52 protein-coding genes (2 of these 52 running past the window's edge) are annotated in these 57531 nt (G+C 59.1%); 16 read left to right on the top strand and 36 right to left on the bottom strand.

The window, feature by feature from the left end; all coding sequences use genetic code 11:
• The 3 genes from recA to P406_RS29965 all read right to left on the bottom strand — a co-directional run.
• Positions 1 to 1030 carry the 5' portion of a recombinase RecA gene (gene recA / locus P406_RS16245; protein WP_002554688.1) on the bottom strand. Its footprint begins 35 nt before the window's first position, so the window shows 1030 of its 1065 coding nt (coding positions 1–1030); its start codon is at positions 1028 to 1030; its stop codon lies off the left edge, out of view.
• A gap of 93 nt (positions 1031 to 1123) precedes the next feature.
• Positions 1124 to 1624, bottom strand: a complete 501-nt coding sequence (locus P406_RS16240; protein WP_080343922.1) for a CinA family protein — start codon at positions 1622 to 1624, stop codon at positions 1124 to 1126.
• A gap of 84 nt (positions 1625 to 1708) precedes the next feature.
• The gene (locus tag P406_RS29965; RefSeq protein ID WP_004406207.1) at positions 1709 to 1837 is read right to left on the bottom strand and encodes a hypothetical protein; all 129 of its coding nucleotides are present in this window, start codon (positions 1835 to 1837) and stop codon (positions 1709 to 1711) included.
• A 274-nt stretch (positions 1838 to 2111) separates the two neighbouring features.
• Between P406_RS29965 and mutS the strand changes: the two genes are divergently transcribed.
• Both mutS and fdxA read left to right on the top strand, forming a co-directional pair.
• The gene (mutS, locus tag P406_RS16235; RefSeq protein ID WP_162234442.1) at positions 2112 to 4679 is read left to right on the top strand and encodes a DNA mismatch repair protein MutS; all 2568 of its coding nucleotides are present in this window, start codon (positions 2112 to 2114) and stop codon (positions 4677 to 4679) included.
• A 259-nt stretch (positions 4680 to 4938) separates the two neighbouring features.
• Complete coding sequence (fdxA, locus tag P406_RS16230) at positions 4939 to 5262, top strand: ferredoxin FdxA (protein WP_046236729.1); 324 nt, start codon at positions 4939 to 4941, stop codon at positions 5260 to 5262.
• 545 nt (positions 5263 to 5807) lie between these two features.
• Here fdxA and rpoS read toward each other — a convergent pair.
• The 8 genes from rpoS to P406_RS16190 form a co-directional block, all read right to left on the bottom strand.
• On the bottom strand, positions 5808 to 6815 hold the full coding sequence (gene rpoS, locus P406_RS16225; RefSeq protein ID WP_003314325.1) for an RNA polymerase sigma factor RpoS: 1008 nt from the start codon (positions 6813 to 6815) through the stop codon (positions 5808 to 5810).
• Positions 6816 to 6918: 103 nt separating this feature from the next.
• Complete coding sequence (locus P406_RS16220) at positions 6919 to 7785, bottom strand: peptidoglycan DD-metalloendopeptidase family protein (protein WP_003409336.1); 867 nt, start codon at positions 7783 to 7785, stop codon at positions 6919 to 6921.
• Positions 7786 to 7991: 206 nt separating this feature from the next.
• Entirely contained in the window at positions 7992 to 8627 is a 636-nt protein-coding gene (locus P406_RS16215; RefSeq protein WP_003364797.1) for a protein-L-isoaspartate(D-aspartate) O-methyltransferase, read from the bottom strand.
• A gap of 41 nt (positions 8628 to 8668) precedes the next feature.
• Entirely contained in the window at positions 8669 to 9418 is a 750-nt protein-coding gene (gene surE, locus P406_RS16210) for a 5'/3'-nucleotidase SurE (RefSeq protein ID WP_003314323.1), read from the bottom strand.
• Positions 9406 to 10464, bottom strand: coding sequence for a tRNA pseudouridine(13) synthase TruD (gene truD / locus P406_RS16205; RefSeq protein ID WP_046236728.1), 1059 nt, complete (start codon positions 10462 to 10464; stop codon positions 9406 to 9408). Before truD ends, surE begins: the two co-directional genes overlap by 13 nt.
• A complete protein-coding gene (gene ispF / locus P406_RS16200; RefSeq protein ID WP_003409333.1) occupies positions 10461 to 10934 on the bottom strand; it encodes a 2-C-methyl-D-erythritol 2,4-cyclodiphosphate synthase in 474 nt (157 codons plus the stop codon). Before ispF ends, truD begins: the two co-directional genes overlap by 4 nt.
• A gap of 53 nt (positions 10935 to 10987) precedes the next feature.
• The gene (gene fghA / locus P406_RS16195; RefSeq protein ID WP_046236727.1) at positions 10988 to 11833 is read right to left on the bottom strand and encodes an S-formylglutathione hydrolase; all 846 of its coding nucleotides are present in this window, start codon (positions 11831 to 11833) and stop codon (positions 10988 to 10990) included.
• A gap of 95 nt (positions 11834 to 11928) precedes the next feature.
• Positions 11929 to 13041: an S-(hydroxymethyl)glutathione dehydrogenase/class III alcohol dehydrogenase gene (locus tag P406_RS16190; RefSeq protein ID WP_003314319.1), complete on the bottom strand. Its 1113-nt coding sequence runs from the start codon at positions 13039 to 13041 to the stop codon at positions 11929 to 11931.
• A gap of 104 nt (positions 13042 to 13145) precedes the next feature.
• Here P406_RS16190 and P406_RS16185 point away from each other — a divergent pair, with 104 nt between their 5' ends.
• A complete protein-coding gene (locus tag P406_RS16185) occupies positions 13146 to 14042 on the top strand; it encodes a LysR family transcriptional regulator (RefSeq protein ID WP_046236726.1) in 897 nt (298 codons plus the stop codon).
• Between the two features lie 7 nt (positions 14043 to 14049).
• Here the strand turns inward: P406_RS16185 and ispD are convergent, their stop codons facing one another.
• The 23 genes from ispD to rpsB form a co-directional block, all read right to left on the bottom strand.
• Positions 14050 to 14760, bottom strand: coding sequence for a 2-C-methyl-D-erythritol 4-phosphate cytidylyltransferase (gene ispD / locus P406_RS16180; RefSeq protein WP_003314316.1), 711 nt, complete (start codon positions 14758 to 14760; stop codon positions 14050 to 14052).
• Positions 14761 to 14773: 13 nt separating this feature from the next.
• Positions 14774 to 15052: a cell division protein FtsB gene (gene ftsB / locus P406_RS16175; RefSeq protein ID WP_003314315.1), complete on the bottom strand. Its 279-nt coding sequence runs from the start codon at positions 15050 to 15052 to the stop codon at positions 14774 to 14776.
• Between the two features lie 190 nt (positions 15053 to 15242).
• The gene (gene eno / locus P406_RS16170; RefSeq protein WP_046236725.1) at positions 15243 to 16529 is read right to left on the bottom strand and encodes a phosphopyruvate hydratase; all 1287 of its coding nucleotides are present in this window, start codon (positions 16527 to 16529) and stop codon (positions 15243 to 15245) included.
• 138 nt (positions 16530 to 16667) lie between these two features.
• Positions 16668 to 17513 carry a 3-deoxy-8-phosphooctulonate synthase gene (gene kdsA, locus P406_RS16165; protein WP_003314314.1) on the bottom strand — a complete coding sequence of 282 codons (846 nt, stop codon included), beginning with the start codon at positions 17511 to 17513 and terminating at the stop codon, positions 16668 to 16670.
• A gap of 14 nt (positions 17514 to 17527) precedes the next feature.
• Positions 17528 to 19159, bottom strand: a complete 1632-nt coding sequence (gene pyrG, locus P406_RS16160) for a CTP synthase (protein ID WP_003364819.1) — start codon at positions 19157 to 19159, stop codon at positions 17528 to 17530.
• A 263-nt stretch (positions 19160 to 19422) separates the two neighbouring features.
• Positions 19423 to 20760 (bottom strand): tRNA lysidine(34) synthetase TilS, encoded by a 1338-nt coding sequence (gene tilS, locus P406_RS16155; protein ID WP_046236724.1) that lies wholly within the window; start codon positions 20758 to 20760, stop codon positions 19423 to 19425.
• Between the two features lie 136 nt (positions 20761 to 20896).
• On the bottom strand, positions 20897 to 21844 hold the full coding sequence (accA, locus tag P406_RS16150; protein WP_003339568.1) for an acetyl-CoA carboxylase carboxyl transferase subunit alpha: 948 nt from the start codon (positions 21842 to 21844) through the stop codon (positions 20897 to 20899).
• Between the two features lie 128 nt (positions 21845 to 21972).
• On the bottom strand, positions 21973 to 25494 hold the full coding sequence (dnaE, locus tag P406_RS16145; RefSeq protein ID WP_003314309.1) for a DNA polymerase III subunit alpha: 3522 nt from the start codon (positions 25492 to 25494) through the stop codon (positions 21973 to 21975).
• A gap of 68 nt (positions 25495 to 25562) precedes the next feature.
• Positions 25563 to 26216 (bottom strand): ribonuclease HII, encoded by a 654-nt coding sequence (rnhB, locus tag P406_RS16140; RefSeq protein ID WP_046236772.1) that lies wholly within the window; start codon positions 26214 to 26216, stop codon positions 25563 to 25565.
• A gap of 11 nt (positions 26217 to 26227) precedes the next feature.
• Positions 26228 to 27370: a lipid-A-disaccharide synthase gene (gene lpxB / locus P406_RS16135; RefSeq protein ID WP_046236723.1), complete on the bottom strand. Its 1143-nt coding sequence runs from the start codon at positions 27368 to 27370 to the stop codon at positions 26228 to 26230.
• Between the two features lie 2 nt (positions 27371 to 27372).
• On the bottom strand, positions 27373 to 28149 hold the full coding sequence (lpxA, locus tag P406_RS16130; protein ID WP_003314305.1) for an acyl-ACP--UDP-N-acetylglucosamine O-acyltransferase: 777 nt from the start codon (positions 28147 to 28149) through the stop codon (positions 27373 to 27375).
• Positions 28146 to 28586 (bottom strand): 3-hydroxyacyl-ACP dehydratase FabZ, encoded by a 441-nt coding sequence (gene fabZ / locus P406_RS16125; RefSeq protein WP_002554719.1) that lies wholly within the window; start codon positions 28584 to 28586, stop codon positions 28146 to 28148. Before fabZ ends, lpxA begins: the two co-directional genes overlap by 4 nt.
• A gap of 109 nt (positions 28587 to 28695) precedes the next feature.
• The gene (lpxD, locus tag P406_RS16120; RefSeq protein ID WP_046236722.1) at positions 28696 to 29751 is read right to left on the bottom strand and encodes a UDP-3-O-(3-hydroxymyristoyl)glucosamine N-acyltransferase; all 1056 of its coding nucleotides are present in this window, start codon (positions 29749 to 29751) and stop codon (positions 28696 to 28698) included.
• A 2-nt stretch (positions 29752 to 29753) separates the two neighbouring features.
• Positions 29754 to 30257, bottom strand: a complete 504-nt coding sequence (locus P406_RS16115) for an OmpH/Skp family outer membrane protein (protein WP_003314303.1) — start codon at positions 30255 to 30257, stop codon at positions 29754 to 29756.
• A 45-nt stretch (positions 30258 to 30302) separates the two neighbouring features.
• Entirely contained in the window at positions 30303 to 32678 is a 2376-nt protein-coding gene (gene bamA, locus P406_RS16110; RefSeq protein WP_011266976.1) for an outer membrane protein assembly factor BamA, read from the bottom strand.
• A gap of 74 nt (positions 32679 to 32752) precedes the next feature.
• Positions 32753 to 34105: a sigma E protease regulator RseP gene (rseP, locus tag P406_RS16105; protein ID WP_032698093.1), complete on the bottom strand. Its 1353-nt coding sequence runs from the start codon at positions 34103 to 34105 to the stop codon at positions 32753 to 32755.
• A 117-nt stretch (positions 34106 to 34222) separates the two neighbouring features.
• Positions 34223 to 35413 carry a 1-deoxy-D-xylulose-5-phosphate reductoisomerase gene (ispC, locus tag P406_RS16100; RefSeq protein ID WP_046236721.1) on the bottom strand — a complete coding sequence of 397 codons (1191 nt, stop codon included), beginning with the start codon at positions 35411 to 35413 and terminating at the stop codon, positions 34223 to 34225.
• Positions 35410 to 36225 carry a phosphatidate cytidylyltransferase gene (locus P406_RS16095; RefSeq protein ID WP_046236720.1) on the bottom strand — a complete coding sequence of 272 codons (816 nt, stop codon included), beginning with the start codon at positions 36223 to 36225 and terminating at the stop codon, positions 35410 to 35412. The genes ispC and P406_RS16095 overlap by 4 nt, the downstream gene beginning before the upstream one ends.
• Positions 36225 to 36980 carry a polyprenyl diphosphate synthase gene (gene uppS, locus P406_RS16090; protein WP_003314296.1) on the bottom strand — a complete coding sequence of 252 codons (756 nt, stop codon included), beginning with the start codon at positions 36978 to 36980 and terminating at the stop codon, positions 36225 to 36227. Before uppS ends, P406_RS16095 begins: the two co-directional genes overlap by 1 nt.
• Positions 36981 to 36996: 16 nt before the next feature.
• Positions 36997 to 37554 (bottom strand): ribosome recycling factor, encoded by a 558-nt coding sequence (gene frr / locus P406_RS16085; RefSeq protein ID WP_046236719.1) that lies wholly within the window; start codon positions 37552 to 37554, stop codon positions 36997 to 36999.
• Entirely contained in the window at positions 37554 to 38294 is a 741-nt protein-coding gene (gene pyrH / locus P406_RS16080; protein ID WP_003339591.1) for a UMP kinase, read from the bottom strand. Before pyrH ends, frr begins: the two co-directional genes overlap by 1 nt.
• 205 nt (positions 38295 to 38499) lie before the next feature.
• Positions 38500 to 39363 carry a translation elongation factor Ts gene (gene tsf, locus P406_RS16075; protein WP_003415531.1) on the bottom strand — a complete coding sequence of 288 codons (864 nt, stop codon included), beginning with the start codon at positions 39361 to 39363 and terminating at the stop codon, positions 38500 to 38502.
• 190 nt (positions 39364 to 39553) lie between these two features.
• Positions 39554 to 40297 carry a 30S ribosomal protein S2 gene (gene rpsB, locus P406_RS16070; RefSeq protein WP_003314293.1) on the bottom strand — a complete coding sequence of 248 codons (744 nt, stop codon included), beginning with the start codon at positions 40295 to 40297 and terminating at the stop codon, positions 39554 to 39556.
• Between the two features lie 313 nt (positions 40298 to 40610).
• Here rpsB and map point away from each other — a divergent pair, with 313 nt between their 5' ends.
• The 4 genes from map to P406_RS16050 all read left to right on the top strand — a co-directional run bounded on the left by map (position 40611) and on the right by P406_RS16050 (position 46380).
• Positions 40611 to 41393 carry a type I methionyl aminopeptidase gene (map, locus tag P406_RS16065; RefSeq protein WP_003391089.1) on the top strand — a complete coding sequence of 261 codons (783 nt, stop codon included), beginning with the start codon at positions 40611 to 40613 and terminating at the stop codon, positions 41391 to 41393.
• A gap of 65 nt (positions 41394 to 41458) precedes the next feature.
• Positions 41459 to 44155 carry a [protein-PII] uridylyltransferase gene (locus P406_RS16060; RefSeq protein ID WP_046236718.1) on the top strand — a complete coding sequence of 899 codons (2697 nt, stop codon included), beginning with the start codon at positions 41459 to 41461 and terminating at the stop codon, positions 44153 to 44155.
• Between the two features lie 51 nt (positions 44156 to 44206).
• Complete coding sequence (gene dapC / locus P406_RS16055; protein WP_046236717.1) at positions 44207 to 45400, top strand: succinyldiaminopimelate transaminase; 1194 nt, start codon at positions 44207 to 44209, stop codon at positions 45398 to 45400.
• A gap of 131 nt (positions 45401 to 45531) precedes the next feature.
• On the top strand, positions 45532 to 46380 hold the full coding sequence (locus P406_RS16050; RefSeq protein ID WP_046236716.1) for a matrixin family metalloprotease: 849 nt from the start codon (positions 45532 to 45534) through the stop codon (positions 46378 to 46380).
• 93 nt (positions 46381 to 46473) lie between these two features.
• Here P406_RS16050 and P406_RS29430 read toward each other — a convergent pair whose 3' ends face one another.
• The gene (locus tag P406_RS29430; protein WP_003314288.1) at positions 46474 to 46704 is read right to left on the bottom strand and encodes a hypothetical protein; all 231 of its coding nucleotides are present in this window, start codon (positions 46702 to 46704) and stop codon (positions 46474 to 46476) included.
• A gap of 232 nt (positions 46705 to 46936) precedes the next feature.
• On the opposite strand from P406_RS29430, the gene P406_RS16040 reads away from it, so the two are divergent.
• Genes P406_RS16040 through P406_RS16025 form a run of 4 tightly spaced genes read left to right on the top strand, consistent with a single transcriptional unit; the run spans position 46937 to position 50035 of the window.
• On the top strand, positions 46937 to 47284 hold the full coding sequence (locus tag P406_RS16040) for an ArsC family reductase (protein ID WP_003314287.1): 348 nt from the start codon (positions 46937 to 46939) through the stop codon (positions 47282 to 47284).
• Between the two features lie 47 nt (positions 47285 to 47331).
• On the top strand, positions 47332 to 48366 hold the full coding sequence (gene dapD, locus P406_RS16035) for a 2,3,4,5-tetrahydropyridine-2,6-dicarboxylate N-succinyltransferase (RefSeq protein ID WP_003391105.1): 1035 nt from the start codon (positions 47332 to 47334) through the stop codon (positions 48364 to 48366).
• Between the two features lie 59 nt (positions 48367 to 48425).
• Complete coding sequence (locus P406_RS16030; protein WP_046236715.1) at positions 48426 to 49631, top strand: aminotransferase class V-fold PLP-dependent enzyme; 1206 nt, start codon at positions 48426 to 48428, stop codon at positions 49629 to 49631.
• A complete protein-coding gene (locus P406_RS16025; protein ID WP_046236714.1) occupies positions 49628 to 50035 on the top strand; it encodes a SufE family protein in 408 nt (135 codons plus the stop codon). Before P406_RS16030 ends, P406_RS16025 begins: the two co-directional genes overlap by 4 nt.
• Here P406_RS16025 and tcdA read toward each other — a convergent pair.
• Complete coding sequence (gene tcdA / locus P406_RS16020) at positions 50026 to 50856, bottom strand: tRNA cyclic N6-threonylcarbamoyladenosine(37) synthase TcdA (protein ID WP_046236713.1); 831 nt, start codon at positions 50854 to 50856, stop codon at positions 50026 to 50028. The genes P406_RS16025 and tcdA overlap by 10 nt on opposite strands.
• A gap of 283 nt (positions 50857 to 51139) precedes the next feature.
• Between tcdA and P406_RS16015 the strand changes: the two genes are divergently transcribed.
• The 5 genes from P406_RS16015 to plsB form a co-directional block, all read left to right on the top strand.
• Positions 51140 to 53653 carry a glycosyltransferase family 2 protein gene (locus tag P406_RS16015; RefSeq protein WP_046236712.1) on the top strand — a complete coding sequence of 838 codons (2514 nt, stop codon included), beginning with the start codon at positions 51140 to 51142 and terminating at the stop codon, positions 53651 to 53653.
• A 99-nt stretch (positions 53654 to 53752) separates the two neighbouring features.
• Positions 53753 to 54904, top strand: coding sequence for a succinyl-diaminopimelate desuccinylase (gene dapE, locus P406_RS16010; protein ID WP_003409292.1), 1152 nt, complete (start codon positions 53753 to 53755; stop codon positions 54902 to 54904).
• Positions 54904 to 55713 (top strand): putative RNA methyltransferase, encoded by an 810-nt coding sequence (locus P406_RS16005; protein ID WP_003433405.1) that lies wholly within the window; start codon positions 54904 to 54906, stop codon positions 55711 to 55713. The genes dapE and P406_RS16005 overlap by 1 nt, the downstream gene beginning before the upstream one ends.
• A gap of 19 nt (positions 55714 to 55732) precedes the next feature.
• Positions 55733 to 56110: a hypothetical protein gene (locus P406_RS16000; protein ID WP_046236711.1), complete on the top strand. Its 378-nt coding sequence runs from the start codon at positions 55733 to 55735 to the stop codon at positions 56108 to 56110.
• A gap of 178 nt (positions 56111 to 56288) precedes the next feature.
• Positions 56289 to 57531 carry the 5' portion of a glycerol-3-phosphate 1-O-acyltransferase PlsB gene (plsB, locus tag P406_RS15995; protein WP_003391119.1) on the top strand. 1259 nt of this gene lie beyond the right edge of the window, so only the first 1243 of its 2502 coding nucleotides appear in the window; it begins with the start codon at positions 56289 to 56291; the stop codon falls past the right edge of the window.

Below are 57531 nucleotides of genomic sequence, written 5' to 3'. Positions count from 1 at the left end.
CAGCCACTGCTTCACGGGAGCCGACAGCCTTGGTATCAACGCCAGGGGTCAGCAGCTTGTCGCGGATCTGCTTCTCGAGCGCTTTGCAGATTTCCGGGTTATCTGCCAGGAACTTGGCCGAGTTGGCCTTGCCCTGACCGATCTTGCTGCCCTGGTAGCTGTACCAGGCGCCGGACTTCTCGACAAAACCATGCAGAACGGCCAGGTCGACGATTTCGCCATTCAGGTAGATACCCTTGCCGTAGAGAATCTGGAACTCGGCCTGACGGAACGGCGGAGCTACCTTGTTCTTCACGACCTTGACGCGGGTTTCGCTGCCGACAACTTCATCGCCTTCCTTGACCGCGCCTGTACGGCGGATGTCCAGACGTACCGAAGCGTAGAACTTCAGCGCGTTACCACCGGTGGTGGTTTCCGGGCTGCCGAACATCACGCCGATCTTCATGCGGATCTGGTTGATGAAGATCACCAGGCAGTTGGCGTTCTTGATGTTGCCGGTGATCTTGCGCAGCGCCTGCGACATCAGACGTGCCTGCAGACCCACGTGCATGTCACCCATTTCGCCTTCGATCTCTGCCTTGGGCACCAGCGCAGCAACGGAGTCGACCACGATCACGTCGATGGCATTGGAGCGCACCAGCATGTCGGTGATTTCCAGCGCCTGCTCACCGGTGTCCGGCTGCGAAACCAGCAGGTCGTCGACGTTGACGCCCAGCTTTCCGGCGTATTCCGGATCCAGTGCGTGCTCGGCGTCGACAAAGGCGCAGGTAGCACCCATTTTCTGGGCCTGAGCGATGACCGACAGTGTCAGTGTGGTTTTACCGGAAGACTCAGGACCGTAGATTTCCACGATCCGGCCTTTCGGCAGACCACCAATACCGAGTGCGATATCCAGACCCAGCGAACCGGTGGAGATGGCAGGGATCGCCTGGCGATCATGATCGCCCATGCGCATCACGGCGCCTTTACCGAACTGACGCTCGATCTGACCCAAGGCCGCAGCCAAGGCTTTCTTCTTGTTGTCGTCCATTGAAGTCCTCACGTAATCAAATTCAATTAGGGCCTTGATGGCCACAACACCTGTATAAGTAGACAGTATTATTCCACAGCAGTGAGCGCGCGCCTACCCCTGTTTTGGCATTTCTCCGCGCGCAAGCTGTATCAGCCCGTGCAGCGCGGCTTTAACCGTCTGTCGACGGACCTGATCACGGTCGCCATCGAAGTGGCAACGCCGGGCGATCAGCGCATCATCCTTGCCCCAGCACAGCCACACGGTACCGACCGGTTTGTCCGGCGAACCGCCGCCGGGCCCTGCGACACCGCTGACCGCGACGGCGAATCGTGCACCACTTTCACGCTGTGCGCCTCGCACCATGGCTTCGACAACCGCCTGGCTGACTGCCCCGACCTGTTCGAACAACACCTCGGGCACCCCTAGCTGGCGGGTCTTCTGGGCATTCGAATAGGTCACGTAGCCCGCTTCGAACCACGCCGAGCTGCCGGCAATGCGCGTGATCGCTTCAGCGATTCCGCCCCCCGTACAGGATTCGGCAGTGGTCACTTGCGCGTTCATTGCGCCCAGAAGCCTGCCAAGCATATCGGCAAGCCCGGTTATCTCATTCACGGTGTAATCGTTCATGCTGGAAAGCCTGTAAAGGTGAATCCTGAGGCCGCGCACCTGCCGCGCAACGGGGCTGAGCATGCTGCTTTACTTGTCATTTTTCCTGCGTCCGGGCTTTTTGACCGTTTCCACCGTGGTTTCTCTCGGCCTTTTTCTGGCTTCTTCCAAAGGAATGAAGCGCCCGCTGACAGAATCTCTTGCTCGTTTGTTCTTCATATAAAAGTCCTTTTTTATAAGTTACCGCCCGGTTATCGGGTGGCAGCGATGAAAGTCTATACGGCAAATCGGGGTGCATGGCTGTCTAGAAACGCCCGGTCACCAATACGCGGGAAGCCACGCTGTCACTGCACCACCCGGTCGAGCGTGATAACCTTGCCGCCATCGCACATACCCGGCAGACGCCCCTTGCTTCAGACAAGGGCCACCCGTCGCGTCTCAAGGTTGCCTCACTCCTCTCAAGAATTTGCCTAAGCCACTGATGAATAAAGCAATTTCCGACCTCTCCGCACACACTCCGATGATGCAGCAGTACTGGAAACTCAAAAACCAGCACCTGGATCAACTGATGTTTTATCGCATGGGCGATTTCTACGAGATCTTCTACGAAGACGCGAAGAAAGCCGCCAAGCTGCTGGATATAACCCTGACCGCACGCGGCCAGTCGGCAGGTCAGAGCATTCCCATGTGCGGGATTCCCTACCACGCAGCCGAGGGTTATCTGGCCAAGCTGGTGAAATTGGGCGAATCGGTGGTGATCTGCGAGCAGATCGGCGACCCCGCCACCAGCAAGGGGCCGGTGGATCGTCAGGTGGTGCGGATCATCACGCCAGGGACCATCAGCGATGAGGCCCTGCTCGACGAGCGCCGCGATAACCTGATCGCCGCCGTGCTGGGTGACGAGCGCCTGTTCGGCCTGGCAGTACTGGATATCACCAGCGGCAACTTCAGTGTGCTGGAGATCAAGGGCTGGGAGAACCTGCTGGCCGAGCTCGAGCGCATCAACCCGGTCGAGCTGCTGATTCCGGACGACTGGCCACAAGGTCTGCCTGCCGAGAAGCGCCGCGGTTCTCGACGTCGCGCGCCCTGGGATTTCGAGCGCGACTCAGCCCATAAAAGTCTGTGTCAGCAGTTTGCAACCCAGGACCTGAAGGGGTTCGGTTGCGAAAACCTGACGCTGGCCATTGGTGCTGCCGGCTGCCTGCTCAGCTATGCCAAGGAAACCCAGCGCACCGCCCTGCCCCATTTACGCAGCCTGCGTCACGAACGTCTCGACGATACCGTGATCCTCGATGCAGCCAGTCGCCGTAACCTGGAACTGGACACCAACCTGTCCGGAGGCCGTGACAACACTCTGCAATCGGTCATGGACCGCTGCCAGACCGCGATGGGGACACGGCTGCTGACCCGCTGGCTGAACCGGCCGTTGCGCGACCTGACCATCCTTCAGGCACGCCAGACGTCGATCACCTGCTTTCTGGAACGCTATCGCTTCGAAAACCTGCAGCCGCAGCTCAAGGAAATCGGCGACATCGAGCGGATTCTGGCGCGTATCGGCCTGCGTAACGCGCGGCCACGTGACCTCGCCCGCCTGCGCGACGCACTGAGCGCCCTGCCCGAACTGCAACAGGCGATGAGCGATCTGGACGCGCCGCACCTGCAGCAACTTGCGCAGACGGCCAGCACCTATCCCGAGCTGGCCGACCTGCTGCAGCGCGCGATCATCGACAATCCGCCTGCCGTCATCCGTGACGGCGGCGTTTTGAAGACTGGCTACGACGCTGAACTGGATGATCTGCAGTCGCTGAGCGAAAACGCCGGTCAGTTCCTGATCGACCTGGAAGCCCGCGAAAAAGCCCGCACCGGCCTCGGCAACCTGAAAGTCGGCTACAACCGCGTGCATGGCTACTTTATCGAGTTGCCAAGCAAGCAGGCTGAGCAGGCCCCGGCCGATTACATACGCCGCCAGACCCTGAAGGGTGCCGAGCGCTTTATCACGCCCGAGCTCAAAGAGTTCGAAGACAAGGCGTTGTCGGCCAAGAGCCGCGCGCTGGCCCGGGAAAAGATGCTCTACGAAACACTGCTCGAAGACCTGATCGGTCATCTTGCGCCGCTTCAGGATACCGCGGCGGCGCTGGCCGAACTGGACGTGCTGAGCAACCTTGCGGAGCGCGCGCTGAACCTGGACCTCAATTGCCCACGCTTCGTCGCCGAACCTTGCATGCGCATCGAGCAGGGCCGCCATCCGGTGGTGGAACAGGTTCTGAGCACGCCTTTCGTTGCCAACGACCTGGCGCTGGACGACAGCACGCGCATGCTGGTCATCACCGGCCCGAACATGGGCGGTAAATCGACTTATATGCGCCAGACGGCGCTGATCGTGCTGCTGGCCCATATCGGCAGCTTCGTCCCTGCTGCCAGCTGCGAACTGTCGCTGGTCGACCGGATCTTCACCCGCATCGGCTCCAGCGACGACCTGGCGGGCGGGCGCTCGACGTTCATGGTCGAAATGAGCGAAACGGCAAACATCCTGCACAACGCCACCGATAAAAGTCTGGTACTGATGGACGAAGTCGGACGCGGCACCAGTACCTTCGACGGCCTGTCGCTGGCCTGGGCGGCAGCTGAATGCCTCGCGCAACTGCGTGCCTACACACTGTTCGCCACGCACTATTTCGAACTGACGGTGTTGCCGGAAAGCGAACCGCTGGTGACCAATGTGCACCTCAACGCCACCGAGCATAATGAGCGCATCGTGTTCCTGCACCGCGTACTGCCAGGGCCTGCGAGCCAGAGCTACGGACTGGCCGTGGCGCAACTGGCCGGTGTGCCGGGCAAGGTCATCAGCCGCGCCAAGGAGCACTTGCAGCGTCTGGAAACCACCAGCCTGCCGCACGAGCAGCCGCGCGCCAAACCCGGCAAGCCGGCCGTCCCGCAGCAGAGCGATATGTTCGCAAGTCTGCCGCACCCGGTGCTCGACGAGCTGTCGAAGGTCAAGGTCGACGATATGACCCCGCGACAGGCACTGGATTTGCTATACACATTGCAAACTCGCCTGTGACGTGAAGCGTTACATACTGTTAGAATCCCGCGCGGTTTGGGACGCTCTCGGCTTTTAGCCTGGTCGAGGCGTTTTTCGAGCCGCGTGAAAATGCAGCGAACCGCCGGTAGGTAGCAGGGACAGGTAGTAGACGACGCAGTCTTACTGCCTCAAGGCCACCCACCAAAAGCACGTGTTTTCATAGGGCCGGGAAACCTCCCGAACCTGGCACCCCTGTCTGGAAGGGCTCTGCCGCAGCCGCCTGAGGAGAAAATTAGAAATGACCTTCGTCGTCACCGACAACTGCATCAAGTGCAAGTACACCGACTGCGTAGAAGTCTGTCCGGTGGACTGCTTTTACGAAGGCCCGAATTTCCTGGTGATCCACCCGGACGAGTGCATCGACTGCGCGCTCTGCGAGCCAGAGTGCCCTGCCGTAGCCATCTATTCGGAAGACGAGATCCCTGCCGGCATGGAAAACTTCATCGAGCTGAATGCCGAGCTTGCCGATGTCTGGCCCAACATCACCGAAAAGAAAGATGCGATGCCGGATGCGGCAGAGTGGGATGGCAAAACAGGCAAGATCGCTGATCTGGAACGTTAGATTCCATACAGACAAAAGGCCCTCGATAGGGCCTTTTTTTTTTGAAGACGATTTTCTGCAGACAAAAAAAGGGGCGGTATGACCCGCCCACATTTTTCCTTGATCCCTGTATTCCCTTGTCATCGTCCTGATGAATCGCATCCCGCGATATCCTTGACCGTCATCCTTGATGGCCTGTGCCTGTCCGTTAGCACAGCTTCGATATTAGAGATTTAACCCTGGAGAGCAACACCCGAAACGCTCCAGAATATTTCTTGAACGGACGCCTTTCAGAATATAAAACCCTTATAAAACAAAGCCTTTCGATGAAAAAAACGACGAATTGGCAACAAGCCTCACTCCGCTTACCTGAATGACTTACAGCAAGCGTACGCAATGACTTACAGGCTTTGAAACCTCTGAGTACAAGCACCCCGTTATCGACCAGGCAGAACAGCGTCGGCTGACAGGACGCGCAGCAACATTGAAATTATGGAAGACATATAAAAAGGCCGATATACACACACTGTGTCATATCGGCCCTGGATGGATGCTGCGGAAGTGAATTACTGGAAGAGAGACTCGCTGGACAGACCGTTTTTCTCAAGGATCTCACGCAGGCGCTTGAGTCCTTCGACCTGAATCTGCCTTACACGCTCACGCGTCAGACCGATTTCAAGCCCTACATCTTCAAGCGTGCTGCTTTCATGCCCGCGCAAGCCAAAGCGGCGAATCACCACCTCGCGCTGCTTCTCGGTCAGTTCAGACAGCCATTGATCGATGCTTTGTGAGAGATCGTCGTCCTGCAGCAGCTCGCAGGGGTCTGTCGGACGGTCGTCGGTCAAGGTATCGAGCAGCGTCTTGTCCGAATCCGGACCCAGCGAAACGTCCACCGACGAGACACGCTCGTTCAGGCCCAGCATGCGCTTGACCTCGCCTACCGGTTTTTCCAGCAGGTTGGCAATCTCTTCAGGAGAGGGTTCGTGATCCAGCTTCTGAGTCAGCTCTCTGGCCGCACGCAGATAAACGTTCAGCTCCTTGACCACATGAATCGGCAGCCGGATGGTCCGCGTCTGATTCATGATCGCGCGTTCGATGGTTTGACGAATCCACCAGGTAGCGTAGGTCGAGAAACGAAAGCCGCGCTCCGGGTCGAACTTCTCGACCGCCCGGATCAACCCCAGGTTGCCCTCCTCGATCAGATCAAGCAATGACAGCCCACGATTGACATAGCGTCTGGCAATTTTCACTACCAACCGCAGATTGCTTTCAATCATGCGTTTGCGCCCGGCCGGGTCTCCACTTTGCGACAGGCGCGCAAAATGCACTTCTTCTTCCGGGGACAATAGAGGAGAAAAACCGATTTCATTGAGGTACAGCTGGGTAGCATCGAGCGCCCGCGTGTAGTCAATGTACTTGTGTTGTTTGAGCGATGTTGAATGCTTGACCTTGGTACGTCCCGAGACAGCGGCTGGCTGCTTCTCGTTTGACGCTTCCTTCAGGACAATGCCGGCTTCCATAAGGAGCACTTCATCATCGATGTCAAACTCCGGCGCTTCGTTGCCAAGAGCCATTGTTTTAGTCCTTTGGTGAGTTCGACCTCAAGCTCCAGCATCGCCTGGTTCCATGGCAACGCTTGAGCCTGTTCCTATTACGCCAGGAACAGGCTGACAACTATCAACGGCGTGGCAAGAATCCTAACGGATCTACAGGTTTCCCTTGGCGGCGAATCTCAAAATGCAGTTTCACCCGGTCAGTTCCTGTTGACCCCATTTCGGCAATCGTCTGCCCTGCCTTGACCTGTTGTCCTTCCCGTACCAAAAGCCTGCGGTTATGACCGTAGGCACTGACGTAGGTATCGCTGTGTTTGATGATGATCAATTCGCCGTAGCCCCGTAATCCACTTCCGGCGTAAACAACTGAACCATCAGACGCTGCCAAAACAGGCTGTCCCAAATCACCAGCGATATCAATTCCTTTATTCAAACTGCCGTTTGAGGAAAATTTTCCTATCAAAATGCCACTCGAAGGCCAGGTCCAACCCGTCGGAGACTTGCCAGCCGGGCCTGTCCCGGTGGTCGCCGACGGAGGTATAACCACGGGTACAACCGCAACGGGTTTGGACATCACCGTGGTTTTGACGGATCCGGAGCTGCTGGTCGTGGTCGATGTGGACGTCACCGGACGCCCGCCGCCCGACGTTGAAACCACGCTCGGCGTTGAAGAGGAGCGTCCGTCAAAGCGAATTGTCTGACCAGGCTTGATGGTAAACGGCTCGGGAATCTGGTTGCGGGCAGCCAGCGCCTTCCAGTCCCAGCCGTAACGAAATGCAATGGAAAAAAGTGTGTCGCCGCGCCTGACCACGTATTGGCCAGTGGTCACCGTCGGGCGCTGGGCCACGGCATTGCCGTTGCGATCAACGACGCGAACGCCGCCTGAAGGCGAGCTGGAGCAGCCGACCAAAAGGACACTGAGAGCAATGCCAATCACCAGACGCTGATAACTTCTTGAAGACCTGAGCTGCTGAATGACTGTGAGACTCACCCGCCACTCCCTTTACTGGTGACTGAATTCAAAAAAGATGCCTATTGTGCCGTAATAGCGACGGGCAGCCAGTGATATCCGCTGAAAAACGCTGTTAAGTATCAATCAGCTGCGTGGGAATGATGCCATCAGGCCATTTAACATTCCGGGCCGCGCGCTGTAGACCGATGACTGACGCCAGAATTCATTGTTACCGCAGACAATCTTCAAGCGATGGGCCCATTGAGCAGCGGCACGAAGCGCACAGCCCCCAGCACGTGCCGGGAAAAACCGTGTTCTTCACGGATGATCAGCATCAACTGCTGAACTTCCCCCGAGCCCACTGGAATGACCAATCGGCCTCCCGGTGCCAGTTGATCGAGCAATGCCTGCGGTACATCGGTGGCCACAGCCGTGACGATGATGCCGTTATACGGCGCCAGGGCTGGCCAGCCCTCCCAGCCGTCACCCCAGCGGAACACCACGTTGCGCAGGTTGAGCTCGACCAGACGCTCCTTGGCGCGATCCTGAAGCACCTTGATGCGCTCGACGGAAAACACTCGCTCTACCAGCTGCGCCAGCACAGCGGTCTGATAGCCTGACCCGGTACCGATCTCCATAACCTTGTCCAGCGGCCCGGCTGCCAACAGCAGCTCGCTCATCCGCGCGACCATGTAAGGCTGGGAAATGGTCTGGTTGTGGCCGATGGGCAATGCGGTATCTTCATAGGCGCGATGCGCCAGCGCTTCATCGACAAACAGATGCCGGGGCGTCTTGCGAATGACGTCCAGTACCCGCTGGTTGGAAATGCCCTCTTCGCAGAGGCGTTGAATCAGACGCTCGCGGGTACGCTGCGACGTCATTCCGATCCCTCGACGCAATAGATCATCCTGCTCGCGTGACATCAACGAAGTCCCTCCAGCCAGGTGTTCAGGCTGCTGAATCCGTCCTGATAGGTTCTATCCAGCTGCAACGGCGTGATCGATACGTAGCCTTGTACGACCGCATGAAAGTCGGTCCCGGCACCGCCGTCCTCGACATCGCCGGCAGCAGCGATCCAGTAGCCGGCGCGGCCACGCGGATCGACGACTCTGATCGGTGCTGCAGCGCGGGCACGATGCCCCAATCGGGTCAATTGAATGCCGCGGATATGCTCGAGCGGCAGGTTGGGAATATTCACGTTCAATACCGTGCGGGGTGGCAGGTCGAGTTGCTCATGGGCCTCGACCAGCAAGCGCGCGTAATGCGCCGCCGTCGCCAGATTATCCGGCTGACGTGACAGAAACGAAAAGGCAAACGACGGGCGCTGCAGAAAACGCCCTTCAAGGGCTGCAGCAACCGTTCCGGAATACAGTACATCGTCGCCCAGATTGGCCCCCAGGTTGATGCCTGAAACCACCATGTCCGGTTGACGCTCCAGTAGCCCGTGAATGCCCAGATGCACGCAGTCGGTGGGCGTACCGTTGACACTGATGAAGCCATTTTCCAGGGTGTGCGGATGCAGGGGCCGGTCGAGTGTCAGAGAACTGCTGGCACCACTTTTGTCCTGATCAGGCGCAATCACCACGCAGTCGGCGTAGTTCGCCAACGCCGCATGGAGCGCGACAAGACCGGGCGCATTCACCCCGTCATCATTTGATATCAGAATACGCATGAGCTGTCCGTCTGCCCAACCGGCACCAGATCGATGAGTTCGCGGACCAAAACGGTCGCGAAACATCCGGGCGGAAGGACGAATTCCAGTTGCAGAATGTCAGACTCGGGATAATGCCACGTCAGCCGCCCAATGGGCAGTCGCAGGATGCGCCGTTCGTGCTCCATGCCCGCTCTGACCAGCCAGTCACGCAACACGGATTCGTCATCGGCAACGGTATTTTCCAGCGCTGCCGTCGCACCGCCAGCTGGCGAAGGGCCTTCACCCCATTGAGGTCCGGTGGGGTGCAGATCGAGGATCGCCAGACGAGGATCGCTGCATTCATCCACCCCGGCCGGGAAAAAGCTGCGGCTGTCGGTGAACGCCAGCAAATCACCGACCTGAGCCTTCTGCCAGCTGCCATCGGCAACCCGAGCGGCCAACACTCGGTTAAACAGGTAACTGCGCGCCGTGGACAACAGTCGCGAACGCACCGCGCGTTGCTCAGGCAGCGCCTTGCGGGCGGCGTAATCGCGTGCCTCGCCAAGATTTCCGCCCTGATAGCCGAAACGCTGCGTGCCGAAATAATTGGGAATACCCTGCCGTACAATGGTTTCAAGACGCTGATTCAAGGCGTCCTTGTCTGCATCCAGCTGGGTCAGACGCAACGTGAAGCCATTGGCCGCGTGGGCGCCGCGTTGCAGTTTGCGTTTGTGGCGGCCACTTTTGAGAATCTGCAGCGTGTCGTCCTGCGCAGCGGACAGATCAGGATCGGCCTTGCCAGGCAACTGAATGCTGAACCACTGGCGGGTCAGTGCCTGGCGATCCTTGAGCCCGGCGTAGCTGACTGTGCGCAGCTGGACGCCCGCAGCCCTGGCCAGTCGGCGGGCCGCCTCTTCCGTGTTCAGACCGCGCTTCTCGACCCATAGCCACAAGTGCTCGCCATCCCCGGAAAGCGGAATGTCCAGCACTTCGTCGACCTGAAAGTCTTCGGCAGTCGCCTTGAGGACTGCACGCCCCAGTGCCTCGCCGTAAGCTCGCGGGCCCAGCAGTTCACGTTCATTCATGCGCGCAGCAACAACGCAACGGCATGCACCGCGATGCCTTCTTCACGCCCGGTAAAGCCAAGCTTTTCAGTCGTCGTGGCCTTGACGTTGACCTGATCCGGCTCAACCTGAAGGTCTGCAGCGATCAATGCACGCATGGCATCAATGTGCGGCGCCATTTTCGGTGCCTGAGCGACGATGGTGGCGTCGACATTACCGACCTTCCAGCCTTTGCCATGAATCAACGTAAGGACATGACGCAGCAGTACGCGGCTGTCGGCGCCTTTGAACTGCGGATCCGTGTCGGGAAAGTGCTTGCCGATATCGCCCAGCGCTGCGGCACCCAGAAGCGCATCGCTCAAGGCATGCAGCAGGACATCGCCATCGGAATGGGCCAGCAGGCCGAACCCGTGTGCAATCCGCACGCCGCCCAAGGTAATGAAGTCGCCTTCAGCGAAACGGTGCACATCAAAGCCATGGCCAATACGCATAAAAAAACGCCCTGAAAAAAGTCAGGGCGTGATTCTACCTGCTTTGGCGCGCGTTAGCTGTTCAAGGCTGCAGCGTGATGCCTGAGATGGTCTTCGATGAAGCTGGCGATGAAGAAATAGCTGTGGTCGTAACCTGGCTGCATGCGCAGGGTCAGCGGATAGTCCGCAGCCTTGGCCGCCTGAACCAGCACCTCGGGCTTGAGCTGGTTGACCAGAAAATCATCACGATCGCCCTGATCGACCAGGGTCGGCAGCTTTTCGGACGCCTGCGCAATCAGCACGCTGGCATCCCACTCGCGCCAGCGAGAACGGTCTTCGCCCAGATAACGGGAGAATGCCTTTTGCCCCCAGGGGCAATCGATCGGATTACTGATCGGCGAGAACGCTGATACCGAACGATAGCGACCAGGATTACGCAATGCGCAGACCAGCGCGCCGTGACCGCCCATCGAGTGCCCGCTGATGCTGCGCACCTGTGACGCCGGGAAATGCCCCTCGATCAGCGTCGGCAGTTCCTTGACCACGTAATCATGCATTTGGTAATGCCGCGCGTAAGGCTGCTCGGTGGCGTTGAGGTAGAAGCCCGCGCCTTGACCGAAGTCCCAGGCGCCGTCAGGGTCATCTGCCACGTCAGCACCGCGCGGACTGGTATCAGGCGCCACGATGATGATGCCCAGCTCGGCCGCCAGTCGATGGGCAGCGGCTTTCTGCATGAAGTTTTCATCTGTGCAGGTCAGGCCGGAAAGCCAGTACAACACCGGCAGCTTGCCGCCCTGCTCCGCCTGTGGCGGCAGATAGACGGCAAACACCATGTCGCAACCGAGCACCTGAGAATGGTGCTTGTAGCGCTTGTGCCAGCCGCCGAAGCTCTTTTGGCAGGAAATATTTTCCAAAGGCATAGGGTTTCCTCCAGTTGCAGGCCTCAAGCCTCAAGCTGCAAGCGCGTACCAGACCACCTGCTTGCTGCTTGAAGCCGAGCGCCTGCCGCTGCTTCTTAAAAATGAATGACCGTGCGGATGCTTTTGCCTTCATGCATCAGGTCGAACGCCTTGTTGATGTCTTCCAGGCCCATGGTGTGGGTGATGAACGTATCCAGCGGGATTTCACCGGTCTGCGCCATGTCCACATAGCTCGGCAATTCGGTACGGCCACGCACGCCGCCAAACGCCGAACCGCGCCAGACGCGCCCGGTCACCAGCTGGAACGGACGGGTAGCGATTTCCTGACCAGCACCGGCCACGCCGATGATGACCGACTCGCCCCAGCCCTTGTGGCAGGATTCCAGCGCTGCACGCATCAGTTGCACATTACCGATGCACTCAAACGAGAAGTCGACGCCGCCATCGGTCATGTCGACGATGACTTCCTGGATCGGACGGTCGAAATCTTTCGGATTGACGCAATCAGTCGCGCCCAGCTGTTTGGCGATCTCGAACTTGGCCGGGTTGATGTCGATGGCGATGATGCGAGCCGCCTTGGCTTTGACCGCACCGATCAATGCCGAGAGGCCAATACCGCCCAGACCGAAGATGGCCACGGTATCGCCAGGCTTGACCTTGGCGGTGTTGAGCACCGCACCGATACCGGTGGTGACACCGCAACCCAGCAGGCAGACTTTTTCCAGTGGTGCCTGCTTGTCGATTTTGGCCACCGAGATTTCCGGCAGTACGGTGTATTCGGAGAAGGTCGAGGTGCCCATGTAGTGGAAAATCGGCTCGCCCTTGTAGGAAAAGCGCGTGGTGCCATCCGGCATCAGGCCTTTACCCTGAGTGGCACGAATCGCCTGGCACAGGTTGGTCTTGCCCGAGCGGCAGAACTTGCACTGACGGCATTCCGGGGTGTACAGCGGAATCACGTGGTCACCGACCACTACCGAGGTCACGCCCTCACCCACCGCCTCGACAATCGCACCACCTTCGTGGCCGAGGATCGATGGAAAGATCCCTTCAGGGTCAGCACCGGACAGTGTGTAGGCATCAGTGTGGCAAACGCCGGAGGCCACTACTCTGAGCAGCACTTCTCCCGCCTTGGGCATGGCGACATCGACTTCAACGATCTCCAATGGCTTTTTGGCTTCAAAAGCGACAGCAGCGCGCGACTTGATCATCAATCTTCTCCGACGGGTAAAAACAAGGATTGCAGTGTAGTACAGTGCCAATTGACGAGTAATGCGGCTAAAAGCAAAACATTAATGCTGTACAGGGATAATCGATGTACACCAATCGCTGGGAAGGTTTGGATGAATTCGTTGCGGTCGCGGAATGCGGGCAGTTCACGGCGGCGGCTCTGCGGCTCGGGGTCTCCTCGTCGCACGTCAGCCGTCAGATCGTGCGCCTTGAAGAACGCCTGCAGACCCGTCTGCTCTACCGCAGTACCCGCAAGGTCGCGCTCACCGAAGCCGGTCAGACCTTTCTGCATCACTGCCAGCGCCTGCAGGACGGCCGCGAGGAAGCTCTGCGCGCGGTGGGCGATCTGGCCAGCGAACCCAAGGGGTTGTTGCGCATGACCTGCGCCGTGGCCTATGGCGAGCGCTTCATCACGCCGCTGGTCACGCGTTTCATGGACCTGTACCCGCACCTGCGGGTCGATATCGAGCTGAGCAACGACACGCTGGACCTGGTTCATGAAGGCATGGACCTGGCGATTCGTCTAGGTCGGCTGCAGGACTCGCGTCTGGTCGCAACCCGCCTCGCGCCACGGCAGATGTACCTGTGTGCTTCGCCGTCCTACATCGAGCGTTACGGCCGACCGCACAGCCTTTCGGAACTCAATCGCCATAATTGCCTGATCGGAGGCAGCGATACCTGGCAGCTCCAGCAGAACGGACGTGAGTTTTCCCAGCGCGTGCAAGGCAACTGGCGCTGTAACAGCGGCCAGGCGGTGCTGGATGCCGCATTGCACGGCGTCGGCTTGTGTCAGTTGCCGGATTATTACGTGCAGAAACATCTCAACGACGGCACGCTGGTTTCATTGCTGGAGGCGCATCAACCGCCCAACACCGCCGTGTGGGCGCTCTATCCGCAGCAAAGGCACCTGTCACCCAAAGTGCGCAAGCTGGTGGATTATCTTAAGGAAGGGTTGGCGATGCGGGATGAGTATCGCCAGTAGCGGACACCTAGCGCCCGAACTCGCTGCGGCGCTGGCGCAGCCATTCCAGGTCTTCCGGACGCGTGACCTTGATGTTATCGGAGCGCCCCTCGATCAGGCGTGGCGATTGACCCGCCCACTCGATGGCCGATGCCTCATCGGTGATGCTGACGTTAGAGACCAGGCTGTCCGCCAGGGCGCGATGCAGGGCCCCAAGACGAAACATCTGCGGCGTGAAGGCTTGCCAGATCAGGCTGCGATCCACTGTTTCCAGCACACGACCGCTGCTGTCGGCACGCTTGAGCGTATCGCGGGCCGGCACGGCCAGCAGGCCGCCAACAGGATCATCGGCCAGTTCGCCAAGCAGATTGTCCAGATCACTGCGCGCCAGGTTCGGACGCGCAGCGTCATGAACCAGCACCCAGTCATTGTCACTGGCGCCCTGCGCATGCAGGTGCAGCAGCGCATTGAGCACCGAGCCTGAGCGTTCACTGCCGCCGTCCACACGCTGAATGCGAGTGTCATGCGCACAGGGCAATGCAGCCCAGTAAGGGTCGTCCACAGCCAGACTGATCACCAGCCCCTTGAGCCGGGGGTGATCGAGAAAGCAAAGCAGGCTGTGTTCCAGAATTGTCAGGCCGCCCAGTGGCAGGTACTGCTTGGGACGGTCGGCTGCCATGCGAGCACCAATGCCCGCTGCAGGTATCACTGCCCAGAAGGCAGGAAGAAAGTCTTTCATCGCACCAACTTGATTATTGCGCGAGCTGGTAAAGGGTTTCGCCGTCCTTGACCATGCCCAATTCATGTCGGGCACGCTCTTCGACGGTTTCCAGACCTTTTTTCAACTCCATGACCTCGGCATCGAGCACGCGGTTGCGCTCCAGCAGCACCTGATTTTCAGCGTGCTGGTCGGCAATCTGCTGAGTCAGGCTGGCCACTTGCGCGAGGCTTCCGTTACCGACCCAAAGGCGGTACTGCAAGCCAGCCAGCAACAGGAGAAGGACGAGGAACAACCAGTTAGGACTGCGCATTGAAATATCAGGTACCCAGTAAAAAAGACAGCAGAGCCAACGTGAACAACAAACGACTGAGGGCATTGAGCCTGACATAAGCCAGGCTCAATCACTCCAGATTACCGCGGAGCGTCAGCATCGGAGCTGCACAGGCGAGTCAGGGAACCCGAATCCGTGCAGCACTCTGCGTCTTTTTACCATCTATGGCTCAGCCGCGAAACTCGGCACGACCACGATACACAGCCTTGGAGCCCAATTGCTCCTCGATGCGCAGCAATTGGTTGTACTTGGACACGCGGTCGGAGCGGCACAGCGAACCGGTTTTGATCTGACCGGCAGAGGTGCCCACAGCCAGGTCGGCAATGGTCGAATCTTCGGTCTCGCCGGAACGGTGAGAAATGATCGCAGTGTAACCGGCAGCCTTGGCCATCTGAATGGCTTCCAGGGTTTCGGTCAGCGTGCCAATCTGGTTGAACTTGATCAGGATCGAGTTGGCGATCTTCTTGTCGATGCCTTCCTTCAGGATCTTGGTGTTGGTCACGAACAGGTCGTCACCTACCAGCTGGGTTTTCTCGCCGATTTTGTCGGTGAGGATTTTCCAGCCATCCCAATCGGACTCATCCAGACCGTCTTCGATGGAAATGATCGGGTGATTGCGGGTCAGCTCGGCAAGGTATTCGGCGAACTCGGCAGAGCTGTACTCGCCCTCTTCGCTCAGTTTGTACTTGCCGTTCTTGTAGAACTCGCTCGCTGCGCAGTCAAGCGCCAGGGTCACGTCGGTGCCCAGCTTGTAGCCCGCCTTGTCAACAGCTTCCGCGATCGCGCTGAGCGCCTCCTGGTTAGACGCCAGGTTAGGCGCAAAACCACCTTCGTCGCCTACTGCGGTGTTCAGGCCACGCGCCTTGAGGACCGCCTTGAGGTGATGGAAAATCTCGGTGCCCCAGCGCAGGCCTTCAGCGAAGGACTTGGCGCCGACAGGCTGGATCATGAATTCCTGGATGTCGATGTTGTTATCGGCATGCTCGCCACCGTTGATGATGTTCATCATCGGCACCGGCATGGAGTACACGCCCGGTGTGCCATTGAGGTTGGCGATGTGCGCGTACAGCGGCAGGTCCTGATCCTGTGCCGCCGCCTTGGCAGCTGCCAGGGAGACCGCGAGGATGGCGTTTGCGCCCAGGCTTGCCTTGTTTTCAGTACCGTCCAGCTCGATCATCGCGTGATCCAGCGCCTTCTGGTCAACCGGGTCCTTGCCCAGAAGCAGGTCACGGATCGGACCATTGATATTGGCAACAGCCTTCAGAACGCCCTTGCCCATGTAACGGCTCTTGTCGCCATCACGCAGCTCCAGCGCTTCGCGCGAGCCGGTTGAAGCGCCAGACGGCGCGCAGGCGCTACCGATGATGCCGTTATCGAGGAGCACATCTGCTTCAACGGTTGGGTTGCCACGGGAGTCAAGAACTTCACGACCTTTGATGTCAACGATTTTTGCCATTGTTGTAAACACTCCAGGATTGACGAAAACGACGCAGCGGGAAAACGATGTTCACAGTCAGGCGCAAAAACCGGCAGCCCTGAATGCGACAACCCCGTCACGAATGACGGGGAACGGCACTTTACCGGAGAACCCTGCTCAAGCGGTCTCTACGATCGGAAAACTTTTGACAAGTTCATCCAGTGACTTGAGTTGCGCCAGGAACGGCTCAAGTTTGTCCAGACGCAAGGCACATGGCCCGTCGCATTTGGCATTGTCAGGATCCGGATGGGCTTCAAGGAACAGACCGGCCAGATTCTGACTGATACCGGCCTTGGCCAGATCCAGCACCTGGGCGCGACGGCCGCCGGCAGAATCGGAACGACCGCCCGGCATCTGCAGGGCGTGGGTCACGTCGAACAGGATCGGGTATTCGAACTGCTTCATGATGCCGAAGCCAAGCATGTCCACGACCAGATTGTTGTAACCGAAGCTGGAGCCACGCTCACAGAGAATCAACTGATCGTTACCGGCCTCTTCGCACTTGGTCAGGATGTGCTTCATTTCCTGCGGTGCAAGGAACTGGGCTTTCTTGATGTTGATGACTGCGCCGGTTTTCGCCATCGCGACGACCAGATCGGTCTGCCGCGACAGAAAAGCCGGCAGCTGAATGATGTCGCAGACTTCAGCCACCACGGCGGCCTGATGAGGCTCGTGAACATCGGTGATCAGTGGCACATTGAAGGTGCGCTTGATCTCTTCGAAAATACGCATGCCTTCTTCAAGGCCCGGCCCACGGTAGGAGTTCACCGAAGAGCGGTTGGCCTTGTCGAAGCTGGCCTTGAACACGTAAGGGATACCGAGCTTTTCGGTGACCTTTACGTATTCTTCACAGACCTGCATGGCCATATCCCGGGATTCGAGTACGTTCATGCCGCCGAACAGCACCATTGGCTTGTCGTTGGCGATCTCGATCGAACCTACGCGGATGATTTTCTGAGCCATGTCTGCAGTCCCTGTCAGGAATTTTTCTGATGTTGAGCCAGTGCCGCCTTGACGAAGCCGCTGAACAGCGGATGACCGTCACGGGGCGTGGAGGTGAATTCCGGGTGGAACTGGCAAGCGACGAACCATGGATGATCCGGTGCTTCGACCACTTCAACCAGCGCGCCGTCGCCGGAGCGGCCGGAAATCTTCAGGCCCGCCTCGATCAGTTGCGGCAACAGGTTGTTGTTCACTTCATAGCGATGACGATGACGTTCGACGATCACGTCCTTGGTGTAGCAGTCGTGGACCAGCGAACCGGCTTCAAGCTGGCACTCTTGCGCGCCCAGACGCATGGTGCCGCCCAGATCGGAGCTTTCGGTACGGGTTTCGACTGCGCCGGTGGCGTCTTCCCATTCGGTGATCAGACCCACTACAGCGTGCGCGCTGGTGCGATCGAACTCGGTGGAGTTGGCGTCTTTCCAGCCCAGCACGTTACGCGCGAACTCGATGACCGCGACCTGCATGCCCAGGCAGATACCCAGGTACGGAACCTTGTTCTCACGGGCGAACTGAACGGCAGTGATCTTACCTTCGACGCCGCGCAGACCGAAGCCACCCGGAACCAGGATCGCGTCCACGCCTTCCAGCAGGCCGGTGCCCTGGTTTTCAATGTCTTCAGAGTCGATGTAACGCAGGTTGACCTTGGTGCGATTGGTGATACCGGCGTGGCTCATGGCTTCGATCAACGACTTGTAGGCGTCGAGCAGTTCCATGTACTTGCCGACCATCGCGATGGTCACTTCGTGTTCCGGGTTGAGCTTGGCGTCGACGACCTTGTCCCACTCGGACAGGTCGGCACCACCGCATTGCAGGCCGAAGCGCTCGACCACAAAATCGTCCAGGCCTTGGGAATGCAGAATGCCCGGGATCTTGTAGATGGTGTCCGCGTCTTCGAGGGCGATGACCGCACGCTCTTCGACGTTGGTGAACTGAGCGATCTTGCGACGCGAGGAAACGTCGATCGGGTGGTCGGAACGGCAGACCAGCACATCAGGCTGCAGGCCGATGGAGCGCAATTCCTTCACCGAATGCTGGGTCGGCTTGGTCTTGGTCTCGCCGGCAGTGGCGATGTACGGCACCAGCGTCAGGTGCATCAGCATCGCGCGGCGTGCGCCGACTTCGAAGCGCAACTGGCGGATGGCTTCCAGAAACGGCTGGGACTCGATGTCGCCCACTGTGCCGCCGATCTCGACCAGCGCCACGTCGGCATCGCCTGCACCCTTGATGATGCGGCGCTTGATTTCATCGGTGATGTGCGGGATGACCTGAATGGTCGCGCCCAGGTAATCACCACGGCGCTCTTTGCGCAGGACGTGCTCGTACACACGGCCGGTGGTGAAGTTGTTGTTCTGGGTCATGGTGGTGCGGATGAACCGCTCATAGTGACCAAGGTCCAGGTCAGTCTCGGCGCCGTCGTGAGTGACGAACACCTCACCGTGCTGGAACGGGCTCATGGTGCCTGGGTCCACGTTGATGTACGGATCCAGTTTGAGCATGGTGACCTTGAGTCCCCGCGCCTCCAGGATGGCCGCCAATGAAGCCGAGGCAATGCCTTTCCCCAATGAAGAAACAACACCGCCCGTGACGAAGATGTAGCGCGTCATGAAAAACCCTAGAAGTCTGCGTTAAAGCGGTCAGAGCCGCCGGGGATAGCGAAGGAAGGCCGAAGCCCCCGATTACCGACAAAATTCACGGTGCACTCCCGAAACTGCTGCGTTGAAACCGACCGGCCGAAGCCCGTGTGGTGTGCGCTACATTTTAAGAATTACCCAGTAAATACTGGTTGGTAACCGGCAACTCATGTCGTTTCAAAAGAGCCGACAGAAGCTGTATCAAGAAGGGAGCGTAGTCTACCTGAAAGGGCCTTTCAGCTCAAACTTTGGTCGCCGGTCGGCGTAACCCAGCGCAAACGCCAGTTTTCATTGGGCGAACCGTCCAGTCCAGGCAGGTTGGCGACCGCCAGCAGCACGTTATCGAGGTACAGCAGCGGCAATCTGCCGCGCAGAAACGCCGGCACTGACTGCTCGTTGAGCAGGCGCTTGAGATCACGGCTGCCGCGCCCGTCCAGGCGTAACACTTCACCGCCCTGCCGATAGCGGATTTGCAGACACCCCGACGGCGCCTTGCCTTCCAGAACCACGCGACCATTACCCGGCAAGTCCAGCGCCACATCAGGGTCCGACCAGTCCATTGCCTGATGACAGAGCGGCTGCCAGTCAGCGGGCACCCACCAGATACAATTCTGCGCCCTGTGCAGCGTCCCATCAGCAAGCCGCCACAACGGACCCGCGTCCTGCGCGGCATCGCGCAACGCCTCCCAGCCAGCCCAGTGATCGGTGTCCGGCAGGCGCGTCAGCGGCGCGAGCCAGTGACGCAGTGCATTGCGCTGCCGAGCTGCGGATAATGCGGCAATCGGCCCGAGACTCAACACCGGCAGGCCAACCCAAGTGAACGACGTTGCAGCCTGCGCGTTGGCAATATCCTGCAGCGCGAGCTCGTCGAGCAATTGCTGCGCTTCGCCGAGGTGGCGTGCAGTACGCGCCAGACTGGCCGCTGCCTGCGGCCATCTGGAGGTCAGCAACGGCAGTACCTGACTGCGCAAAAAATTGCGCGAGAACTGCTGATCGTCATTGCTGGGATCTTCGATCCAGTTCAGCCCGTGCCGACGCGCGTAATCTTCCAATTGCATGCGCGACACGTCCAGTAGCGGCCTCAGCAGATGCCCACGCCCCAGCACTCGCTGATCGGGCATGGCAGCCAAACCCCGTACGCCTGCGCCGCGCAGCAGACGGAACAACAGGGTTTCGGCCTGATCGTCGCGATGCTGCCCCGTCAGCAGCACCTCGCCCTCACCCAGCCGCTGGCTGAACGCGCTGTAACGCGCCTGCCGGGCAGCCTGCTCGAGACTTGCAGCGGGCTCGACCTGAACGCGAACAGACTCGAATGCCACCCCGAGCGTCTTGCAGACCTGCTGACAATGCTCTGGCCAGCCATCGGCAGCAGTTTGCAGACCGTGGTGCACATGGATGGCGTTGAGCGCAGGCAGGGTTTCGCGACTGGCGAGTTCAGCCAGAAGATGCAAAAGCACGGTTGAGTCGAGGCCGCCGGAGAAACCGACATGCCAGACAGGCGCATTGCGCCATGGGGCCAGGACTTGAAGAAGCCTGGCAGAAAGATCATGACCGGTGCGTGGGGGAGTGGTCATGAATGTTTTTCACCGGCCTGGCGGGTTCGCACACTAAGTGCTGCAGTGCTCAAACCCGCCCTTTCGCGAACAGGTTCGCTCCCACGCCCTTCGGGCAGACACCCGCAAGACGTGGGAACAATCGGGGCGACGCAGCTTACAGACCGTAGCTCATCAAGCGGTCATAACGGCGCGCCAGCAGCTCGTCGTTATCGAACTCCTTGAGCATCGCCAGCTGACTGCTCAGCTCTGCGCGAATCAAGGCAGCGGCGGCGACCGGATCACGATGCGCGCCACCAAGTGGCTCGGCGATGACCTTGTCGACGATACCCAGACCTTTCAGGCGGTCAGCGGTGATGCCCATCGCTTCGGCAGCATCCGGAGCCTTCTCGGCGGTTTTCCAAAGGATCGACGCGCAGCCTTCCGGAGAGATCACCGCGTAGGTCGAGTACTGCAGCATGTTCAACTGGTCACAGACACCAATCGCCAGCGCACCACCGGAACCGCCTTCACCGATGACGGTAGCGATGATCGGCGTCTTGAGACGGGCCATCACGCGCAGGTTCCAGGCAATGGCCTCGCTCTGGTTGCGCTCTTCCGCGTCGATACCCGGATAGGCGCCCGGCGTATCGATAAAGGTCAGGATCGGCATCTTGAAGCGCTCGGCCATTTCCATCAGACGACAGGCCTTGCGATAGCCTTCGGGGCGCGGCATGCCGAAATTGCGGCGAACCTTCTCGCGCACTTCCCGGCCTTTCTGATGGCCGATGACCATGACTGGCTGGTTGTCCAGACGGGCAATACCGCCGACGATCGCCGCATCATCGGAGAAATGACGATCACCGTGCAGCTCATCGAACTCGGTAAAGATGTTTTCGATGTAATCCAGTGTGTACGGACGACGCGGATGGCGCGCCATGCGCGCGATCTGCCAGCTGGTCAGGTTGCCGAAGATGCTTTCGGTGAGCGTCTTGCTCTTGTCTTGCAGCCGGGAGATCTCGTCGCCGATGTTCAGCGAGTTGTCATTACCCACCAAGCGCAGTTCTTCGATTTTGGCCTGCAAGTCAGCGATAGGCTGTTCGAAATCAAGAAAATTCGGGTTCATAGGCATCCGTCTTGGGTCGACGGCCAAGAGGCCGGCCGGTTGATCCGTCTGCGCCGTTCCTGTTCGGAACCGGCGCGTTCAGGTCGAAATTAAAATTCAGGGTTGAGCGCAAGTCGAGCCTGCGGCGTTCAACGATACTGGAGAAAGACGTTCTCACGTCCGAACTGGTCACGCAGAGCTTGAATCAAGCTGTCCGCAGGATCAATCCGCCATGCTTCTCCCAATTGCAGCAATGCGCGGGCGTCCTGCCCCGTGTAGTCCACCGTGATCGGACAGGCACCGCGATGGCGCTTGCACAGATCGCCCAGCCAGCGCAGCCGGTCGCCCTTGAGCGCCTCGGCACGCACCGTCACACGCAGGCTCTCGGCCAGATTGGTGCGGGCATCCTCGATACTCATGACACGCTTGGCCCGCAAGCGCAGCCCACCGGAGAAGTCATCATTACTGACTTCGCCCTCGACCACCACCATAGCATCGGTCTGCAACAGTGACTGAGCCGAATGGAACGCTTCGGCAAACAGCGACGCCTCGATGCGCGCCGAGCGATCGTCCAGGGTAATGAACCCCATCTTGTCGCCCTTCTTGTTCTTCATGACGCGCAGGGCAATGATCAGGCCCGCGACTGTCTGGGTGTCTCTTGCCGGCTTGAGATCGATGATGCGCTGACGAGCGAAACGGCGGATCTCGCCTTCATACTCATCGATCGGGTGCCCGGTCAGGTACAGCCCCAGGGTTTCCTTTTCACCACGCAGACGATCCTTGAGGCTCAGCTCGCGGGTCTTGCGATGATTGGCGTAGACATCGGCATCCGCTTCGACGAACAGACCGCCGAACAGGTCGGCGTGACCACTGTCATGACTGCGCGCCGTCTGCTCTGCCGCCTGAATGGCTTCTTCCAGCGCGGCAAGCAGCACCGAACGGTTACGGTCGATATTGGCCTGATAGGCCTTGGGCTCCAGTTCGAAGTACGGCCCGAGACGATCCAGCGCACCGCTGCGAATCAGGCCATCCAGGGTGCGCTTGTTGACCCGCTTGAGGTCGACGCGAGCGCAGAAGTCGAACAAGTCCTTGAACGGCCCGTCCTGGCGCGCATCGGTAATCGCCTCGACCGGCCCCTCGCCTACGCCCTTGATCGCACCAAGGCCATAAAGAATACGGCCATCGTCGCTTACCGTGAACTTGAACTCCGAGGTGTTCACGTCCGGCGCGTCGAGGCGCAGCTTCATCGTGCGCACTTCTTCGATCAAGGTCACGACCTTGTCGGTGTTGTGCATATCTGCCGACAACACCGCCGCCATGAACGGCGCCGGGTAGTGAGTCTTCAGCCAGGCAGTCTGGTACGACACCAGGCCGTAGGCTGCGGAGTGGGACTTGTTGAAGCCGTAACCGGCGAACTTTTCCACCAGGTCGAAGATGTTACCGGCAAGGTCCGGGTCGATGTTATTGGTCTTGCAGCCATCGATGAAACCACCGCGCTGCTTGGCCATTTCCTCGGGCTTTTTCTTACCCATGGCACGACGCAGCATGTCCGCACCGCCAAGGGTGTAACCGGCCATGACCTGGGCGATCTGCATCACCTGTTCCTGATACAGGATGATGCCGTAGGTCGGTGCCAGTACCGGCTTGAGGCCTTCGTACTGGTAATCGACGTGCGGATAGGACAGCTCGGCGCGACCGTGCTTACGGTTGATGAAGTCGTCGACCATGCCCGATTGCAACGGGCCGGGACGGAACAGCGCCACCAGTGCGATCAAGTCTTCCAGACAGTCGGGCTTGAGCTTTTTGATCAGCTCTTTCATGCCACGCGACTCGAGCTGGAACACCGCCGTGGTCTCGGCACGCTGCAGCAACTGATAGGTCGGCATGTCGTCGAGCGGGATGAACGCGATGTCCAGCGGTTCTTCGTTGACCTTGGCGCGGTCGCGGTTGATGGTCTTGAGCGCCCAGTCGATGATGGTCAGGGTACGCAGACCGAGGAAGTCGAACTTCACCAGCCCCGCGGCCTCGACATCGTCCTTGTCGAACTGGGTCACCAGACCGTCACCGGCCTCGTCGCAATAGATCGGCGAGAAGTCGGTCAGCTTGGTCGGGGCAATGACCACACCACCGGCGTGCTTACCGACGTTACGCACAATGCCTTCGAGCTTGAGCGCCATCTCCCAGATTTCCGCAGCTTCCTCATCGACCTTGAGGAAATCGCGAAGAATCTCTTCCTGCTCGTAGGCTTTTTCGAGGGTCATGCCGACTTCGAACGGGATCATCTTCGACAGACGATCCGCCAGCCCGTAAGACTTGCCCTGCACCCGCGCCACGTCACGCACCACCGCCTTGGCGGCCATGGAGCCGAAGGTGATGATCTGGCTGACCGCGTTGCGACCGTACTTCTCGGCCACATATTCGATCACCCGGTCCCGACCATCCATGCAGAAGTCGACGTCGAAGTCGGGCATGGAAACCCGTTCCGGGTTCAGGAAGCGTTCGAACAGCAGGTCGTATTCCAGCGGGTCGAGGTCGGTGATCTTCTGTACATAGGCAACCAGCGATCCGGCACCCGAACCACGACCCGGCCCCACCGGCACGCCGTTGCTCTTGGCCCACTGGATGAAGTCCATCACGATCAGGAAGTAACCGGGGAAGCCCATCTGGATAATGATATCCAGCTCGAAATTCAGCCGGTCGACATACACCTGACGCTTGGCTTCGTAATCTTCGGTCGTGTCCTTGGGCAACAGGACTGCAAGACGCTCTTCCAAACCATCGAAGGAGACCTTGCGGAAATACTCATCAATGGTCATGCCATCGGGAATCGGGAAGTTGGGCAGGAAGTGCGTGCCCAGCTTGACGTCAATGTTGCAGCGCTTGGCAATCTCGACGGTGTTTTCCAGCGCTTCCGGCAGGTCGCTGAACAGCTCGGCCATTTCTTCCGGGCTTTTCAGGTATTGCTGATCGCTGTAATTGTGCGAGCGACGCGGGTCGTCCAGCGCACGGCCTTCACCAATGCATACGCGGGTTTCGTGGGCTTCGAAATCGGCCTGTTTGATGAAGCGCACATCATTGGTCGCCACCAGCGGCGCGCCGTGCCGCTCGGCCAGGGCCACCGCAGCGTGCAGATGTTCTTCGTCATTGGCGCGGTTGGTACGCTGCACTTCGATGTAGAAGCGGTCAGGAAAGACTTCCAGCCACTCGCGCAGCAGTTCGTCGGCCTCCCCCGGATTGCCGCCGAGCAAGGCCATGCCGATCTCGCCTTCCTTGGCCGCAGAAAGCGCAATCACGCCTTCGCTGGCCTGCGCGACCCACTGGCGCTGAATGACGATCTGACCGTTGCGCTGGCCTTCGATAAAGCCTCGGGAAATCAGCTCGGTCAGGTTGCGGTAACCCTGGGCATTCATGGCCAGCAGGCTGATGCGGCTGAGCGCGGCATCTTCGTCCCTGCCCGCCAGCCACAGGTCGACACCGCAGATCGGCTTGATGCCGGAGCCCTGGGCGGCCTTGTAGAACTTGACCAGCGAACACATGTTGTTCTGGTCGGTCACCGCCACGGCGGGCATGTTCATGCCGGTCAGCGCCTTGATCAACGGTTTGACCCGGACCAGGCCGTCAACCAGCGAATATTCGGTGTGCAGGCGTAGATGAACGAAAGAAGCCGGCATGGTGATCCTATAAAACGCGAAAATACAAAAAACGAAGGGCAGGATTGTAGCTGGCCCGGAGTGAAACGTCAGTCCTGCAGCAAACCGACTGACGGCGCAAGCGAGCCGCCGAGCATTATCGTTGCGCGCGCTTCGTGGGCGGCACGCACCGGTGCAAAGGAACGCCGATGAATGGGCGTAGGCCCGAGCCGGGCCAGTGCTTCCAGATGCACCGCCGTAGGATAACCCTTGTGCCCACCGATGCCATAACCCGGATAGATGAGTTCAAACGCCGCCATTTCCCGATCCCGGCTTACCTTGGCAAGAATCGAGGCGGCGGCGATGGCAGGCACCTTGGAGTCACCCTTTACCACCGGCGCCGAGGGCACCGACAACTGCGGACAGCGGTTGCCGTCGATAAGCGCCAGTCTGGGCGTGATACTCAAGCCTTCGACGGCGCGCTGCATGGCCAGCATCGTGGCGTGCAGGATATTCAACTGGTCGATCTCTTCGACTTCAGCCCTGGCGATGAACCAGCACAGGGCTTTCTCCTGAATTTCGACGTAGAGCTTCTCGCGCCTGGCTTCGGTCAGTTTTTTCGAATCATTGAGACCGAGAATCGGCCTGGTCGGGTCGAGAATGACGGCGGCGGTTACCACTGCACCGCACAGCGGGCCGCGACCCACTTCATCAACACCCGCCACCAGGTCCTCGACGAGGGTAAAATCCAGACCTGTTTGCATCATGGGCGACCTCACAGTGAAGGCGACCGTCCGAGCAGGCTCAATACCGCATCGGCGGCCTGATTGGACGCATCGCGGCGCAGGATCCGGTGAATGGCATCAAAACCGGCGGTTTGTTCGCGACCGTCTTCGATCAATGGCAGCAGCGTACGCGCCAAGGCTTCTGGCGTAGCATCGTCCTGCAGCAGTTCAGGCACCAGCAGACGCTGGGCCAGCAGGTTGGGCAGCGACACGTAAGGGCTTTTGACCATTCGCTTGAGGATCCAGAAGGTCAGCGGCGCCAGGCGGTAGGCAACCACCATGGGGCGCTTGTAAAGCAAAGCTTCCAGGGTCGCGGTGCCGGAGGCGATCAGTACTGCATCACACGCGGCCAAAGCAACGTGCGACTGGCCGTCGAGCAGCGTAACGGGCAGATCACGACCCTGCAGCAATTGCTCCACCTGAGCTCGCCGCTGGGGACTGGCGCAGGGCAGGACGAAGCGCAGGTCAGGGCGCTGGGCAAGCAACAGCTCGGCCGTGTCGAAAAACAACCCGCCCAGACGCCCCACCTCACCGCCCCGGCTGCCCGGCATCAGCGCGACAACCGGCGTATCCTGCGCGAATCCCAGGCCAGCACGAGCCCCTGCACGATCGGACTCCAGAGGGATGGTGTCTGCCAGCGGATGACCGACAAAACGCACCGGTACGCCCTGCTCTTCGTAGAAACGCGCTTCGAACGGCAACAGGGTCAGCATCAGATCACAGCCTTCACGAATCTTCAGCACACGCTTCTGACGCCAGGCCCAGACTGACGGGCTGACGTAGTGCACGGTCTTGATGCCGACGCGACGCAGCTGAAGTTCGATATTGAGCGTGAAGTCAGGCGCGTCGATGCCGATGAAGACATCCGGCTTTTCATTGATCAGGGTCTGGACCAGCAACTTGCGCCGGGCCAACAGCTCGCGCAGTCGCCCGAGCACCTCAACCAGCCCCATCACCGATAGGCGTTCCATCGGGAAGGAGGACTGCATGCCTTCGGCTTCCATCAACGGACCGCCGACACCGATGAAGCGGATATCAGGATGGCGCACCTTGAGGGCACGCATCAAACCGGATCCGAGGATATCGCCGGATGCTTCACCCGCGACCAGAGCGACACAGAGTGGACTGGTCATGATTAGCGAATGATGCCGCGAGTCGACGTCTGAATGGACTGAAGAAATACCGCCACTTCAGGAAACTGCGCCGCGGGCTCTGCCAGATCGGCCAGCGCCTGACCGATGGTCAGACCCTGACGATAAACCGTCTTGTAGGCTCTGCGCAGCGCATGAATAGCTTCTTCGGAGAAACCCCGACGGCGCATGCCCTCGAAGTTCATGCTGCGCGCCTCGGCCGGATTGCCAAAGACCGTGACGAACGCAGGTACATCCTTGCCGATCGCAGTGCCCATGCCGGAGAAGCTGTGCGCACCGATGTGGCAGAACTGATGCACCAGGGTAAAGCCGGACAGGATAGCCCAGTCATCGACATGAACGTGGCCTGCCAGGGCGGTGTTGTTGACCAGGATCACGTGGTTGCCGATCACACTGTCATGCCCGATATGGGCATAGGCCATGATCAGGTTGTGATCGCCCAGCGTGGTTTCGGCACGGTCCTGAACGGTTCCGCGGTGAATGGTCACGCCTTCGCGGATCACGTTGTGATCGCCGATGACAAGACGGGTTTCCTCGCCCTTGTACTTCAGATCAGGCGTGTCCTCACCCACCGATGAAAACTGGTAGATGCGGTTGTGCTTGCCGATTCTGGTTGGCCCCTTGAGGACAACGTGAGGACCGACGACTGTACCCTCGCCAATTTCCACACCGGGTCCGATGATCGACCAAGGGCCGACCTCAACATTGTCGGCCAGAACGGCCGTCGGATCGATGATTGCGCGAGGGTCAATCAAACTCATAGTTTGCGTTCCGCACAGATGATTTCAGCAGAGCAGACTGCCTTGCCGTCAACTGTAGCCTTGCATTCGAACTTCCAGATCTGACGCTTGCTGCTCAGGAATTTCGCCTCGAGAACCAGTTGGTCGCCTGGCAGAACCGGCTGACGGAAACGCAGTTTGTCCGAACCGACGAAATAATAGAGCGTGCCGTCCGACGGCTTGGAGTCGAGCATCTTGAACGCAAGAATACCGGCAGCCTGCGCCATCGCTTCGATGATCAGCACGCCCGGCATGATGGGATGCTCAGGGAAGTGACCGTTGAAAAAAGGCTCATTGACGCTGACATTCTTGTAGGCGCGAATGTTCTTGTTCTCGATATCCAGCTCGGTTACACGATCCACCAGCAGGAACGGGTAACGATGAGGCAGGTATTCGCGAATTTCTTTGATGTCCATCATTTCGAGGGGAAGCCTGTAGTAAAGATTAGGAGTGCGTCGCGACTGCGCAGCACCCCTCTACATCAAGGAGGCAGTTTATCGACTGAGCACGCTTGATATTAAAAAGGTATCAGCCATCAGATGAGCGATTATCAGCGCAGGTCACCATCTCTACAGCCTTTTCAAGCTTTTGCAGACGTCGCGCCATATCATCGATCTTGCGCAGACGAGCTGCACTCTTGCGCCACTCGGCGGCCGGCTGCATGGCCGTACCGGACGAGTACGAACCCGGCTCGGTGATGGAATGCGTTACCATCGTCATGCCGGTGATGAAAACGCCATCACATATCTCGATATGCCCCACCAGACCAACACCGCCAGCCAGCATGCAATGCTTGCCGATTATGGTGCTTCCGGAAATGCCGACGCACGCGGCCATCGCCGTGTGGTCGCCAATCTGAACGTTGTGAGCAATCTGAATCTGGTTATCCAGTTTCACGCCATTGCCGATGCGTGTGTCAGCCAGTGCACCGCGATCGATCGCCGTATTGACACCGATCTCGACGTCATCACCCACGGTGACGCCACCGATTTGTGCGATTTTCTGCCAGACACCCTTCTCACTGGCAAAGCCGAAGCCTTCGCCGCCCAGCACGGCACCCGACTGAATGACCACACGCTTGCCGATGCGCACATCGTGATAAAGCGTCACACGGGGTGCCAGCCAGCCGCCTTCACCGATCTCGCAGCGAGCGCCGATGAAGCAGTGAGCACCGATGGTGACACCTGCAGCAATGCGCACACCGCTCTCGATCACAGCAAAAGCGCCAATGCTGACAGCAGGATCAATCAGTGCATCCTCGGCAATCACCGCCGTCGGATGAACGCCTGCGCTGCTTTTAGGCTTAGGATCGAAAAAATGCGAAATACGTGCATAAGCCAGATAAGGATCCGGGACCAATAGCGCATCTCCGGTGTAGCTGTCGGCATCTGCGGGCTTGAGCAGCACGGCAGCAGCCTTCGCATCGACCAGGAATTGACGGTATTGGGATTTTGCCAAAAAACTGATTTGACCAGGGCCAGCGTCTTGTAAGGAGGCTAGCCCGGTGATGTCCTTGTCCTTGTCACCACGTAACGTGGCACCAAGGAACTCGGCCAACTGGCCGAGCTTGATGGTTATGCTCATGGTTACTTCAGCTGGTTCATGCGCTCGATGACCTGGCGAGTCACGTCATACTGTGGCTTGACGTCGATCACCGCACCGCGCTCGAAAACCAGGTCGAAACCACCTTTCTTGATGACTTCTTCTACAGCCTGATCCAGCTTCGGCTTCAACTGCTTGAGCATTTCGCGGTCAGCAACGGCCTTGGCTTCGTTCAGTTCCTTGGACTGGAACTGGAAATCACGGGCCTTTTGCTTGAACTCAAGCTCCAGACGCTCGCGCTCAGGCTGAGCCATCTTGTCGCCACCGCTGACCAAACGATCCTGAATGCCCTTGGCGCTGCTTTCCAGGCTTTTCAGCTTGGTCAGTTGCGGGCCGAATTTCTTCTCGGCGTCCACTGCGTAACGCTTGGCAGCGTCCGATTCCAGCAAGGCCATCTGATAGTTCAGTACCGCAATTTTCATGTCGGCGAATGCAGGGCTTGCGACCAGTACGGTTGCCAGCATTACCAGTTGAGTCAACTTGCGCACAATACAACTCCTACAAAATTCGTTGCGTTATCAAAGATCAGACGCTTAGAAGGTCTGACCCAGGGAGAATTGGAAAACCTGCGTTTCGGCTTCGTCGTCCGGCTTCTTGATCGGCATCGCCAGAGCGAAGCTCAGCGGGCCGAGTGCGGTGATCCAGGTGACGCCGATACCCACAGAGCTGGCCATGCCGGAAAGGTCGATGTCGTTGCATTCGACTTTCTTGCCTGACGCGCTTGTTCTGGTCGAGTCGCACTTGGTATCGAAGACATTACCCACGTCCCAGAAAACAGACGTCCGCAGCGAGCGCTGATCCTTGACGAATGGCAGCGGGAACATGACTTCTACGCCACCCTGAACCAGGGCGTTGCCACCGAATGGCAGTGGATCCTGGTCCGGGTCCGCCAGTGTGCCCGGCTTGGAACCGTTACTTGGCGTACTGCGCGGACCAAGGGTGCTGTCCTTGAAGCCACGTACCGAGTTGAAACCGCCCGCATAGTAGTTCTCGTAGAACGGCAGACCCGAGGTCGAACCGTATCCGTCACCATAACCCAGCTCGGTGTGCAGACGCAGGGTGTAGTTGTCGGTGATCGGGTGGAAGTACTGAGCACGGTAATCCAGTTTGAAGAACGACAGGTCGCTACCCGGCAAGGTGGATTCAAACACCAGGCTTTGCGAGTGACCACGGGTCGCCAATACACCCTTGTTCAGGGTCGACTCAGACCAGCCAACCGAGCCCTTGAAGTTCAGGTACTTGTCGCCTTCCTTCTCGACGAAGTCGAAAATCTCGTCAACGGTGTACTTGCCGGTCTTGATTTCGTCCTGCTGCACGGTCAGGCCGTAGGTCAGGCGCGAGGTCTCGCTGATCGGGTAGCCAAGGTTGATACCGGCACCCAGGCTGTCAACCGCATAGCTTGCAACATCAACGTCGAGGTCATCGTAGTTGGTGGTGCGATAGAACGCGCTGTAACCCAGGCTGACACCGTCCGGCGTGTAGTACGGATCAACGTAGCTGAAGTTGTAACGGCTCTGGTATTCGCTGCGGGTCAGGCCGATGCTGACCTTGTTACCGGTACCCAGGAAGTTGTTCTGGCTGATCGAACCACCAAGGATCAGACCGGCGCTTTGCGCAAAGCCCACGCTGGCGGTGATCGAACCGGACGCCTGCTCTTCAACGGCGTAGTTCACATCGACCTGATCGTCGGTGCCAGGAACAGGTGGCGTTTCGACGTTGACTTCCTTGAAGAAGCCCAAACGGTCCAGACGGGTTTTCGACTGGTCGATCAGGTAGGTCGATGCCCAACCGCCTTCCATCTGGCGCATTTCGCGACGCAGCACTTCGTCTTCCGACTTGGTGTTGCCGCGATAGTTGATACGGTTGACGTAGGCACGCTTGCCCGGATCGACGACGAAGGTGATATCGACCGTGTGGTCTTCGTTGTTCGGTGTCGGCACGCCGTTGACGTTGGCGAAGGTATAGCCTTCGTTACCCAGACGGCGGGTGATCAGTTCGGACGTCGTGGTCATGACCTTGCGCGAGAAGACCTGGCCCGGCTGCACCAGCAACAGGGATTTGACCTGGTCTTCAGGGACCTTCAGGTCACCGCTGAGCTTGACCGACTTGACGCTGTACTTCTCGCCTTCGTTGATATTGACCGTGATGTACACGTTCTTCTTGTCAGGCGTGATCGAGACCTGAGTCGAGGCGATATCCATGTTGATATAGCCGCGATCGAGGTAGTACGAACGCAGACGCTCAAGGTCACCCGACAGCTTTTCACGGGCGTACTTGTCGTCATTCTTGAAGAACGACAGCCAGTTGCTGGTCTTGAGCTCGAACAGGTCGGTCAGGTCTTCGTCGGAGAAGACCTTGTTGCCCACCACGTTGATGTGCTGAATGGAGGCTACGGTGCCTTCATTGATGTTGATCTTCAGGCCTACGCGGTTGCGCGGCTGAGGAACAACCTCGGCGTCAACCTCGGCAGAGTAACGGCCCTGGGCAACGTATTGACGTTGCAGCTCGTTACGCACGCCTTCGAGGGTGGCACGCTGGAAAATCTCACCTTCGGCCAGACCGGACTGTTTCAGCCCCTTCATCAGGTCCTCGGTGGAAATGGCCTTGTTACCCTCGATTTCGATACTCGCAACCGAAGGGCGCTCGACGACGTTGATGACGAGCACGTTGCCGTCGCGACCCAGCTGGATATCTTGAAAGAAACCGGTTTTAAACAGCGAACGGGTAGCATCGACCAAACGACCATCGTCCGCCTGCTCGCCTACGTTCAGCGGCAGTGCACCAAAGACACTGCCGGCGGAAACCCGCTGCAGGCCGTTGACACGGATATCGGAGATGGTGAAGGACTCGGCGTGAACTTCAGCGATCATCAGTGCGGAAAGAACCGCAGTTAGCAGCAGACGTTTCATGAAGTCCTTTCTTATTCCAACTGGCAATAAACAAACTGCCGCAAAATGCGGCAGATTCGCAACTCGGCAACGCTTTACAGTCGGCCCAGATCGTTGACCAGCGCGAGCAACATTACGCCCACTACCAGACTGATACCGATCTGCGCCCCCCAACCTTGAACCTTTTCCGAAAGGGGACGACCACGCGCCCACTCGATCAGATAAAACAGCAAATGCCCCCCGTCCAGGACGGGAATGGGCAGCAGATTCAGAACACCCAGGCTAATACTCAGATAAGCGAGGAAGTTCAGAAAATCTCCGATGCCCGACTGGGCCGAAGCGCCCGCCACTTTAGCAATGGTTATCGGTCCACTCAAGTTTTTTACCGAGAGCTCGCCGAACAACATTTTCTTCAGCGAGTCCAGGGTCAGCACACTCATGTTCCAGGTGCGCTTCACGCCCTCGGCCATCGCCGCGAAAGGCCCGTAGCTGACCTCGCGCAGCATTTCCGGTGGCCAATCGACAGCTTTCACACCAGCACCCAGGTAACCCGCGGCAGCCTTGCCCTCGCCTTTGGCCGCCAGGGTCACCGGCACGTCCATTTGCACGCCATCACGCTCGATGCGCAGCGAAATCTTCGCTTCGGGGCGCTCGCGCACCCGATCGACAACCTGTTGCCACTCATCGAGCGGCTGACCGTCCATCGAAACAAGACGATCACCCGATTTAAGTCCTGCGCTCTGCGCCGGACCTTTCGGATCGATTTCTGCCAGCACCGGCAGTAGCGCCGGACGCCACGGGCGAATACCCAGCGATTTTATCGGATCAGGCTCTTCTGCGCCCCTCAGCCAGTCATTGAGTACCAGCTCACGAGATGTGTCGACCGTAGACCCCTGATCCCTGACCTTGAAAGCGATGGTACCGCTTTCACCCAGACGACGGACCAGCTGCAGGTTGACTCCGGACCACCCAGAGGTAGGCTCGCCATCGACAGCGACGATTTCCTGTCCGGCCGTCAGGCCTGCCTGTTGAGCGATACTTCCGGACTCGACTGCGCCGATCACCGGGCGCACCTGCTCGCTGCCCATCATCGCCAGCACCCAGAAAAATGCGATGGCAAGGAGGAAATTGGCTGTCGGGCCGGCGATCACGATCGCGATGCGCTGGCCTACCGTCTTGCGGTTGAACGACTGATCGGCGAGCTCGGGCGGCACATTGCCTTCGCGCTCGTCGAGCATTTTCACATAGCCGCCCAGAGGAATGGCAGCGACGACGTACTCGGTGCCCTGACGATCATGCCAGCGCAGAAGAGGCGTGCCGAAGCCTACTGAAAAACGCAGCACTTTGACGCCACAGCGACGAGCCACCCAAAAGTGGCCGAATTCGTGGAAGGTCACCAGCACGCCCAACGCAATCAGGGTGCCGAGAATCATGTATAAAGCGCTCATCAGCCTTCTCCGGGTACCGACTGGTCGGCCAGTGTGTTAATCATTGCAGACCTCCAGGCCCGCCCTTGACGCACCACATCAACCCTTTCACTCACATCTTGTCGGGTTGTCAGATCGCTAGCGCCCGTTTCTTTCAAGCCATTGCCCCGCCAGCAAACGCGCTTTCGCATCAGCGGCGAACACCGCATCGAGTCCTTCGACCGCGGTGACAGGCTCATGATCCAGAACCTCCTCGATAATACCGGCGATTTCCAGGTAGCGGATACGCCCGTCGAGGAATGCCGCAACGGCCACTTCATTGGCCGCGTTGAGCATCGCAGGCGCACTGCCTCCAGCCTCTGCCGCCTGTCGGGCCAGCCGCAGGCAAGGGAATCGTTCTTCGTCCGGCGCCTGAAAATCAAGCTGACCGATACGAAACAGGTCCAGTGGCGCAACGCCAGAGTCTACACGTGCAGGCCATGCCAGCGCATTGGCGATGGGCGTACGCATGTCGGGATTGCCCAATTGAGCCAACACCGAGCCATCGACATAATCGACCAGCGAGTGGATCACGCTTTGCGGGTGAATGACCACCTCGACCTGATCCGGGCGCGCATCGAACAGCCAGCAGGCTTCGATCAGCTCCAGCCCCTTGTTCATCATGGTTGCCGAATCGACGGAGATCTTGCGCCCCATCGACCAGACTGGATGGGCACAGGCCTGCTCAGGCGTGACATTGTGCAACTGCTCCAGCGGCGTTTCGCGAAACGGCCCGCCCGAGGCAGTCAACATGATCCGCCGCACACCGACGGCACCCAGCCCGCGAGCGAAGTCGCCGGGCAGGCACTGGAAGATCGCATTGTGCTCACTGTCGATCGGCAACAGCACAGCGCCACTTTGCCGAACGGCCTGCATGAACAAGGCGCCGGACATGACCAGCGCTTCCTTGTTGGCCAGCAATACCTTCTTGCCCGCCTCCACCGCAGCCAGCGTAGGACGCAAGCCGGCAGCTCCGACAATGGCGGCCATGACTGCGTCTACCCGAGGGTCTGCGGCTACTTTGCACAGACCGCCTTCGCCGACCAGCACCCGGGTATCGAGCCCGGCCGCCGCGAGGTCATCCTGCAGCTTGCGGGCGACCACCTGGTCAGGCACTACGGCGTACTGCGGTGTATGCCGGATGCAAAGGGCCAGCAATTCGTCCAGGCGGCTGAAACCGGTGAGCGCGAACACCTGATAAAGCGCTGGATGACGGGCAACCACATCCAGAGTGCTCAGCCCGATGGAACCGGTTGCACCCAGAATGGTGATTTGTTGCGGCCCACTCACATGACACCCCAGTCAGCGGCCCAGAGCAGAACGGCAAATACCGGAATCGCCGCCGTCAGGCTGTCGATACGGTCCAGCACCCCGCCGTGTCCAGGCAGCAGATTGCTGCTGTCCTTGACCCCGGACTGGCGCTTGAACATGCTTTCGGTCAGGTCGCCAATCACCGAAATGAATACGATCACCGCGGCGCCAAACAGCGCTGCTATGAACTGCGCAACCGTCCAGTCGCGGTAAAAGCCAACTGCTGCCGTGATGCCCAGACTGACCACCAGACCGCCATATACGCCCTCCCAGCTCTTGCCAGGGCTCACCTTGGGCGCCAGCTTGCGCTTGCCAAAAGCCTTGCCGGAGAAATAAGCGCCGATGTCGGCGGCCCAGACCAGCACCATCACCGACAGAATCAGCCAGTTACCCAACGGCCATTGCTTGATCAGGACCAGCCCCTGCCATGCAGGCAGCAGAATCAGAAGCCCGATGACCAGCTTGCACGCTGCACTCGCCCAGTGGCTGCTCGAGTCCGGATAGGTAAGGACCAGAAAGGTCGCAACACCCCACCAGATGACGGCGGCAACCAGCACCCAGGGCTCCAGCCCCGGCAGCAGGTACATGAGGAAAAGTAGAACAGCGACCACAGCCGCATAACCGATACGCATCGACTGCGCGGCAAAACCTGCGAGCCGCGCCCATTCCCAGGCACCCAGAACGACGACGACCCCGATGAACAGGGCGAAGTACATGCCGGTCAGCAGGAAAAACCCGCACAAGGCGATCGGCAACAGAATGAGTGCCGTGATGATCCGTTGTTTCAGCATTAAGCCCGGGCTCCAGCTTCTACCTGTTCGCTGGTTTTACCGAAGCGACGTTGGCGAGAAGCGAAATCTGCCAGCGCAGCGCGCATGGCATCGTGTTTGAAGTCCGGCCAGAACAGGTCGGAGAAGTACAGCTCGGCGTAGGCCAGCTGCCAAAGCAGGAAGTTGCTGATGCGGTGCTCACCGCCGGTGCGGATGCACAGATCCGGCAACGGCAGGTCGCCGGTGGCCAGGCAGGTCTGCAACAACTGGGGAGTAATGTCCTCCGGCTGCAGGTGTCCGGCCTGAACCTCACGCGCCAGCCGCTGGGCGGCCTGCGCGATGTCCCACTGCCCACCGTAGTTGGCAGCGATCTGCAGCACGAAGCGGCTGTTGCCAGAGGTGCGCACTTCCGCCTCGCGCATGGCAGCCTGAAGCTCAGGATGAAAGCGCGAGCGGTCGCCGATGATCCGCAGGCTGATCTCGTTCTCGTTCAGGCGCTTGGTTTCACGGCGCAACGCCGTGAAAAACAGCTCCATCAACGCACCAACCTCTTCGGCCGGGCGCTGCCAGTTTTCACTGGAGAACGCGAACAGTGTCAGCACTTCGACCCGGGCTTCGGCGCAGACCTCGATAACGGCCCGCACGGCATCGACACCCGCCTTATGGCCTGCAACGCCTGGCAGCAGGCGTTTCTTCGCCCAGCGATTATTACCATCCATGATAATCGCGACATGGCGCGGCACCGAAGACGGCACGGCCGGTTTTATCTTTTCCATGAAAGCGTCCGAAACCTTAAACAGCCATCAGATCGGCTTCTTTCTGCTTGACCGAAACTTCGATTTCCGCCACGAACTTGTCAGTCAGCTTCTGTACGTCGTCGGCCGCACGGCGCTCTTCGTCTTCGCTGATTTCCTTCTCCTTGACCAGGTCTTTCAACTGGCTCAAGGCGTCACGGCGAATGTTACGGACGGCCACACGGGCATCTTCTGCGGCATCACGCGCCTGCTTGGTGAAGCCCTTGCGGGTTTCTTCGGTCAGCGCCGGCATGGAGATCAGCAGCAACTCACCCAGGTTGGTCGGGTTGAAGCCCAGACCGGAGCTCTGGATGGCCTTGTCGACAGCGGCCAGCATATTGCGCTCGAACGCCACGACCTGAAGGGTACGCGAGTCCTTGACGGTCACGTTGGCAACCTGGCTCAGCGGGGTATCGGCACCGTAGTAAGGAACCATGACACCACCCAGAATGCTTGGATGCGCCTTGCCGGTACGGATACGGGTGAAGGCATGGGTCAGCGACTCCAGGCTCTTCTGCATGCGGGTCTGAGCATCTTTCTTGATTTCGTTGATCATTATTGTGCTTCCTCGATCAGGGTCCCTTCGGCGCCACCATGGACGATATTCAGAAGAGCACCCGGCTTGTTCATGTTGAAGACGCGCAATGGCATCTTGTGATCGCGACACAGGCAGATTGCGGTCAGATCCATCACACCCAGCTTGCGATCCAGCACTTCATCGTAGGTCAGATGATCGAACTTCTCGGCATTCGGGTCCTTGAACGGATCAGCGGTGTAAACACCGTCCACCTTGGTGGCCTTGAGCACTACATCGGCGTCGATCTCGATTGCACGCAGGCAGGCAGCCGAGTCGGTGGTAAAGAACGGATTACCGGTACCGGCAGCAAAAATCACCACTTCCTTGGCGCTGAGATGGCGCATGGCCTTGCGGCGATCATAATGATCGGTCACACCCACCATGGAAATGGCCGACATCACGATGGCGGTGATATTAGCGCGCTCCAGCGCATCGCGCATTGCCAGGGCGTTCATCACAGTGGCCAGCATGCCCATGTGATCGCCTGTCACACGGTCCATGCCCGCAGCACTCAAGGCCGCGCCACGGAACAGGTTGCCGCCACCGATCACCAGACCGACCTGAACGCCGATACCGACCAGCTGGCCGACTTCCAGCGCCATGCGGTCCAGCACCTTGGGATCGATGCCGAACTCTTCCGAGCCCATGAGGGCCTCACCGCTAAGCTTGAGTAGAATGCGTTTATAGCGAGCCTGATAACCACTGCCCTGCTGAGCCATTGCGAATCTCTCCTGCGGCGTTTTCTGAAAAAAATCTGTGCGGGCTATTTCAAGCCTGCGCTTACTTTAGCTTGACGCTTTGCGCGCGTCGGGAGAATGCAGCCTTGTGAGCACAATCTCCAAGGAAAATTTCCTTTCCTCTTTCGACAAAGAGGCCGCACGCGTAAGCGGGCAGCCTCTTTGGGGCGACAGTTGAAAAACCGTCTTACTGCTTCGCGGCAGCCAGTTGAGCAGCCACTTCGTCAGCGAAGTTATCAACTGGCTTCTCGATGCCGTCGCCTACCTTGAAGTAGGTGAAGGAAACGATTTCAGCGCCGGCTTTCTTGGCCAGATCACCGACCTTGACTTCCGGGTTCTTGACGAAGGCTTGCTCGACCAGGCTGGCTTCTGCCAGGAACTTGGTGATACGACCGCCAACCATTTTTTCAACGATTTCAGCAGGCTTGCCTTTGATCTTGTCTTCGTTCAGTTGCAGGAAGACATTCTTCTCGCGCTCGATCGCTTCGGCAGAAACTTCCGAAGGGAACAGGAACTCGGGGTTGCTTGCCGCTACGTGCATGGCGATATCTTTGGCCAGCTCGACGTCGCCACCCTTGAGGGTAACAACCACGCCGATCTTGTTGCCGTGCAGGTAAGTACCTACCACGTCACCTTCGATACGCTTCAGGCGACGGATGTTGACGTTTTCGCCAACCTTGCCGACCAGTACCAGACGTGCAGCTTCCTGAGCTTCGATCAACGGAGCGACATCAGTCAGCTTGTCAGCGAAGGCTTTTTCGACGCTTGCAGCAACGAAAGCCTTGAAGTCGTCTTGCAGAGCCAGGAAGTCGGTCTGCGAGTTGACTTCGATGATGACAGCGGCTTTACCGTCGTCCTTGATGGCGATAGCGCCTTCAGCAGCCACGTTACCTGCCTTCTTGGCGGCCTTGATGGCGCCGGAAGCACGCATATCGTCGATTGCTTTTTCGATGTCGCCGCCAGCCTTGGTCAAGGCCTTTTTGCAATCCATCATGCCTTCGCCGGTACGCTCGCGCAGTTCTTTGACCAACGCTGCAGTAATCTCTGCCATTTCAAAATCCTCTTGGATAGGTCTTCAACCATTCCACCCGGCAGGCCGGGCGTGCAATTCTTGAAAAATCAGGGTGGCAGCAACACATGACAGCGAGGTCATGGTTACAGACCGACAAATCATTTCCTAGGTGGCAAAAAGGGGGCTAAGCCCCCTTTTCGCGTACTGAGTAAACGCCAGGCGTTTGTACTCAGCCTTCTACAGCAGCTGCCGCTGGAGCTTCTTCGACGAAAACGTCGGTGCCGCCAGCAACATTGTTACGACCACGGATAACAGCATCAGCCATCGAACCCATGTACAGCTGGATGGCGCGGATTGCGTCATCGTTGCCCGGGATGATGTAGTCAACGCCTTCCGGGCTGCTGTTGGTATCGACGACGCCGATAACCGGGATGCCCAGCTTGTTGGCTTCGGTGATCGCGATGCGCTCGTGATCAACGTCGATGACGAACAGAGCGTCCGGCAGACCGCCCATGTCCTTGATACCACCCAGGCTGCGATCCAGTTTTTCCAGATCACGGGTGCGCATCAGGGCTTCTTTCTTGGTCAGCTTGGCGAAAGTACCGTCTTCAGCCTGTACTTCCAGCTCGCGCAGACGTTTGATCGACTGACGGATGGTCTTGAAGTTGGTCAGCATGCCGCCCAACCAGCGATGGTCGACGTACGGCGAACCGCAACGTGCTGCTTCTTCAGCAACGATCTTGCCAGCGGAACGCTTGGTGCCGACGAACAGAATCTTGTTTTTGCCCGACGCCAGGCGCTCAACGAAAGTCAGCGCTTCGTTGAACATAGGCAGGGTTTTTTCAAGGTTGATGATGTGAATCTTGTTACGCGCGCCGAAAATGTATTTACCCATTTTCGGATTCCAGTAACGGGTCTGGTGACCGAAGTGGCAACCAGCCTTCAGCATATCGCGCATATTGACTTGGGACATAAATAGTTCCTTGATAAGTCGGGTTAGGCCTCCACGTATCCCAATGACCAACCAATGGCATCTGCCAAGGGCACCCAGGTCATCGTGTCGACACGTGTGTGGGTTTGTGCTTCAAGGACGGACCTTGGAAAGCGGCGCATTTTATATCATAAAAGGGAAGAGAACGGAACTCCCATCAAGTGCTTGTTTTGCGGTGACTTTGCAGCTGCATGGACAGCCTATAGAAGGAAGCGATGATTACCCGGCACCGGCGGTCTGATAGAATTGCGCCTTTGCGCACCCACCGCGTGCCTGCCACGCCGAGAGAATTCGTATGACCATCACCCTCAAAACTCCGGAAGACATCGAAAAGATGCGCATCGCCGGTCGCCTGGCCGCCGATGTTCTGGAAATGATCGCGCCGCACGTCAAGCCTGGTGTGACCACCGAAGAGCTGGACCGCCTCTGCCACGACTATATCGTCAACGAACAGAAGGCGATCCCGGCCCCGCTGAACTACAAGGGCTTCCCCAAGTCGATCTGCACCTCGATCAACCAGGTGGTCTGCCACGGCATCCCGAGCGACAAGAAGCTGAAGGACGGTGACTCGCTGAACATCGACGTCACCGTCATCAAGGACGGCTACCATGGCGACACCAGCCGGATGTTCCATGTCGGCACCGTTCCGGTATGGGCCGAGCGCCTGTCGAAGGTGACTCAGGAGTGCCTGTACAAGGCCATCGAAATCGTCAAACCCGGCACTCGCCTGGGTGACATCGGTGCCGTCATCCAGAAACACGCCGAAAAGAACGGCTTCTCCGTGGTTCGCGAGTTCTGCGGTCATGGCATCGGCAAGGTGTTTCATGAAGAGCCACAGGTCATGCACTTTGGCGAGGCCGGAACCGGTATCGAGCTGCAGGAAGGCATGACCTTCACCATCGAACCGATGATCAACCAGGGCCGCCCTGAAACCAAGATTCTCGGCGATGGCTGGACGGCGATCACCAAGGACCGCAAGCTCTCGGCGCAATGGGAGCACACGCTGCTGGTGACCGCTGACGGTTACGAAATCTTCACCTTGCGCAGCGATGACACCATTGCCCAAAAGGCTCCCTGACCCGATCATCCCCGGCTGAACGCCCGCCCGTCACTTGCACAGCCCGACACGAGGAATACTGTTCAATGCCGCAAGTAGATCCAGACTTGTTCGATCGTGGCCAGTTCCAGGCCGAACTGGCCTTGAAAGCCAGCCCCATCGCTGCGTTCAAGAAGGCCATCCGCCGGGCGAGAGACGTCCTTGATGAGCGCTTCAGGTCGGGCCGTGACATTCGACGACTGATCGAGGACCGGGCATGGTTTGTCGATAACATCCTGCAAAAGGCCTGGGATCAGTTCGAATGGAGTGAAGACGCCGACATCGCGCTTCTGGCAGTGGGTGGCTACGGGCGCGGCGAGCTGCATCCTTACTCGGACATCGATCTGCTGATCCTGCTGGACAGCGACGACCACGAAGTTTTCCGTGAACCCATCGAGCGGTTTCTGACGCTGCTATGGGACATCGGCCTGGAAGTCGGACAGAGCGTACGCTCGGTCAACGAATGCGCACAGGAAGGCCGCGCCGACCTGACCGTGATCACCAATCTGATGGAAAGCCGCACCATCGCCGGCCCCGAACGCCTGCGCCAGCGCATGCTGGAAGTCACCAGCACCGAGTATATGTGGCCGAGCAAGGAGTTCTTCCTCGCCAAGCACGCTGAGCAGAAAAAACGCCATCACAAGTACAACGACACCGAATACAACCTGGAACCCAACGTCAAGGGTTCTCCGGGCGGCCTGCGCGATATTCAGACCATCCTCTGGGTTGCGCGGCGTCAGTATGGCACGCTGAATCTGCACGCACTGGCAGGCGAAGGCTTCCTGCTGGGCAGCGAAAACGCCCTGCTCGCCTCCTCCCAGGAGTTTTTGTGGAAAGTGCGTTATGCGCTGCACATGCTGGCCGGACGCTCCGAGGACCGGCTTCTGTTCGATTATCAGGTGCGCATCGCCGGGTTGCTGGGCTATGAAGACAACGATGCCAAGCTGGCCATAGAGCGCTTCATGCAGAAGTACTACCGAGTGGTCATGAGCATCGCCGAACTCAGCGATCTGATCATCCAGCATTTCGAAGAAGTGATTCTTTCCGACGACAGCGGTACAGCACAGCCAATCAATTCACGCTTTCAGCTGCACGACGGTTATATAGAAGCTACTCATCCGAACGTCTTCAAGCGCACCCCGTTCGCCATGATCGAAATCTTCGTGCTCATGGCCCAGCACCCGGAGATAAAGGGAGTACGCGCCGACACCATTCGCCTGCTGCGTGAACATCGGCACCTGATCAACGACGAGTTCCGCAACGATATTCGCAACACCAGCCTGTTCATCGAGCTGTTCAAGTGCGAAATAGGCATTCACCGCAACCTGCGCCGGATGAACCGCTACGGCATTCTCGGCCTGTACCTGCCGGAGTTCGGCCATATCGTCGGCCAGATGCAGCATGACCTGTTTCACATCTATACGGTCGACGCGCACACTCTGAATCTGATCAAGCACCTGCGCAAGCTGCAGTACACCGAGGTGTCCGAGAAATTCCCGCTGGCCAGCAAGATCATGGGGCGCCTGCCCAAGCCGGAGCTGATCTATCTGGCCGGGCTTTATCACGACATCGGCAAGGGTCGTGGCGGTGATCACTCGGAGCTCGGCGCCATCGACGCGCAGGCCTTCGGTACGCGCCATCATCTGCCTGCCTGGGACACCCGGCTCATCGTCTGGCTGGTGAGCAACCACCTGGTGATGTCGACCACCGCCCAGCGCAAGGATCTCTCCGACCCGCAGGTCATTCACGACTTTGCCCAGTTCGTGGGCGACGAAGTGCATCTGGATTACCTGTATGTGCTGACCGTCGCCGACATCAATGCGACCAACCCGACGCTCTGGAACTCGTGGCGCGCCAGCCTGCTGCGCCAGCTGTACACCGAGACCAAGCGGGCCTTGCGCCGCGGCCTGGAAAACCCGGTCGACCGCGAAGAACAGATTCGTCGCACACAGACTGCCGCGCTGGATATTCTGGTACGCAACGGCACCGATCCTGATGATGTCGAGCAACTCTGGTCAGCACTGGGCGACGATTACTTCCTGCGTCACACCGCAGGCGACGTGGCCTGGCATAGCGATGCAATCCTGCAGCAACCGGCCGACGGCGGTCCGCTGGTGCTGATCAAGGAGACCACGCAGCGTGAATTCGAGGGCGGGACACAGATCTTCATTTACGCCCCGGATCAGCATGACTTCTTCGCGGTTACCGTGGCGGCGATGGACCAGTTGAACCTGAACATTCACGACGCGCGCATTATTACGTCCAGCAGCAAATTCACACTCGACACCTACATCGTCCTCGACCATGAGGGTGGTTCGATCGGCAACAATCCGGAGCGTATTCAGGACATCCGCGAAGGCCTGACCGAAGCCCTGCGCAACCCGGATGATTACCCGACAATCATCAAGCGCCGCGTGCCGCGTCAGCTCAAGCATTTTGCCTTCGCCCCGCAAGTCACCATCCACAACGACGCCCAGCGCCCAGTGACGGTACTCGAGTTGCTGGCACCGGATCGTCCCGGCCTGCTGGCGCGCGTCGGCAAGATCTTCCTGGAGTTCGACCTGTCCCTGCAGAACGCCAAGATTGCAACGCTGGGCGAACGCGTGGAAGACGTGTTCTTCATCACCGACGCCAACAATCACCCGCTGTCCGATCCACAATTGTGCCGCCAGTTGCAGGATGCAATCGTCAAGCAACTGAGTGTCAACTCAGAGCAAGGCGGCGATTTGCGGATCAGCATATGAACATTCGCTCCTACGAATCGACTCAACGCAGCTCATTGAGGAACACGTTCCATGAATAACGCCATGCAACTGCTTCAGCCTTACCCTTTCGAGAAGCTGCGCGCCTTGCTGGCCGGCGTAACGCCCAATCCGGAAAAGCGTCCGGTAGCGCTGTCGATTGGCGAGCCGAAGCACCGCTCCCCCGATTTCGTCGCCAAGGCGCTGGCCGACAATCTCGATCAGATGGCGGTTTACCCAACCACGCTGGGTATTCCGGCACTGCGCGAAGCCATTGCCGGCTGGTGCAGCCGTCGATTCGGCGTACCACAGGGCTGGATCGATCCGGCGCGCAATGTACTACCGGTCAACGGCACGCGCGAAGCGCTGTTCGCCTTCACCCAGACCGTGGTCAATCGCAGCGATGACGGCCTGGTGATCAGCCCGAATCCGTTCTACCAGATTTATGAAGGCGCTGCGTTTCTGGCCGGAGCCCAGCCACACTACCTGCCATGCCTGAGCGAGAACGGTTTCAATCCCGATTTCGATGCGGTCAGCCCGGACATCTGGAAGCGTTGCCAGATCCTCTTTCTGTGCTCGCCGGGCAACCCGACCGGGGCACTGATTCCGGTTGAAACCCTGAAAAAGCTCATTGCCCTGGCTGACGAACATGACTTCGTCATTGCTGCGGACGAGTGCTACAGCGAGCTGTACTTCGACGAGCAGAGCCCGCCGCCGGGCCTGCTCAGCGCCTGCGTCGAGCTGGGCCGCAAGGATTTCAAACGCTGCGTGGTCTTCCACAGCCTGTCCAAGCGCTCCAACCTGCCGGGCCTGCGCTCCGGTTTTGTGGCGGGTGACGCGGAGATCCTCAAGGTTTTCCTGCTGTATCGGACTTATCACGGCTGCGCCATGCCGGTTCAGACTCAACTGGCCAGCATCGCGGCCTGGAATGATGAGGAGCACGTACGCGCCAACCGTGATCTGTACCGCGAAAAATTCGCTGCGGTGCTCGACATCCTGAGCCCGGTGCTCGACGTTCAGCGCCCGGACGGTGGTTTTTATCTGTGGCCGAATGTCGGCACCGATGACGCTGCATTTTGCCGCGATCTGTTCGTCGATCAGCATGTCACCGCAGTACCGGGCTCGTACCTTTCCCGCGAAGTGGATGGCGTCAACCCTGGCGCAGGCCGGGTGCGCCTGGCGCTGGTGGCACCGTTGGCCGAATGCATCGAAGCGGCAGAACGTATCCGCGCCTTCCTGAGCAAGTAAAAGCCAAACCCAAAAAGATCGCCCCGCCGCATGCAATGTGCGGCGGGGTAATTAGTTACCACCTTCCGCCCCGTGCGTGAACGTACTCTCAACCTTCATTTTTCATGCTTCCAGACACGAAGCGAACAACTATGAAGGCCAATCTCATGCCCGCATCCACTGCTCCCAAAGGCTTAAAACTGCCCGCATCCTGCTGCATGCGCAGCGCTGGAAATCACCAGGCTTCGTATGAAGCGGCGATTCGCGAAAACCCCGCTAACGCGGAAACCACCCCTGCTTACCAATCGGAAACCGGCAACAACACCAGCCAGTCAAGGCACCAGGCGCGCCTGCTGGTTTCGTTCAGCAAATACTGGGCTCGCGGGCGAACCCTGAAAGTTCTTTTCCTCAAGAACCCTCCAGCCACCCTCACAGCGCCCATCATAGAAGCGGCAAGCAAATGGCTGCCGCACATAAACCTGAAATTCGAGTTCGTGACGGACGGAGCGAGCGATATCCGAATTGGCTTCAATGAACATTTGAACTGGAGCGCCATAGGCACCGACACCCTGCTGGCCGAGCCTGATGAGTCGACCATGGAGTTCAACCTCAAAGAACTGTACACGGCGGATCTGAAACCCATGCCGGACCTGACGCGCATCGTGCTGCATGAATTCGGACACGCGCTCGGTGCGGTTCACGAGCATCAGCATCCGCAGGCAAACATCCCCTGGAACGAACCGCTGGTGCGCTCACTGCTTTCGCAAACCGGATTGAGTGAAGAAGAGATCAATACCAATTTTTTCGACAGGTACGAGGCCGCCGACTTCCACCACTCGGCTTACGACCGTGACTCGATCATGCATTTCGATATCCCCAACGGCCTGACCCTCGGCGACTTCGAGATCATCAATGTGGGCAAGACGCTCAGCAGCAATGACATCGCCGTGATGGGCGCTATCTATGCGGACCGTGGCAACTCGAAATTTGAAACGCCCTGACGGAGAGCGTCCGGGCACGTGTTGATCATGCGGCAATCAACAGCGCGCCATACGTTTCCAACGTGTGGCGTGGCCGCCCGAAAAAAGTGCTGACTACTCTCGGGTTCGCAGTTTTTCAGCCACCCAGCCGACCGCCCAACTGACCGGATCATGAGACTGCATGGGCAGCAACGGCTTTCCTTCGCGGGCAGCCAGCCGGCCCTGGGCTTCGGCTTCACCGTGAATCCAGAGGGTACTTTGCTTGAATCCCTCGGCACGTTGACGCTCCCTGTAATAACGCTGCCGGACAAGCGCTTCCTGACGCTTCTTCTCTTGCTCAGACATAACGCACCCAAACTTCAAATGACGGGTAATAATTGCCCGCAGCAGCCAGCGACTCAAGCAGGAGCGGGTGAAGTTTTCTTAATGATGGTTATCCTTATTATCTAATTTCCGTTCAGTAACCGTACTGGCGCTGTCACGACACTGAACGGACTGACGTGGCATAATAGCCGGCTGAATTGCGAGGAGAAGACGTGGGGAGTATCGAGCAAGATCAGCCACCCCACCTTAAACAATGACTTACACTCTATTTGGCATCAAAGCCTGCGACACGATGAAGAAGGCTCGTACCTGGCTCGACGAGCATTCGGCGAGCTACGAATTTCACGACTACAAGACCCAGGGCATCGACCGTGAGCACCTCGAGCAGTGGTGCAATGAACACGGATGGCAGGTTGTGCTGAACCGCGCAGGCACGACCTTTCGCAAGCTCGAAGACGGACAAAAGGCCGATCTCGACCAGGCGAAGGCCATAGAACTGATGCTCGCGCAGCCGTCCATGATCAAGCGTCCAGTGCTTGATCTGGGCGATAAAACCCTGATCGGCTTCAAGCCTGACCTGTATGCAGCGGCTTTACAGTAAGCCAGAGCGCTACTGAAAGCCCCTTGATAAAGCCACGAGGTATTTACATGTCCACCACCCTGTTCAGCCTGGCCTTCGGCGTCGGCACCCAAAATCGTCAAGGCGCATGGCTTGAAGTATTTTATGCTCAGCCTCTGATCAATCCTTCTGCGGAACTGGTCGCGGCTATCGCACCGGTTCTGGGTTACACCGGCGGCAACCAGGCAATCACCTTCAATGTCGACATGGCCTACAAGCTGGCCGAAGCGGCCAAATCCGTGGACGCGACTCAAGCCGCACTGCTGACTCGTCTGGCCGAAAGCCAGAAGCCGCTGGTCGCGACCCTGCTGGCCGAAGACGCCACACTGACGTCGACTCCCGAGGCGTACCTCAAGCTGCATCTGCTGTCGCACCGCCTGGTCAAGCCGCACGGTCTGAACCTGGCAGGCATCTTCCCCCTGCTGCCAAACGTGGCCTGGACCAGCCAGGGCGCGGTCGATCTGGTCGAGCTGGCCGAGCGTCAACTCGAAGCACGCCTCAAGGGCGAGCTGCTGGAAGTATTCTCGGTCGACAAATTCCCGAAAATGACCGATTACGTCGTGCCGAGCGGCGTTCGTATCGCTGACAGCGCTCGCGTGCGTCTGGGCGCCTATATCGGCGAAGGCACGACCGTCATGCACGAAGGCTTCGTCAACTTCAATGGCGGCACCGAAGGCCCGGGCATGATCGAAGGCCGCGTTTCCGCTGGCGTATTCGTCGGCAAGGGCTCGGATCTGGGCGGCGGCTGCTCGACCATGGGCACGCTGTCCGGTGGTGGCAACATCATCATCAAGGTCGGTGAAGGCTGCCTGATCGGTGCCAACGCCGGCATCGGCATCCCGCTGGGTGATCGCAACACCGTGGAGTCGGGCCTGTACGTGACCGCAGGTACCAAGGTCGCGCTGCTCGACGAAAACAATGAGCTGGTCAAGATCGTCAAGGCCCGCGAGCTGGCGGGTCAGACCGACCTGTTGTTCCGTCGCAACTCTCAGACCGGCGCGGTGGAATGCAAAACCCACAAGTCGGCCGTCGAGCTGAACGAAGCACTGCACGCTCATAACTGATGCTGTGTGCGGGTTCAAGGCTGACGGCTTTGAACCCGCCTGCACACGCGGGACGAACAATGCCCCTCTTCTCTCCCTGGCGCGGCGACTTCCCCGCCATCGCCGCTCTGCAACGGCAAGGCCAGACCTATCTGGACAACGCCGCCACGACGCAAAAGCCTCAGGCGCTTATCGACGCCCTGACTCATTACTACGCCAACGGTGCCGCCAATGTGCATCGTGCCCAGCATCTGCCCGGCGCGCACGCCACTCAAGCGTTCGAGGCCAGCCGTGGCAAGGTCGCTCACTGGCTGAATGCCGGCGAGAACGGCCAGATCATCTTCACCCACGGCGCAACGTCTGCGCTGAACCTGCTGGCCTACGGGCTGGAACATGAATTCGCGGCGGGCGACGAAATCGCCATCAGTGCGCTGGAGCATCACGCCAATCTGCTGCCATGGCAGCAACTGGCTCAGCGACGCGGCCTGAAACTGGTGGTTCTGCCGCTGGACATCGATGGCGTGATCGACTGCGACGCGGCAGCCAACCTGATCGGACCGCGCACGCGCCTGCTCGCAGTCACCCAGCTCTCTAACGTGCTCGGCACCTGGCAGCCCCTCGCCCGCCTTATCGCACTGGCCAAGACCCAAGGCGCGCTCACCGTCGTGGACGGCTCGCAGGGCGTGGTGCACGGACGCCATGATGTACAGGCGCTGGGCTGCGATTTTTATGTGTTTTCCAGCCACAAACTGTATGGCCCGGAAGGACTCGGCGTGCTTTACGGACGCAACGAAGCGCTGCCCAGCCTTGCGCATTGGCAGTTCGGCGGCGAGATGGTGCTGACGGCCGATTATCAACACGCGAAATTTCGTCCGGCACCCCTGGGTTTCGAAGCCGGCACCCCGCCCATTGCCAGTGTGATCGGTCTGGGCGCTACCCTGAGTTACCTGGACAGTCTCGACCATCAGGCGGTTGCAGAACATGAAGCCAGACTGCACCGTCGCCTGCTCGAGGGCCTGCAGCAGCGGGACGGCATTCAGGTCCTGGGCTCGCCGGATCTGGCACTGGTCAGCTTCGTCGTCGATGGCGTTCACAATGCCGATGTGGCCCACCTGCTGACCGAGCAGGGCATTGCCGTGCGCGCTGGCCATCACTGCGCGATGCCGCTGTTCAAGACCCTTGGCCTGCCCGGCGCGATTCGCGTGTCACTGGCGCTGTACAACGATTCGGATGATCTGCTGCAGTTCTTCAGCGCACTGGATCAGGCACTGGAGCTGCTTCGATGAGCCTGCCGCCCTTGGCGCAAACTGCGCTCGACAGTTTTTCCCGGCCGCAAGGCTGGGAACAGCGCGCACGCCTGCTGATGCAATGGGGTGATCAACTTGCGCCGCTGGGTGACGAAGAAAGGACCGACGAGAATCTGGTACACGGTTGTGAAAGCAAGGTCTGGCTGACCGGCGAAGTCAGCGACAACGCCTGGCTGTTTCGGGCCGGCAGCGACGCTAGACTGATTCGCGGCCTGGTGGCGCTGCTGCTGGCGCGTGTCAACGGACTGTCGGAACGAGAGCTGGCAGCCGTGGATTTACCTGACTGGTTCAATCAATTGGGCCTCGCCCGCCAGCTATCACCCTCGCGCAGCAACGGCCTGAATGCCGTACTGCAGAAGATGCGTCAGCTGACTCAAGCCTGATCAGGCGTGGCCGGCACTGGCTTGATCCGCTCCGAAGGCCGTCGCGTGCCCGCTACCAGTTTGTCCACCGCACGGGTGGCGGCAATCATGCCAAAGGTCGCGGTCACCATCATCACTGCACCGAAACCACCGGCGCAATCGAGCTTTACGCCCTCGCCGACGAATTTCTTTTCCAGACAAATACTGCCATCCGGCTTGGGGTAGCGCAGTTGTTCAGTGGAAAACACGCAAGGCACGCTGTAGTGACGGTTCGGCGTGCGTGAAAAACCATAATCCCGACGCAGGGTCGAGCGCACCTTGGAGGCCAGCGGGTCATTGAAGGTGCGGTTCAGGTCGGCGATCTGAATCAGAGTCGGATCGATCTGCCCGCCCGCCCCGCCGGTGGTGACCATCTGAATCTTGCGCCGCTTGCACCAGGAAATCAGCGCAGCCTTGGCGTTGACGCTGTCGATACAGTCGATCACGAAGTCCATGTCCGGGGTAATGCACTCGGCCATGGTGTCGCGGGTCACGAAATCAGCCACGGCATGGACAATGCAATCGGGGTTGATTGCGCGGATACGCTCGGCCATCACCTCGACCTTCGGCCGACCGACCGTGCTGTCCAGTGCATGCAACTGGCGGTTGCTGTTACTGACACAGACATCGTCCATGTCGAACAGCGAAATCTCGCCCACGCCACTGCGCGCCATCGCTTCCGCCGCCCAGGAGCCCACGCCGCCGATACCCACCACGGCCACATGAGCCGCGCGCAAGCGTGCCAGCCCCTCGACGCCATATAGACGCGCGATGCCAGCGAACCGTGGATCTTCTGCACTCATGACCAATACCTCAAAAACCGGCGCGCATTATAGGGGTTTGTCGACGACAAGACACCTGACTTGTTCCCGGCGGGCAAGGTCATTGTCCGTTGACGAGTTGCCCCAGAGACTCAAGGGAAGTAAAAAATAATGATTTTAGAACGCAATCAACGCCCACTGCTTAAACGCCATTCCGTTTTTGGAAACGCCCGAGGAAAAGAGTCTAAGCATTGCAAACGGCAGTGAACGAGGGCGGCTAAGGTTAACCAACGCGAAGGGAACTCGCGGCACCGGCGCAACAAGCATGGAGCACATTGCAGACATGGATGACAATCTATCCAAGAGAAACATATGGCCAGCCCATTCATTAACAACAATGGCCAGCGAGGTTCCGGACTGGCCTGAAAATATCCCGGGGGTCTCATACAGCCCTTTTCGTCCTGGGCAGAGTCCGTACACGCACCTCTATCCGACCCGCGAGCAAATCACCGAAGACCTGCTGCTGATCCGGCCTTTTACCCGGCACATAAGAACCTATTCAGTGGAGGGTACGCTGGCCTGTATTCCCGAGATCGCCGAGGCATTGGGCATGAGCGTCACACTGGGCGTATGGATCACCTGGGACGAGAAACATAATGACCGGGACTTGCTGACCGGCGTAGACCTGGCCAATCGATTCTCCAGCGTTCAGCGCTTACTCATCGGGCATGAAGCACTGCTGCGCAACGATGTCACCGTCGATCAACTGATTGCCTATATGAGCACTGCACGACGCTATGTCGATGTTCCGGTGTCGACCTCGGAAGGATGGAAGCAATGGCACGAGACGCCTGAACTGGCCGAACATGCAGACTTCATAGCCGCTCATATACTGCCGTTCAAAGAGGCTGTGCCGGTGACCGAAGCAAGCGCACGAGTACTTGCGCGGGCTGACGAACTGAAGCTGATGTTTCCCGACAAACCGCTGATCATTTCCGAAGTTGGCTGGCCCGGCAAAGGCAACTTCAGAAGGCGTATAACAACGTATCGTGCAGAACAGTCGATCTATCTGCGTCATCAGCTCGCTCTGCTCGAACAGCACGGCCACGACTACTTTGTCATGGAAGCGTTCGATCAGCCGTGGAAAACCTCGGAAGGTTTGCCAGGGCCGCACTGGGGCCTGTTTGATGCACAGCGCAAGATGAAGCTGCAACTGAAGGGTCCTGTGAAAACACGCGCCAGTTGGCAGTCGGAAATCCCGAGAGTAATAGCCGGTTTGCGGCCTGACGCCTGGCGAACAACAGCGGTAATGTGCGCCGTGGCGTACGCCGTGCTGGTCTGGGTCGGTATGAGTTACGCGCAGCCGTTATCCGCATGGATAGCCCTGCCCATTGCTCTGGCATGGGCCACCGGCATAATGATCGTCGTGGGCACACAGGGTTACGAGTTTCTGGAGTCGTTCTGGGGAGCGGAAAATCCGCGATCCTTTCCGCCAACACGTGCCTATCCAGGCCCGTGGCCCAAGGTTTCCATACATGTACCCTGCTACAACGAACCTCCGGACATGGTGAAGCTGACTCTCGACGCATTACAAAAACTGGATTATCCGGACTTTGAAGTGCTGGTAATCGATAACAACACCCAAGACCCGAACGTCTGGAAACCCGTCCAGGCGTACTGTCGACAACTGGGAGCTCACTTCCGGTTCTTTCATGTCAATCCGCTAAGCGGCTTCAAGGCCGGCGCACTGAATTACCTGCTGGAATACACGGCCGAGGACGCCGGAATAGTCGCAGCCATCGACGCCGACTATTGCGTGCATCGGCACTGGCTCAAACATATGGTGTCGCACTTTGCGGACCCGGATATAGCCGTCATCCAGGTACCTCAGGATTATCGTGACGGGGACGAGAGTCTGTTCAAACGTTATTGCGAGGCCGAGTATCGCGTTTTCTTCAATATCGGCATGGTGATCCGCAACGACCACGACGCAATCATTCAGCACGGCACCATGACCCTGATTCGCAAATCCGTACTGCAGCGGCTGCGCTGGGCAGAATGGTGTATCTGCGAGGATGCTGAACTGGGATTGAGAATACTGGAGCACGGCTTTTCTACCGGCTATGCCGCCATCAGTTACGGCAAAGGGTTGATGCCCGACACTTTCATGGACTTTAAAAAACAGCGCTACCGCTGGACCTATGGTGCCATGCAGATATTCAAGCGGCATGCAGCAAGTTTGCTGGCGGGGACCGGTACCGCGTTGACGCCTGTCCAGCGTTATTACTTTATCGCCGGGTGGGTGCCGTGGATGGCAGGCGGCGTCAATTACTTCCTGGCACTGGCCGTGCTGTTGTGGTCGATGGCAATGATCGTTGAGCCCGACCTGCTTGAACCGGTGCCCTGGTTGTTTTCGGCCTCATTATTGCTGATGTTCGTTTTGGGAATATTCAAGGCGTTTACCCTCTACCAGCGGCTGGCCAATACAGACATCAAAGACGCACTGGCAGCGATGCTGGCGAGCACGGCGCTCTATTCCGTCATAGGCAAAGCCGTGTTGTCAGCACTGTTCACATCAGGATTGCCGTTTTTTCGCACGCCAAAGCAGACTGCACGCACCCGGTTCGGCCAAGCCGTACGGGAAGCCACAGAAGATGTGTGCATGATCGTGCTCTGGTGGGCTGCGATCATACTTCTCTGCATCCGAAAAGAGACCATCGATCCAGACCTGGGATTCTGGATAGCCATGCTTTTCGCACAATCAGTCCCTTATCTGGCAGCCATTACCATGACAATCCTGTCCGCTCGCGCAACCCGCCCCGCCCCATCCACTGCCTGACATATCCAGCGGGCACGATAAACGACGGCCTCAGGTCGTCGTTTTGCTTTAAGATGTCCGCCTTTTCGCGCCCAAAGTCTTGCTACCGGAGTTCTGTACATGACGGCCCCAGCCGACCTCTCGCCCACCCTCCAACTCGCCTGCGATCTGATCCGCCGTCCGTCAGTGACGCCGGTCGATGCCGATTGCCAGACCGTGATGATGCAGCGCCTGGGCGATGCCGGCTTCAAGCTGGAGCCGATGCGTATCGAAGACGTCGACAACTTCTGGGCCACCCACGGCACCACCGACGGCCCGGTACTGTGTTTCGCCGGTCATACCGACGTGGTTCCGACCGGTCCGCTGCAGAACTGGCAGAACGATCCGTTCGATGCGTTGATCGACGAGCACGGCATGCTTTGCGGACGTGGCGCGGCAGACATGAAAGGCAGCCTGGCTGCCATGCTGGTGGCAGCCGAACGCTTTGTCGCCGATCACCCTGATCACAAGGGCTCGGTGGCATTTCTGATCACCAGCGACGAAGAAGGCCCGGCGCATCACGGCACCAAAGCCGTGGTCGAACGCCTCGCAGCGCGTAATGAGCGTCTGGACTGGTGCATCGTCGGCGAGCCGTCGAGCACCACGCTGGTCGGCGATGTGGTCAAGAACGGTCGACGCGGTTCGCTGGGGGCTACGCTGACGGTGCGCGGCAAGCAGGGCCATGTGGCTTACCCGCATCTGGCCAAGAACCCGATTCACCTGGCCGCGCCGGCCCTGGCCGAACTGGCCGCCGAGCATTGGGACCACGGCAACGACTTCTTCCCGCCGACCAGCTTCCAGATCTCCAACCTGAACGCCGGAACCGGCGCCACCAACGTCATCCCCGGCGATCTGGTGGCGGTCTTCAACTTCCGTTTTTCCACCGAGTCGACCGTCGAAGGCCTGCAGCAGCGCGTTGCCGATATCCTCGACAGGCATGAACTGGACTGGCACGTGGACTGGGCGTTGTCCGGCCTGCCGTTCCTCACCGAGCCGGGCGCGTTGCTGGACGCCGTGTCTTCCAGCATCAAAAGCGTCACCGGTCGTGAGACTAAAGCCTCAACCAGCGGCGGAACCTCCGATGGTCGCTTCATCGCCACCCTCGGCACGCAAGTGGTCGAGCTGGGGCCGGTCAACGCAACGATCCATCAGGTCAACGAACGTATTCTGGCCAGCGACCTCGATGTGCTGACCGAGATCTACTACCAGACTCTGGTCAAGTTGCTCGCCTGATGCTGACCTGCCCGATCTGCTCAGCGCCGCTCAGCACTGCCGACAACGGCGTGGTGTGCCCGGCCAATCATCGCTTCGACCGAGCCCGTCAGGGCTATCTGAACCTGTTGCCGGTGCAGCACAAGAACAGCCGCGACCCTGGCGACAATCAGGCCATGGTCGAGGCGCGACGCGACTTTCTCAATGCCGGGCACTACGCTCCGGTAGCCCGGCGTCTGGCTGAACTGGCCGCCGAGCGATCCCCCGCGCACTGGCTGGACATCGGCTGTGGCGAAGGCTATTACACCGCGCAGATTGCCGAAGCCTTGCCCCATGCCGATGGCTATGCGCTGGACATCTCCCGCGAAGCGGTCAAGCGTGCCTGCCGTCGTGACCCGACGCTGACCTGGATGGTCGCCAGCATGGCCCGTGTGCCACTTCCGGATGCCAGTTGCCAGTTTCTGGCCAGCGTGTTCAGCCCGCTGGACTGGCAGGAAGCCAAGCGCCTGCTGACCCCAGGCGGCGGACTGATGCGGGTCGGCCCGACCAATGAGCATCTGATGGAGCTGCGTCAGCGGCTCTATGATGAAGTGCGCGATTACGCCGACGACAAGCACCTGTCGCTGGTGCCGCAAGGTATGCAGTTGCAACACAGCGAAACCCTGCGCTACACGCTGAAGCTGATCGACGGCCAGTCCCGCGCCGATCTGCTGGCCATGACACCGCACGGCTGGCGCGCCAGCGCTGAACGTCGCGCAGCGGTCATTGAGCAACCAGGACCTTTCAAGGTCACCGTTTCCATGCGCTACGATTATTTCGTGCTGCAATAAGCATTCAACAGAGGCCCCCATGCGCCAACCCGATATCGAGATTTACCTGAAAGACGAAGACGTCGATCACAAGGCAATCGCCCAGTGGCTCGGCGACGCGCTGGGCTCCTGCAGCGATTGGAAGCAGAAAGGCCAGACCTGGAAATGCACAGCGGGCACTGTCGCCGTGACCTGGTTGCCCAGAGCGGTCGGCAAATGGAACAGCCTGCATCTGGACAGCGATCAGACCCCGTGGGAAGACGACATCGCCTGCGCCCGCGCCGCATTCAAGGCCTTGAACGTCGAAGTACGTTGCGCCCCGGGCACCTGGGTTGAAGAAGAAAGCGACGAGACGGCCGACCGCTGGATACGCGTCAGTGCCGACGGCGAGGAAGAGATTACCTGGCGAACCTCGTAGGACTATTCGCCGCGACGTTCCGGATGCGTGACGTCGCGAGGTAAACCCGGCTCGGCAAACGGTCATTCAGACGTGACCCTTTCAGCGGGCGCACCGGCGCTTTTGCCGATCGCTTCGGGATACGTCACACTGGCGCCCATCCAGGGCAGCCGCCCGCCCCTCACTCAGCAGAAGCCGTATGACCCGCTCCCCATTCCGTCGTCTTGTGTTCGGCACCCTGCGCCGGTTGTTGTATCTCTGGGTTCGCTCGGAAACCATCAATCAATCGTCTTTCACGCTGAATCTGGACCGCAGTCGCCCGGTGTTCTATGCACTGCAATCGCCGTCGATCAGCGATCTGGCAGTGATCGATACAGAATGCCGCAAAGCCGGTCTGCCTCGTCCGGTGCTGTCGGTGGCGGTCGGTAACCTGATCGAGCCCGCCGCATTCTTTTACCTGACACCCTCCCCCGACTGGCTCGGTCGCCAGGACAAGCGTGGTGCGCCCCCGACGCTGGAGCGTGTGGTCGCAGCCGTCAGCCAGAACCCCGGTGAAGACGCGCAGATCATTCCGGTCAGCGTGTTCTGGGGCCAGTCACCTGACCGCGAATCCAGTGCCTGGAAGCTGCTGTTTGCCGACAGCTGGGCGGTGACCGGTCGGTTACGCCGTCTGGTGAGCATTCTGATTCTGGGCCGCAAGACCCGCGTGCAGTTTTCCGCGCCAATTCACATGCGCGAACTGGTGGGTGAAAACAAAGGTTACGAGCTGACGCTGCGCATGACCCAACGTCTGCTGCGCGTGCACTTTCGCAACCTGAAAAGCGCCGTGATCGGCCCGGACGTTTCGCACCGGCGCACGGTGGTCAAAGGTCTGCTGGACGAGCCGCTGGTCAAGCAGGCGATTATCGAAGAAGCCGAGCGTGAACATATCACCCAGGAAAAGGCCCGGGAACGGGCGCTGAGCTACGGCAACGAGATCGCCTCGGACTACACCTATTCGGTGATCCGTTTCATGGAGGTGGTGCTCAGCTGGTTCTGGAACAAGATCTACGACGGCATCAAGGTCAGTCACATCGAAGGCGTTCAGGAAGTTGCGCCGGGACATGAAGTCATTTATGTGCCTTGCCACCGCAGCCATATCGATTACCTGCTGCTTTCCTACCTGCTGTTTCGCAACGGCCTCACGCCGCCGCACATCGCCGCCGGCATCAACCTGAATATGCCTGTGGTCGGCGGCCTGCTGCGACGTGGCGGGGCATTTTTCATGCGCCGCACGTTCAAGGGCAACCCGCTGTACACGGCGGTGTTCACCGAGTACCTGCACACGCTGTTCATCAAGGGCTTTCCGGTCGAATACTTTGTCGAAGGCGGCCGTTCACGCACCGGGCGCATGCTGCAACCGAAAACCGGCATGCTCGCCATCACCCTGCGCAGCTTCCTGC

The organism is Pseudomonas syringae pv. coryli str. NCPPB 4273 (assembly GCF_000972175.1).
Taxonomy (GTDB): Bacteria; Pseudomonadota; Gammaproteobacteria; order Pseudomonadales; family Pseudomonadaceae; genus Aquipseudomonas; species Aquipseudomonas syringae.
This window is presented reverse-complemented; position numbering and strand designations above follow the sequence as displayed.

What these genes read in the sequence shown, in the direction of transcription:
- P406_RS29965 (WP_004406207.1), bottom strand. Translation starts at nt 1,837, where the DNA reads ATGAAGAACAAACGAGCAAGAGATTCTGTCAGCGGGCGCTTCATTCCT.
- fdxA (WP_046236729.1), top strand. Translation starts at nt 4,939, where the DNA reads ATGACCTTCGTCGTCACCGACAACTGCATCAAGTGCAAGTACACCGAC.
- rpoS (WP_003314325.1), bottom strand. Translation starts at nt 6,815, where the DNA reads ATGGCTCTTGGCAACGAAGCGCCGGAGTTTGACATCGATGATGAAGTG.
- P406_RS16215 (WP_003364797.1), bottom strand. Translation starts at nt 8,627, where the DNA reads ATGACGTCGCAGCGTACCCGCGAGCGTCTGATTCAACGCCTCTGCGAA.
- surE (WP_003314323.1), bottom strand. Translation starts at nt 9,418, where the DNA reads ATGCGTATTCTGATATCAAATGATGACGGGGTGAATGCGCCCGGTCTT.
- truD (WP_046236728.1), bottom strand. Translation starts at nt 10,464, where the DNA reads ATGAATGAACGTGAACTGCTGGGCCCGCGAGCTTACGGCGAGGCACTG.
- ispF (WP_003409333.1), bottom strand. Translation starts at nt 10,934, where the DNA reads ATGCGTATTGGCCATGGCTTTGATGTGCACCGTTTCGCTGAAGGCGAC.
- fghA (WP_046236727.1), bottom strand. Translation starts at nt 11,833, where the DNA reads ATGCCTTTGGAAAATATTTCCTGCCAAAAGAGCTTCGGCGGCTGGCAC.
- P406_RS16190 (WP_003314319.1), bottom strand. Translation starts at nt 13,041, where the DNA reads ATGATCAAGTCGCGCGCTGCTGTCGCTTTTGAAGCCAAAAAGCCATTG.
- P406_RS16185 (WP_046236726.1), top strand. Translation starts at nt 13,146, where the DNA reads ATGTACACCAATCGCTGGGAAGGTTTGGATGAATTCGTTGCGGTCGCG.
- ispD (WP_003314316.1), bottom strand. Translation starts at nt 14,760, where the DNA reads ATGAAAGACTTTCTTCCTGCCTTCTGGGCAGTGATACCTGCAGCGGGC.
- ftsB (WP_003314315.1), bottom strand. Translation starts at nt 15,052, where the DNA reads ATGCGCAGTCCTAACTGGTTGTTCCTCGTCCTTCTCCTGTTGCTGGCT.
- eno (WP_046236725.1), bottom strand. Translation starts at nt 16,529, where the DNA reads ATGGCAAAAATCGTTGACATCAAAGGTCGTGAAGTTCTTGACTCCCGT.
- kdsA (WP_003314314.1), bottom strand. Translation starts at nt 17,513, where the DNA reads ATGGCTCAGAAAATCATCCGCGTAGGTTCGATCGAGATCGCCAACGAC.
- pyrG (WP_003364819.1), bottom strand. Translation starts at nt 19,159, where the DNA reads ATGACGCGCTACATCTTCGTCACGGGCGGTGTTGTTTCTTCATTGGGG.
- tilS (WP_046236724.1), bottom strand. Translation starts at nt 20,760, where the DNA reads ATGACCACTCCCCCACGCACCGGTCATGATCTTTCTGCCAGGCTTCTT.
- accA (WP_003339568.1), bottom strand. Translation starts at nt 21,844, where the DNA reads ATGAACCCGAATTTTCTTGATTTCGAACAGCCTATCGCTGACTTGCAG.
- dnaE (WP_003314309.1), bottom strand. Translation starts at nt 25,494, where the DNA reads ATGCCGGCTTCTTTCGTTCATCTACGCCTGCACACCGAATATTCGCTG.
- rnhB (WP_046236772.1), bottom strand. Translation starts at nt 26,216, where the DNA reads ATGCAAACAGGTCTGGATTTTACCCTCGTCGAGGACCTGGTGGCGGGT.
- lpxB (WP_046236723.1), bottom strand. Translation starts at nt 27,370, where the DNA reads ATGACCAGTCCACTCTGTGTCGCTCTGGTCGCGGGTGAAGCATCCGGC.
- lpxA (WP_003314305.1), bottom strand. Translation starts at nt 28,149, where the DNA reads ATGAGTTTGATTGACCCTCGCGCAATCATCGATCCGACGGCCGTTCTG.
- fabZ (WP_002554719.1), bottom strand. Translation starts at nt 28,586, where the DNA reads ATGATGGACATCAAAGAAATTCGCGAATACCTGCCTCATCGTTACCCG.
- lpxD (WP_046236722.1), bottom strand. Translation starts at nt 29,751, where the DNA reads ATGAGCATAACCATCAAGCTCGGCCAGTTGGCCGAGTTCCTTGGTGCC.
- bamA (WP_011266976.1), bottom strand. Translation starts at nt 32,678, where the DNA reads ATGAAACGTCTGCTGCTAACTGCGGTTCTTTCCGCACTGATGATCGCT.
- rseP (WP_032698093.1), bottom strand. Translation starts at nt 34,105, where the DNA reads ATGAGCGCTTTATACATGATTCTCGGCACCCTGATTGCGTTGGGCGTG.
- P406_RS16095 (WP_046236720.1), bottom strand. Translation starts at nt 36,225, where the DNA reads ATGCTGAAACAACGGATCATCACGGCACTCATTCTGTTGCCGATCGCC.
- uppS (WP_003314296.1), bottom strand. Translation starts at nt 36,980, where the DNA reads ATGGAAAAGATAAAACCGGCCGTGCCGTCTTCGGTGCCGCGCCATGTC.
- frr (WP_046236719.1), bottom strand. Translation starts at nt 37,554, where the DNA reads ATGATCAACGAAATCAAGAAAGATGCTCAGACCCGCATGCAGAAGAGC.
- pyrH (WP_003339591.1), bottom strand. Translation starts at nt 38,294, where the DNA reads ATGGCTCAGCAGGGCAGTGGTTATCAGGCTCGCTATAAACGCATTCTA.
- tsf (WP_003415531.1), bottom strand. Translation starts at nt 39,363, where the DNA reads ATGGCAGAGATTACTGCAGCGTTGGTCAAAGAACTGCGCGAGCGTACC.
- rpsB (WP_003314293.1), bottom strand. Translation starts at nt 40,297, where the DNA reads ATGTCCCAAGTCAATATGCGCGATATGCTGAAGGCTGGTTGCCACTTC.
- map (WP_003391089.1), top strand. Translation starts at nt 40,611, where the DNA reads ATGACCATCACCCTCAAAACTCCGGAAGACATCGAAAAGATGCGCATC.
- P406_RS16060 (WP_046236718.1), top strand. Translation starts at nt 41,459, where the DNA reads ATGCCGCAAGTAGATCCAGACTTGTTCGATCGTGGCCAGTTCCAGGCC.
- dapC (WP_046236717.1), top strand. Translation starts at nt 44,207, where the DNA reads ATGAATAACGCCATGCAACTGCTTCAGCCTTACCCTTTCGAGAAGCTG.
- P406_RS16050 (WP_046236716.1), top strand. Translation starts at nt 45,532, where the DNA reads ATGAAGGCCAATCTCATGCCCGCATCCACTGCTCCCAAAGGCTTAAAA.
- P406_RS29430 (WP_003314288.1), bottom strand. Translation starts at nt 46,704, where the DNA reads ATGTCTGAGCAAGAGAAGAAGCGTCAGGAAGCGCTTGTCCGGCAGCGT.
- P406_RS16040 (WP_003314287.1), top strand. Translation starts at nt 46,937, where the DNA reads ATGACTTACACTCTATTTGGCATCAAAGCCTGCGACACGATGAAGAAG.
- dapD (WP_003391105.1), top strand. Translation starts at nt 47,332, where the DNA reads ATGTCCACCACCCTGTTCAGCCTGGCCTTCGGCGTCGGCACCCAAAAT.
- P406_RS16030 (WP_046236715.1), top strand. Translation starts at nt 48,426, where the DNA reads ATGCCCCTCTTCTCTCCCTGGCGCGGCGACTTCCCCGCCATCGCCGCT.
- P406_RS16025 (WP_046236714.1), top strand. Translation starts at nt 49,628, where the DNA reads ATGAGCCTGCCGCCCTTGGCGCAAACTGCGCTCGACAGTTTTTCCCGG.
- tcdA (WP_046236713.1), bottom strand. Translation starts at nt 50,856, where the DNA reads ATGAGTGCAGAAGATCCACGGTTCGCTGGCATCGCGCGTCTATATGGC.
- P406_RS16015 (WP_046236712.1), top strand. Translation starts at nt 51,140, where the DNA reads ATGGAGCACATTGCAGACATGGATGACAATCTATCCAAGAGAAACATA.
- dapE (WP_003409292.1), top strand. Translation starts at nt 53,753, where the DNA reads ATGACGGCCCCAGCCGACCTCTCGCCCACCCTCCAACTCGCCTGCGAT.
- P406_RS16005 (WP_003433405.1), top strand. Translation starts at nt 54,904, where the DNA reads ATGCTGACCTGCCCGATCTGCTCAGCGCCGCTCAGCACTGCCGACAAC.
- P406_RS16000 (WP_046236711.1), top strand. Translation starts at nt 55,733, where the DNA reads ATGCGCCAACCCGATATCGAGATTTACCTGAAAGACGAAGACGTCGAT.